This is a genomic window from Oceanobacillus sp. AG, from assembly GCF_009746545.1.
Lineage (GTDB): Bacteria > Bacillota > Bacilli > Bacillales > Amphibacillaceae > Oceanobacillus > Oceanobacillus indicireducens.
The window spans coordinates 1-44,335 of the sequence record NZ_WOWT01000034.1; the positions used below are offsets into that span (position 1 = coordinate 1).

Below are 44,335 nucleotides of genomic sequence, written 5' to 3' on the forward strand. Positions count from 1 at the left end.
CGCCCGCAGAGGCTCCGAGTCAAGTGATGAACAGATACAGCTATTTTCATTAGAGAGTATTTTATTTAACGCGCATAAAAAGTTTATACTCCTTAAAAAAATTGTTTGGTTTAGTGTTGACATACCATAGAGATAGGAACTCCGTTATCTGTATTTCTTCTGTCTTTAAGAATCCGTTTTTCAAATAGAAGGCTACTGCCGGTGCATTTTGGGTTCCAGTTGATACTACTATTACTTCAAATTTTCCCAATTCGACCTCGATAAAATTTAATAACTTCTCAGCAATTCCCTTCCTGAAATGTTTAGGATGCACCATTAATCGGTGTATATCGATTATCCTACCGTCTGTTTTTATAGAAATAACTCCGCATAACTCTTTATTTAAGTAATAACCAAAGAAAGTCTCCCCACATTGTTGTAACGACTGCACGGTGTCCTTTAATGGCGGTATATCATAAAAATCAATTATTTTTGCCTCCACGTTGTATGAAGGTATTTGAATGTTTAATACTTCTTTTGAAACCTCAGGATTGGTTATATCTATCTTTTTAATCAAGGCTATTCCCCATTTACTGAAATTTTTTTAGCAATTTTTATTATCAGCAGTTTATACTACAATCTGGCCCTTTTCTCGAAAAGGTTTGTTCTGCAATCACTCCCAATTCTTGAAAATCATTCTTAGGGAATAGACATTACAATGGATATTTATATTCTTCAACATTTAATTTGAAACCACCCTGTTTCATTTAGAAAGTCTCTTCTGGATAAACTTTGGCCAGAAATCAATTGGCGGTAAGCAGTAATAGTACCATCGTGTGAAACTATATAAATCTTATCCTTTTTTAACAACTTCAAATTTGCAATAAATTTTACCGCAATTTTATTGAATTCACAATCGGGCATAGTATTTATACCATCAGACCACAAATCAGGTGGAACATTCATATCAATTTCAAGATTCGGATATCCTTTTTTGATTGTTTCTAAGTCAATTATTGTATCACAAGGCAATGTTTTTCCGTTTGGGCGGATAGGAAATATTCGTGGGGATACTAATGGACTTACAATCTTACGACAATCAATATTCCAAGCCCAAATTAGTGCAGTTTCCAGCGTTCTTCTAATAGGACTAATAAATATAATATCCTCATCCGTTAAGGGGAACTTTTTCCTTAACACCTTCGCTTGATTTATTCCATTTGCTGTTAATGCAGGATTTTTTATGTGTAAACTGTTTGGTATATCTAGTGTATGTTCTCCTTGACCATGACGAATAAATATCAACTCCACTTAATCACCACTTATATAACATTTTTTAAACACCCTACTTCTATTAATTCCCTCTTAGTGATCAATATCCTTCTCATTACCTTATGGGTTGAAAAGCTTCCTCTATTAGATGAACCGATTGTTGAACAAAAAGCTTTTTGAATTAATCTTTAGTCTATTTTAACATATTTAAATGAAGTTAAAATCCACAAGGGGTATGAATATCCAGAAATTAAGATCCTTTAATTAAGTCCATTATTATCAAATCTAATCTTTCATGTTTTTGAGAAGGGGCGAGAATCTCGTAGTTAGAAAAATCAATATCTAAAAGTATTGTGAGATCTCCATTCATCATTACCCCCTCTCATTTTTATAAATAAAACGATTTATTCTTAATTTCTTAGTTGTGTTCTTGGGTCTACATCATGACCGACTTTAGGAAATCAGCTTTTTAAAATCTTCTTTTACTAAACACAAGTTACTATTTACTCTAAATTGCCAACTAACCCCTTTTCATTTTAAAGTCTGATGTCTTTTCTTTACAAAAATATAACAATCTCAATCCTATGTTTAGTATAGACTTGAACGGGAATGCATCCTGTAAGCAAGAAAATATTGCTGATGGGAAATGAATTTCCCTACTTTACGGCAGTTACTGCACGTAAAAATACTACCAAGGAGGTATTTAAAGTGGCACGTAAAGAAAATCAGAACAATAAGAAGATGACGGTTGAGGAAGCTGGTCGTAAAGGCGGAGAAGCTACTTCAAGAAATCATGACAAAGAGTTTTATCAAGAGATCGGTCAAAAAGGTGGAGAAACCACTGCCGAGACTCATGATAAAGAGTTTTACCAAGAGATTGGCCAAAAAGGTGGAGAAGCCACTGCAAGAAACCATGACGAGGATTTCTATGAAGAAATTGGTCACAAGGGTGGAGAGGCAAGAGCAAATCAGTCCACTAACAATTCCAATAAAATGAGTCAAGAAGAAGCTGGACGTAAAGGCGGAAGAGCTAGGGCAAATAAACGAAACGATAATTAAATAATTGCTTTGTTGATATACAAAGGCGGCCACTATTGGCCGTCTTTTTCTTGGGTAATCTTAGTAAGAAATCAAATTTCTATGGATATAGGGGAACTTCTTTAAACAGATGAATATACATGTAATGTAGAAAACAGGAATTAGATATTGCCTTCTTTATCCTCAGGGTTCAGGGCTTTCCACCTTACTAAGCCAGACAAGAGGGCAATTCTTTTTCCCGTTCCCCTCATCAAAACGTACGTGAAGTTTTCTCTCATACGGCCTTTCCGACGTTCTTTTTACTTTGGCTTTACGGACTTCCATTGGCACAAAGATATAATGTTTTCCTAAGTTCTCGAGCTTTTGCTTTACTGGCTTCGTTATTCATTTTCTTGGCATTCACTGGCTCCTACCTCCTCCCAAACATATGAACGAAGCGGTGTATTGGCTTTTGCCGTCCTTCCCTAAACAACCTTGTGTTACGTTTTTAAACAAAGTATGGCTTAATACAAATGTAAGCATATTTTTTCATTTTTCAACATTTCCCGGGAAATATTTCTCTCCTATGACTCTCTTCGCGGATTATTAATTGTTTCTTTATCTATATCTTGTGAATGAGTTCTTTTTCTATGTTTATGTTCGACACTGAACAGCCGATTGCTCGAGATGGTGTATTATTAAACACAAAAGATTCAACCGTCTCTTCACCGGTTTCCATATCCTTTATCGTAATTTGATTCTTAGCAACCTCTTTTTCGCCAACAATAATCACTTTTTTCACATTTTCCTTGTTCGTTTTATCAAGTGCTTTCCCCAATTTTTTGTCCACCAATTCAAGTTCCACTTTATGCCCTTTCTCCCTTAAAGATTTTGCAACAAGCAGCGATTCTTTCGGTGTTTTCAAAGGAATAATATAATAGTTTACATCCCAAGGCGGGATTTATTTGAACTAGGCGAAAATGTCGGATCCGAACAAACTCAAATATTGGAGCGGATAGACCTGTAATAGTTATCTCGAACAACTTAATTTACTCCACTGCAAGCAATATAATAATCGCTGCTTTGTCAAAAACACTAAAATACAAGGTTTATTCATTGAATAATAATCGGGATTCATTTCATTCGAAAAGGAGCCCTCATATTGGCTCCTTTTATTTTTTTGCATATATTTCTCTTATATGAATAGACTAACAATACTTCGCCCGTCATGTCGCGGGCAAACCACCCCGCAGGGAATCTCCTCGGGGGTTCTTTATATATGAAAGTTTATTGCTGGTGAACCATATGAAAAAACCAGCTTAACTGTCTACAACAGCCAATCTGGTTTCTTCATTTCACTATTTAATCTTCCTTCTAATCAACCCGTATTAACTAACCCCGCCGCAACACCATTAATCGTCAATAACACATCCGTCTTCAATTCTTCAGAAGGATTTTCCGTCGCTCTTAATCTCCGGATGGAATCGACCTGCAAAATGTTTAACGGGTCAACATATGGATTACGGAGATGGACGGATTCTCGAATATTCGGTGAGTGGCTTAGGAGCACTTCATTGCCAGTAATTTGCAATAATGCCGCTCTTGTTCGTTTATACTCATCCTTAATATTGTTAAATATCCGTTTGGCTACTTCTGGATCTTCCACTAATTCCAAGTACTCTCTCGCACTTCCCATATCTGCCGTCAATAAAGCCATTTGCAAGTTGTTGATCGTTGCATGGAAGAAAGCCCAATCGTTATACATCGTCTGCAGGATCTCCAAGTTACTTTCATCTTGGTCAATGAATGTTTGTAAGCCTGTACCTGCTGCATACCAAGCCGGGAGTAAGTGTCTCGACTGTGTCCAGGCGAATACCCATGGGATTGCACGCAAGTCCTCGAATTGCTGGCTGTTCTTTCTGCTCATTGGGCGGGAGCCGATATTTAATGCATCAAGTTCCGCTAGTGGTGTCGCTTCGTTGAAATAGGTTAGGAAATCGGGATCACCGAAAACAAGGGATTGATATTTTTCCAATGATTTTTCTGAAATGACTTCCATTGCTGTTTCCCATTTTTCTTTACGAAGTTCCATCTGGTCAGGTGCGCTCGCAACTTTGGCGCTCGCTTCAAATAAAGCGGAAGCTGCTTGCTCCAAGTTTCGGTAGGCGATATCTTCCAGTAAATATCTCGAGGATAGTACTTCACCTTGCTCCGTAATTTTCACACCATCTCCGAGTGTTTCCACTGGCTGTGAGAGAATACTCGTATGGAGTGAGCCACCCCCGCGACCTAATGAGCCGCCACGTCCATGGAAATATTTCAAATGAATATTATAATTTCTTGCCATCCGGTGAATATCTTTCTGTGCTTTAAACAGTTCCCAATTTGCACTTAGCGTTCCACCGTCTTTACTTCCATCGGAATAGCCAAGCATAATTTCTTGATGATTGTGACGCGCTTCCAGTTGTTTGCGATAAACGTCTGCCTCAAATAAGGTCTGCATAATTTTTGGTCCTGCTTTCAAATCATCAATCGTCTCGAGCAGTGGTGCGACATCTAAGTCACTTTCTACTGTTCCGTCTTGATTGATCCGGTACAGTCCAACTTCTTTAGCAAGCACAAGGACCTCCAGTAAGTCACTTGGAGATTCTGTCATACTAATTATATAAACCTCAATCGCACGTTTGCCAAATTCATCATGTGCCTGCTTAATCATTCTGAATACTCGCAGCATATCCTGTGTCGCTTTGGAATATCTGTCGTCTGTAAGCAGTAACGGCCTTGGGTCTTCCAGAATTTTGTACAAGATTGCTTGTTTCTCGGTTTCCGTAAGGGTGGAATAATCGTCTGCAAGCTTGACAATTTTTAAAATCTCAGCGATTGCCGCCTCATGTTCTCCACTGTGATTCCGGATATCCAGTGTTGCCAAATGGAAGCCGAACATCTCTACTTGGCGGATCAGTTTCCGAATCGCTTTCAGTTTCTTATTAACTGGTAAATGTTTTTCAACACTTGCTTTAATTTCCTTCAGATCGGCAGCCAAATCCTCCGCACGCGTATAGCCTAAATCTGACTTCCCCTTTTCCCTGACACGTTTTAAAATAATCGCAAATTTACGCCGATAGACTTCAGATTTCACTCGCCATTTCTCTTCTTTTTCTAAGTATTTTTCCTCCTCAGCTTCTACCTTTTCTATGAATTCTTGTTCGATAGCTAAGCGTTCAGTAGATTGGCTGAATCTTCTCATTAAATTCGTGATGGAAGCTTCATATTTCTGCAAAATAAGTCGTTGCTGCATTTCAAGTGTCGTCCAGGTTATTTCAGGAGTTACATTCGGATTCCCGTCCCTATCACCACCGATCCAGGAACCGAAACGGATAAAGTTTGGCACTTGCCACTCCTTCTCTGCTACCTGATCCCGGAGCTGTAGTTCCAATTCCCAGAAAACATCAGGTAGTGTATCAAAGAGGACTTGATTAAAGTAATAGAGACCATTCTTCACTTCATCCAACACTTCCGGCTTCCTGTGTCTTAATTCATCGGTATGCCATAATGCCATTACTTCGTTGAACAGACTGTCCTCAATTGCTTCCCTCTCCCACTCGGTGATAAGCGGGTTATCTATTTTACGAAGGTTCTCTGATATCCGTTTTTGACTTTCAAGGACTGTTCGCTTTGTCGCCTCGGTTGGGTGAGCCGTCATAATAAGTTCAATCGATAAGTCATTAAGAACGTCCTGTATCTCTTCTTCATTCAAATTATATTCCTTTACTTTGGTGACCGCTTTCTCGAGTGAGAAGGCTTGACTTGTCCCTTCCTCAAGTAGATATTGGCGTCTGCGCCTAATCCGGTGATTCTGCTCCGCTACATTCACGAGATGGAAATAAACAGAAAATGCCCGAATTACTTGTTGCCTCATTGGTGGTTGTAAGTTGCTGATTTCTTGTTTCAATTCCGCATACAAATCTTTATCGAATTTTTTTCGAATACTTTTCGTCATTTTTCGAATCGTTTCGACTTTATCAAATAACGCTTTACCACCATGGAGGACTAATATTTCGCCTAGTATATTTCCAAGCATATTCACATCATTTTGCAATGGAGTGTTATGAGCTGTTTTTTCTATCATTTTTGTCCCCTCCTTAGTTGTATTCTTTCTATCATACCACTTATCTTAAAAATTAATAAAGTCTAACATCGATTTTCAGTGTAAATAATAGATTCACTTTTGATAGCAAAAAGCCGAATGATACGGTGCATTCGGCTTTTTTGCTTTTAATATATCCATATTTTTCTTACTTGGCACATGTTTTATCAAACATATAGCAACCCAATGCCTCTTATATCGCTTGCTTGTTCGAGAATTGGCTGTTATATAGGTCTGCATAAAACCCCTTTTTCTCCAATAATTCATCATGTGTGCCTTGCTCCATAATATTTCCTTTATCCATTACCAATATAAGGTCAGCATTTTTTGAGCGCTTTCATTACCATAAGCTATATTTTCCTTAATCGTTCCATTAAATAGCCACGTATTCTGAAGAACGATACCAAATATTTTTCTCAGTTCAGAACGTGACATAGCTTGTATATTGATTCCATCAACCTTAATCGAACCACTATTTAATTCATAAAATCGCATTAATAAATTGATCAAGGCTGTTTTTCCAGCACCGGTTTATTTCCCTTCAGTATACACAGCCATCGCATCCCGCATAAAGATTGCCAAGCCTTCCCCAAACTGGTCAATGTTTTTCGTGAATCGCTCATCTGCGACATACATCTCACCAAGTCCTTTAAAATTATTTTTATTTCATTCGCCCATTCTTGGGTAATTCAATCTCCTTCTAGACGTTTTCACCATATAGTGAATGGAAGAGTATGTTTAGGAGGTTGAACGAATGAATCATAATCCGTATGATCCGTATCAATACCCACATGATGAGTACGAAGAGTATAATGAGGAAAGACTATTCCCGAGTAATTTACCAATTGTCGGTGGCGGACAGCAATCTCCTCCACCGTTTGGACCAGGGTTTCCAAGTGGACAGTTGGGACCTGGCTCTGGTGGCAGCTGGTCACCAGGGGGACCTGGTGGGCCTAACTTCGGAGGAGGCTGGCCGGGTGGATCTGGAGGACCCGGTGGGCCTAGTTTCGGAGGAGGCTGGTCGCCGGGTGGACCTGGAGGACCCGGTGGGCCTGGTTTCGGAGGAGGCTGGCCGCCGGGTGGACCTGGAGGACCCGGAGGACCGGGTGGATTTCCAGGGCAAGGGCAGCAGCAAGTAGGACCACCTTCCGCTCCACCACCGAATTTCACCCCACAGCAAAGTCAGGTGCAAACCTTTGCTGTTGATCCGGGCGCTATTCGCGGCTGTTTATTCCGCTTCACTTATATTTGGTTAAGAAGAGATCAATTTTGGTTCTACCCGACCTTTGTCGGAAGAAATTCAATCGCAGGTTTCCGCTGGCGAGGGAACCGTTGGGTGTATTTCGGAATCGACCTCAATCAAATTCAATCCTTCCAATGCTTTTAATAGGAGCGGGACATTCAAGCACTATTCTTGGATGTCCTGTTTTTTTTAAATGATATAAGTTGGACAGACCATTGAGCCCGATGTTGTTTCCGTAATGGTGAGTTGTTAGATTGGGCTATCGGACAAATAGGAAGGGCAAATCTACGAGACTCGTCCAATAGAACTCTAGACCTGAACTCAAATGTAAATTTATATTAACAATTCATCAACAAATTCTTACCAATTTCTCATCTTCTTCACAGCGCGCTTTTACCTCTGGCGGATAATATTACATTGCAAGGAGGAGAAAGGGCATGGCAATTGAAATTTTTAGGAGAAGAGAACAGAAATATTTAATTACAACGAAACAATATGAAGAACTTGTTGACAGGATTTCTCCCTACATGCGGCCGGATAAGTTCGGTAACAATGGCAAGTACACGGTGACGAGCCTCTATTTCGAAAGTAACGACTGGAAAATTTATTATGAAACGAAGAACAAATTAAAGTATCGGCAAAAGCTGAGACTACGTGTGTATGATGATGCGGCTTTGGATAGTACGGCTTTTTTCGAAGTGAAACAGAAACATAAGAAGGTTGTGAATAAACGACGGATGCGTCTTCCTTTATCTGAAGCCTACCGTTACATTTATTTCCCGAATCGGAGTTTGGAAGAATTTGAGACTTCCAATCTGCAAGTATTACGGGAAATCGACTACTTTAGAAACTTATATCATTTAGAACCGGAAATGGTCGTCAGTTATGACCGGCATGCATTGCATCATAAAGAAGATGCAGACTTAAGAATGACATTCGACTTTAATTTACGCTGCAGGGATGATGATTTACAGTTGGCAAACGGTTCTTATGGGGACTTATTCATTGATGAAGATCTCGTTGTTCTTGAAGTGAAAGTGAATGATAGTGTCCCATTATGGCTTGCACGTATTTTGCAGGAGCTCGATTGCGAACAGCGAAGTGCTTCGAAGTTTTGCACAAGTATGGAATTATTGCATGGTATCGCATCACCCGCAGGAACGGCGCGTGAAACGGTTCATATAGGAGGAATGTAAGATGGATATGATCAATCAATTTTTTACAGTAGATGGTGGGGAAACGACATTGGTGCTCAGTTTAGCCGCAATGGCACTGACAACGGTTTTAAGTATTATTATTACGCTTGTTTATCAAATGACCTTTTCAGGTGAGCGTTATTCTCAGAATTTCGTGCATACGATTATTATCATGAGTGTTGTCGTATCTGTTATTATGAATGTGGTGAGCGGGAATGCCGGAGTTGCCTTTGGTTTATTCGCAGTCTTCTCCCTAATCCGCTTCCGTAGTGCGGTAACAGATGCAAAAGATATTGCTTATATATTTTTCGGACTTTCGGTTGGGATGACTAGTGGGTTATATCAATTCCAGTTAGCCATCATCTTGACATTTTTCGCAAGTATTTTATTTTATATCCTCCATAAAGTCAATTATGGGAAAGGCAAGGACACCCAGATTCTTAAAGTGACCGTGCCGGAGAATTTGAACCATGAGAACCTGCTTGATGACGTATTCGAAGAGTTCACACTCTCAAGTCACCTGCGCCAGGTGGAAACGACAAACCTTGGAACGATGATCATGTACACATACGCAATCCGGACGAAGAATGATACGAACGATAAAGTACTGCTCGACCGGATTCGGGAAAAGAACGCGAACCTGAAAGTATCTTTATCGTACTTGCAATCTGGAAATTAATTAAAGAGACCAAAGGCGGAAGCGCCCGTTCAGCAACGTACAAACTGGAGCACTCCGGAATGAGATAAAGGAAACACAACGAACGCAGTGAGTTGATGTTGACTTATCGATTGGAGGAGTGTGAAGTTTGATAGTTGCTGGGCGCTGAAGCCGGACGTGGCTAGCCTAGGATACCTATGTTATTACAGCATTTTTATATTATAGTTTCCTATGCCACAAAAAAGCTGCCCAGCTCAAAATGGCAGCTTTTTTCTTATGCTTCTTCTTTTAAAATCTCGTCCACGGTATTTTCTACTTCGGTCCGGGTCATCTTCTCGTGTCCGTCATCCATTGCTTTTAGCGTCTTCTTCGCAAGGGCAAGCGGAATTCGGCAGAAGAGGACAATATTCTTCGTCTCAAGGTCTTCCATATATTCATCCGCCTTGGCCAAGTTATCTCGAGCATAATCGAACATATCAGCACGCGTCCAACCATCCGGGATGAAACGGACACCACGTTCCGCATCTTCGTCCTGATTTCTTAACATGTTCACCGCTTGCAGACCGCGGCCATAGCCGATTGCGAGGTCATAATCGGTTTCCGTACCGTCATACCACTTCCAAATATCGGATAGCATAACACCAACGAGCCCAGCTACAAAGTACGTATATTCATCAAGTTCTTCCTTTGTCGTTACAATGAAGTCTTTTTCGACCCATTTCGCCATTCCGTCCGCCATAATGCTTGTTGCTTCCATCACTTTCCTAGTAATTTCCGCTGGGCAGACGTCGATCCAATCCGCGAGGCGCTGAGTTACTTCCGGTAATTCTTCGTAAGGCTTGATTAGCGCTTCATATGCTTCACGGTCAAAACCTTTTTCGGACCGCAACAGTTCAGCTGTCTTCCGCAGTAAATGTGTTTTCGTTTCTTTCTGCATTGTTTCATGATCTTCAATCTCATCAATCGCACGCATGCATAAATAAGCTGCGCCAACTGTTTTTCGTAGCTTCGATTTTAATAATTTAATTGGTATATAAAAAGTTCTACTTGTCAGCTTTAACATGTGCATTGCTTCTTTTTGTAATTTCACTTCTGTGCTCAACACGTTGTCCTCCCTTTAAAACTTGAGGTAATTCAATTATAACAAACTTTACGCGCTTTTTCCTCCTTATGCTCGACTCTTGTGAAATTAACGGTTAACCCGTAGAATAATAAAGTGAAACTCATTCAATGGGGCTTCCCTCCCCAATGAATGTTAGTTGAACAGAATCAGGGATTTACGGACTGTTTATCCCCCACCTTAACATCTTGGGATTCCCTCTTGTTTAGAAGTGGGGGTATTACAGACCGTTAATACATGTACTAATAATAGAAAGGTCGTTACATCATGAATAAACGTGTCTATTTTTTAATGACGGTATCCTTTGTCGTCGGAATGGTGGAGCTCATTATCGGGGGAATTCTCGATCTGATTGCGGAAGATTTGAATGTGAGTCTCGGATCTGCGGGAATGCTGATTACAATCTTCTCTCTTACATTCGCTATTGCTGCTCCGATTCTGCTCGTTCTCACTGCGAAAGTCGAGCGGAAACGACTCGCATTGATTTCCTTAACCGTCTTCTTATTCGGGAATATACTTGCACTAATTAGTCCGTCTTATAGTATTCTCTTTATCGGAAGAATTATTTCTGCCGTGAGCAGTTCAATCTTAATCATCCTCTGTGTTGTGCTCGCAGCGAACATTGTCGAACCTAAATACCGCGGACGTGCGATTGGGATTGTAAGTATGGGTGTTAGTGCTTCGCTTGTGTTAGGTGTACCAATTGGGCTAAGTCTTGGCAACCTATTCGGCTGGCGTGCTCCTTTTCTCATGATTGTTATTCTCACTGTCATTAGTATGGTTGGAGTCTATTTCTTCATGGAGCGCGTTGCTCCACGTCCAGTCAGTACAATTAAAGAACAAGTCCTTTCACTGAAAGACCAGAAAGTTTTCTTCGCCCATTTAACGATCTTTCTCATGCTCACGGGACATGCAGTGTTATATGCCTATTTGACACCATTTGTACAAGTAACGATGGGGCTTGAGGAAAATAGCATTAGCATCGTGTATCTCCTGTTCGGGCTTGCTGCGGTAAGTGGAGGAGCTTTCGGTGGAACATTGGGAGATAAATTTGGTAATACGCGAGTAATCTTGCTCTTCATCACGATTTATGCTGCCATGCTATTCGTCATCTCCCATACGACATCAATCATGCCATTATTTATTGTCGTGCTTGCCTTGTGGGGATTAATGAGTTGGTCAGTCACACCCCCGATGCAAAGTTATTTAATCGATTCTGCTCCGGAAACAGCGGATATGCAAATCAGCATCAGCAACTCCGCCCTCCACTTCGGTATTGCCTTTGGTTCCTTCATCGGCGGAATTTCAATTGACCGAGTAGGAGTAGAAATCAATCCATACATCGGTGGCCTATTTGTTGTCGTTGCTTTTCTCACGATGCTTCTTTCTAACAGACAAAAGGAGAAAAATAAAGAATTGGTGACGAATTGATGCTGTTTTTTAATCTCTATTTATCTTATACTGAAGGTAAGTTATTTCATTAAACTAAAACGAACAACTGTCTACGGGGAAAAGAGGTAAAAGATGAAGCAAACAAGCAGATTTATTACATTTCTCGGCGGTAAAAATTTATTCTTTCTCTTTGCTTTATTATCGCTGATTGGGCTCACCATTTTTATTTTTGAACGGATTTCTTTTGTGTTCTATCCAGTGCTCGTTATCGTTTCGACCATAACGCCACCACTGATATTGGCATTCATTGCCTTTTATCTATTAAATCCGATTGTGAATTTACTCGAGCGGTTCCGAATTAAACGGATTTGGGGAATCATTATTCTGATACTTGCGATTGCCGGTATTTTAACAGGTGTTGTGCTGCTTACAGCTCCACTGATCGAAACGCAAATTAACGATTTAATCCGGAACTTCCCTAATTATCTATCCCAACTCGGGGAAACCATTACGAATTGGGTGCAAAGTTCTTTTCTCGCACCTTATTATGAGGAAGGATATAACTGGGTGGCTAATAATTTAAGTGATCTGCCGGGTATCGTTGGCGGATACCTGATTAATGCCTTTGAAAGTGTACAGACGTTCGCTTCTGCGGTAACAAATATTGTCGTCACGATTGTGACATTTCCTATTATTCTTTTCTTCTTGTTAAAGGATGGAGGACGATTTAAAAATTATTTCTTGACCTTGCTGCCACCAGCTTTCAGAAAAGATGTGAGCCGGATTCTTCATAATATGGATACACAGGTCGGTTCTTATATCCAAGGTCAGATTATCGTTGCGACTTGCATCGGAATTCTTTTATATATCGGTTACTTAATTATTGGTATGCCTTACGCGTTGACACTCGCAATCATTGCTGCAGTGACGTCTGTTGTACCATATCTTGGGCCGACTATCGCGATTCTTCCGGCAATCATTATTTCGATTGTCGACTCCCCGTTTATGCTGCTGAAGCTTGCGATTGTTTGGGCGGCTGTGCAGTTCTTAGAAGGGAACTTTATTTCCCCGAATGTGATGGGGCGCACGATGCAGATCCACCCGCTTACGATTATCATCGTCTTGCTTGTAGCCGGAAATCTCTTCGGCATTGTTGGTGTTATCCTAGGGATCCCAGGATATGCAATTTTGAAAGTTCTTGTCCAATATCTATTTGATAAATTTAAACAACGATATAATAAGTTCTTTGGTGAAGTGCACGGAACGTATCCGATTAACGAGGATGAAATAAAAAACAGTTAGGAGTTGTTCCAGATGGATAGGAATGCGGACGTCATTTACTTCAGCTCGCTAAAATCGAACGGGGAGCGTATGATTTTGGCTGCTACGGAGAAAGGGTTGTGCTGGGCCGGTGGATTCAATGAAACAGAAGAGGATATGAAGACTTGGCTACTAAAGCAGAACCCAAATCAATCATTTGAGCGGAATGAAGAGAAGCTACAATATTATAAGCGCGCATTCGAAAACTACTTTTCAGGGGAGAAAAAAATGCTTGATGTCCCTCTTGATCTTAAGGGCACCGCGTTCCAGCTTGCCGTTTGGGAAGCCTTACAGCACATTCCTTATGGGGAGACGAGAACCTATTCTGAGATTGCGGAGGCGATTGGAAATCCGAAAAGCATTCGAGCTGTCGGAACAGCAATTGGAAGAAATCCTGTCCTCATTGCTGTACCCTGCCACCGTGTCATCCAGAAGAACGGCACCCTTGGAGGCTTCCGCGCCGGCCTCGCCCTGAAGAAATCCCTCCTCCAACTCGAAGGAGCGTAAGCGTAGCGGGACAGGGGGTCAGAGCAATTGTCCCCGGGACAATCGCTCTGACCCCCTGTCCCGCTCATTTTTTCCTTTTCCGAAATAAGAAAACTACTCCTAGTCCAAGCAGTAGACCTAAGAAGCCGAATAGTTCGACTTTGTTAAAGATGATTCCAACGAACACTCCGAGAAACAGTAGGATAAAAAATAAACTTCCGATTATTTCATAACGCAATTGCACTTCCTCCCTCTTGTAACGGGCTACTATAAGATATTAAGATAAAACATAATTGTTATTCATCCCCTCCAAAAAGTAAGCGCTTTAAATAAAAAACTCTTTGCTTCCGTATTGATATCCTGCACTTTTCATGGTTAAATTGATTAAATATAGAAAATTATACTGCATTCTTCTGCAGTGATGAGGTGATGAAATGGAGAACAAAGTATCAGTTGGTTTATTAGGTCTCGGTGTCGTTGGATCAGGGGTTGTTCAAATCATTAACGAACACCAGGAAAAGTTAAAGCATCAGCTTGGTGTAACTGTTGAAGTAAAGCGTATCCTCGTCCGCAACCTGGAAAAGGCGAGAGAAGTAGATGTCGACCCCTCCCTCCTTACCGTTAATCCGGATGATGTATTAAATGATTCAGAGATAGATGTTGTCATTGAAGTCATGGGTGGAATCGATACGGCGAAAGATTATATCCTCCAGGCATTTGCTGCGAAAAAGCACGTCATTTCAGCGAACAAAGACTTAGTCGCCCTACATGGCCCAGAACTGCATGCCGAAGCAGAGAAAAATAAATGTGACTTTTTCTATGAAGCGAGCGTTGCTGGCGGTATTCCGATTCTTCGGGGGATTACAGATGGACTATCATCTGACCGGATTGAACGTGTCATGGGAATTGTCAATGGAACGACAAATTACATATTAACAAAAATGGCGGAAGAAGGAGCCACATATGAAGCTGCTTTAAAACAAGCGCAAGAGCTTGGGTTTGCAGAAGCCGATCCGACTGCGGATGTGGAAGGACTTGATGCCGCTCGTAAAATGGCTATCCTTGCCCGTCTTGCATTTTCAGTACCGGTTGACCTGGGTGATGTAAAAGTATCAGGTATTTCCAACATTACAGCAGAAGATATCCAGAACGGAAATGAACTTGGATATACGATGAAGCTGATTGGTTATGCGGATTTTAAAAACGGCGAACTTGAAACCCATGTACTGCCGACGTTCTTATCTAATGAACACCCACTTGCAGCGGTGAAGAATGAATACAATGCCGTTTATGTACACGGAAAAGCGGTTGGAGAAACAATGTTTTACGGACCTGGTGCCGGAAGCCTCCCTACTGCAACAGCTATCGTGAGTGACCTTGTAGCTGTCGTAAAAAATATCCGTCTTGGTGTTACAGGAGAACAGGTTGTGAACAGTTATTACAAGAAAGCACTGAAAGACGAGAGTGAGCGCTTCTCCCAATATTACTTACGTGTAAATGTAGAAGATGAGACAGGCGTATTCTCCAAACTGTCCAATCTCTTCCATGAACATGAAATTAGCTTGAAGCGCATTATTCAACGTCCAAATGATGAGAAGAAAACCGCTGAAATCATTGTTATTTCACACCAGACATCTGAAGAAAACTTTACGAACTTACTAGAGAAAATCCAGAAATTAGACGTATTAAAAGAAATCTCAAGTTACTACCGCGTTGAAGGAGATGGAAACGAATGACTTGGCAAGGACTGATTCAACATTATGAGAATTACTTACCGGTAACAGAAAACACACCTAAACTTACACTAAATGAAGGAAACACACCACTCCTCCATTTCCCTTCCTTATCGGAAGAACTTGGTATCGAGCTTTACGGAAAAATCGAAGGCGCAAACCCAACCGGTTCGTTTAAAGACCGGGGAATGGTTATGGCAATTGCGAAAGCGAAAGAAGAAGGAAGCAAATCAGTTATCTGTGCATCTACCGGGAATACTTCTGCGGCAGCTGCAGCCTATGCAGCTCGGGCTGGGATGCGCGCGATCATTGTCATTCCTAAAGGCAAAGTCGCCCTTGGGAAATTGGCCCAGGCGGTCATTTACGGTGCGGAAATTATTGAAATCGATGGCAACTTTGACGAGGCATTGCAGATGGTACGTGAGATTAGTGAAACATCTCCAGTAACCCTTGTAAACTCGGTAAACCCTTACCGGATCGAAGGACAGAAAACAGCTGCTTTTGAAATTTGCGATTGGCTCGGATCCGCACCAGATATTTTAGCTATCCCAGTAGGTAATGCCGGTAACATCAGTGCATACTGGAAAGGCTTCAAAGAATATCATGAAGAAAAACAAACTGGTTTACCGCAAATTTACGGATTTGAAGCGGAGGGAGCGGCAGCGATTACGAAAAATGAACCAATCGCTCAGCCAGAAACTGTTGCGACCGCAATTCGCATCGGGAACCCGGCAAGCTGGGACCTCGCAACAGCTGCCCGCGATGAATCAAACGGAATCATCACTTCTGTCCGAGACGAGGAAATTTTATATGCATTCAAGCATCTTCCTAAAACGGAAGGCGTATTTGCCGAGCCAGGATCCAATGCATCGATCGCCGGCGTCATCCAGCAGTGTAAAGCGGGTAATATCCCACAAGGAAGTAAAGTTGTTGCCGTTCTAACCGGAAATGGATTGAAGGATCCGCAGACCGTTCAGGACAATCAGGAAATCGAACCGGTCTCCCTTCCGAATGACGCTGCAGCAATCAATCAATATATTGAAGAGTTGACGAGCCATGAGTAGTTTCATGATACGGGTTCCAGCAAGCTCCGCGAACATCGGACCCGGTTTCGACTCCATCGGTTTAGCAGTTGATTTATACTTAACATTGGAAGTGACAGAACAGGCAGATTGGGAATTCATTTCCCCATCTGCTGGTGACGTCCCTTTTGAAGAGAATTTCATTTATCTAATTGCAAAACAAACCGCCGAAAAACATGGAAAAAGCTTACGCCCCGCTCGCGTAGAAGAAACAACGAGCATCCCGCTTGCCCGTGGCTTAGGAAGCAGCGCGGCAGCGATTGTAGCAGGAATTGAGCTTGCCAACCAGCTCGGTGGGCTCAACTTAACCGCAGAGGAAAAATTAACGGATGCTACAGAAATGGAAGGGCATCCGGATAATGTTGCGCCTGCCCTCCTTGGCGGTCTCATTGTTTCCACGTATATCGACGGAGTAGTGGACTGGTTGAAAATCGACCAACTTCACCTCGAACTTATTGCGCTTATCCCGGAAGTCGAATTGAAAACGAAAGCGGCAAGAGACGTGTTACCGGAACAGTTTTCAATTGCCGATGCTGCCCTTGGGAGCGGCATCGGCAATGTGACCGTTGCAGCGCTCGTAAGTGGAGATTATGAACTTGCTGGGAAAATGATGGAAAAAGATATTTTCCATGAACCCCACCGCAAGCCGCTCATCCCAAATTATGATTTGATCCAACGTACAGCGAAGGAGCACGGGGCATTCGGAACGGTCATCAGTGGTGCTGGACCGACAATGATGTCCTTTGTACCAAGTGACCGCAGGGATAAGATTATCGCTGCATTAGAAGAGGTATTGCCTGATTATCGCTTGGAAAGTTTAAAAATGGATATTGGTGGATTAAAAGTAGAACAAAAATAAGGGTGTAAGCGAATAACTATATTCGCTCGCACCCTTATTTCTATAACTACTAATAGCTCATCAAGGCAGTCAACAATGCCTTTTGCGCGTGAAGACGGTTCTCAGCCTGTTGGAATACAGCAGATTGCTTCCCTTCCAGCACACTTGCTGTCACTTCTTCCTCGCGGTGCGCGGGCAGACAATGAAGAAACGTAACATCTGATTTAGCCTTTGCCAACAATTCATCATTCACTTGGTAGTTTGCAAAAATTGCTTTTCTTTCCTCTTGCTCCGCTTCCTGCCCCATGCTTGCCCAAACATCTGTATAAATAAAATCGGCATCTTTTACGGCTTTAATCGGATCTGTCATGATTGAAATTTTTCCACCAGTATCCGAAGCGATTTCTTCTGCTTGTTTTACGACTTCTGCGTCTGGGAAATAACCTTTAGGTGCAGCGACAACCATATTTATACCCATCTTCGCAGCTCCAATCAGAAGTGAATTCGCCATATTATTTCCGTCTCCAATATATACAAGCTTCTGACCTTTCAACGTCCCTTTGATTTCTAACATCGTTTGCAAATCTGCCAGCACTTGGCATGGATGATGCAAATCCGTTAATCCATTGATAACCGGAATAGATGCATATTCAGCAAGCTCCTCCACATCTTCATGGGAGTAAGTCCGAATCATGATTCCGTCCAAATAGCCGGATAACACGCGCGCCGTATCCGCAATTGTCTCTCCACGGCCAAGCTGGATGTCTTTTGAATTTAGAAAGATCGCCTGCCCACCAAGCTGAATCATACCCGCTTCAAAAGAGACACGCGTTCTCGTCGATGATTTTTCAAAGATCATGCCGAGCACTTTCCCTTTTAACGGTTCAAAGGCAAACCCCTTCTTACGCTGATCTTTTATATAAGAAGCAAGTTCCAATAAATGATGAATTTGCTCTGGTGTATAATCCTCAAGGCTAAGTAAGTCTCTTCCAAAAAATTCTTCGTTATCAATCTGCAAATCTTTCGCTAACGAAATCATGATGATACTCCTCCCAGAAATTTAAGTTATGTATTATTATGCATTATCATTCATAAATATGCAATAGTTTTTTATAAAAAAATTTAAACCTTATGGTAAAATAGGCAACTTTTAGACATAAACATCAATAAAATGCTTAACATCTCAATACAAAGGGGGAAATAACACAATTGAGCACCCTCTGAAAATAAGCGGGCAGCTGATTTGTTTAATTCACCGTATTCCTAATGATATCGAAAGTTCACTGCCCAATCTTACAGGAATCCCGCTTGAACGGACGGTGCGAGCGCCTCTATTCAGACAAACAATACAGATTACGAATCTTTCAGGAGATAAGAACACCTCTATACATCCGAAACGAAATTGGTTTCAAACGTAAACAAGATAACGATCATTTCCTCCTAACTAATTTACGCACTTTTCGTCATTCTCCCCCTGTTTAATGAACCCTAAAAAAGGCAATAGTCTTTATGAAGGGAAGCGATTGAATGAAACATTATGATTATATTATTATCGGATTTGGAAAAGGCGGGAAAACGCTCGCAGCAGATCTTGCCGCTCGAGGTAAAACCGTTGCGATGATAGAGAAGTCCAATGAAATGTATGGCGGGACATGCATTAACATCGCCTGTATCCCAACAAAATTACTCATCCACCACGCAGAGAAGGATAGCCAATTAGAAAATGATAAAAATGAATATTACCGGAACGCGATTGAGGATAAAAATAAAACAATCGCCGCATTACGGGAAAAGAACTACAAAACCCTAGCAGATCAAGATACGGTCATGGTTTATACGGCGGAAGCAAGCTTTGTCGGAACGAACCAAGTCCGTCTCAAATCAAAAGAAGAAACACTGGTCCTTACTGCGGATTATTTCATTATCAATACCGGTTCGGAGCCAGTCATTCCTCCAATCGATGGATTAAAAGAAGCAGATCATGTTTATACATCAACAGAACTGCAACAAGTAGCCGAGCTTCCGGAAAAATTAATCATTGTCGGTGGCGGGTATATCGGGCTTGAATTTGCTGTTATGTATGCGAATTTCGGGTCGGAAATCATTGTAATTGATAGCGCGACAGACTTCATGGAAAACGATGACAGAGATATTGCAGAAGAAGTACTAAAAGTCATGCAGGATAAAGGTATTTCCGTTGTCCATGGAAGTAAAGCGACGTCGGTTTCCAATCGTAAATCTGGTGGAATAGAAGTGACTCTTGAATTTGATAAGGGGAAAGAATTCACAGAGACAGCCTCCGCTCTCCTGCTTGCGACTGGTAGGAAGCCTTATACAGAAGGACTTGAGCTTGCTAAAGCAGGTGTAGAAGTTGATGATAACGGTGCAATCATTGTCGATGACTATTTACGGACTTCTAACAGACAAATTTGGGCACTGGGTGATGTGAATGGCGGTCCGCAATTCACGTATATCTCACTTGATGATTACCGGATTGTCCGGGATCAGATTTTAACCGGCGGCTCCTACTCTTTAGCGAAACGTAAAAATGTGCCATACAGTGTGTTTATCGAACCCGTCCTTTCCCATGTCGGGTTAAATGAAAAAATGGCACAGGAACAAAATATAAATTATGTCGTCGCAACCATGCCGGCAGCGAATATTCCACGTACGAAAATCAATAAACAGCCGAACGGTTTGCTAAAAGCATTAGTTGATCCTGAAACAAAAAGGATTCTCGGATGTACATTATTCTCGGCGGAATCGAGCGAGATGATCAATACCGTTCGGGTAGCAATGGAAGCGGATCTGCCGTATACCTTTTTACGGGATAATATTTTCACCCACCCGACGATGAGTGAGGGGTTGAATGATTTGTTTAAGATGTTTGATGGGAAAGTAGCTTAAAATAATGTTTGTCTAAATTTTGGACACATCAAAATGGAATTGTGTAATCCGAAAGAGAAGGAACCCTTTGCATTAATACAGAGGGTTCTTTCTCTTTAGAGTATTATTTTGAATGTCAACGCTTCATCAATAACTGCTTCTGTTCTCTCTTAGAAACTATAAAATAAACACCACTTGACTATCCATCAAAAATTATATGATGGAAGTTTAACAACAATATATTTCTATTATTATTTACCGAAAAAAGATAAAATTGAAATGCAAATTCAGTATTAAGATTAATTGGTTTTTTGCAGTATTCATTTACTCTCTTGAGTACTTTTAGTTCATCATCAATCTCTCTCAAATCTATAATTTTCAATTTCCCTCTCCGAAATGGTAATACCCTCCGTTTAGGAATCCCTTCTTCTTCATAAAATATTGTTCTTAAAACCTCGTGATGTTCCACCACTTTATTGATAGAGTTTTCCAATAGTACATTATCTAAATTGCCTTCCAGGACATATGCTTGAGGTACAGAATATGCAGCGGAGTCAGGATACAATTTTTCAAGGAACCATAATCTTTTTTGATTTGAAGTTAACTCTATAGAAATAACGTTTTCTTCACGCCTCTGTATTTTAGAAACAGTATTTCCTGCTTTTAAAATGTTCAAATTTCTCTGCCAATATTTACTGTACCTTTGAATTAGTTTGCTTACTCATATAAAATCTCTCCTCCTAATTATTCCGAAAAACTCAGAACTCTAATTAATCTATCTAATTTGTGCTTTTAGTTTTCGTTCTACTATAGAGGGAGACATTTTAATTATCGACGGAAGATTTCTTGTATTTTTATTAATAATCCAGTATACCGAAACTAAGACGACTATAAATCCAGAGATCATGATTAAAATCCCATCTCCATATTGTGCGCCAATTAAACCACCTAACAAAGCCCCGACTGGTGCTACTCCTACCGACAACCCCATTGCCGCTGACATAACTCTCCCGATGAACTCTTTCTCCACTAAAGCCTGAATCATAGTTTGTGAAAAGACATTCATCATTCCAGTACAACCCCAGGCAATACAATATAATATTACAGAAAATACATTATTACCTGACACTCCGATTAATAGAAGAGATATGCCATTAATTAATATGAGTAAAGCATATATCTTTCCCAGTTTTAAATTTTGAAAGTATTTTAATGATGCTAAAAAAGCTCCCATCAATACTCCTACTGCCGAAGCAGATAAGTAAGAACCATATAATCCTATATTTCCATTGCTTGATGTAAAACCAGGTAGAACAGCATTTATAGCAACACCTGTAAGATTTAGGAATACTATACCAACCAGTATACTAATGAATATATTCCTTTTTAGAATATTAAATCCTATCGATAGTTCATCTAGATAAGATTTAATTTGATATTTTAGAGATATGTTTGATTTCCTAGGTGATGCAAATGGCATAGATAACGCCATTAGAGTCAATATTGATAATACAAAGGTTAAGCTATTAATATAGAACATACTCACTGCGCCTATTACAGTAACAACAACACCTGCTACACTATCAAAAATAGCTCTACTGCCCTGATATGCAAAGAAAAAAAGCGTATTTCCTTTTGGTAAATCATCTACTTTTAATAATTTAGGTAATGCTGATAGTTCTGTAGGATATAAAAACTGATTAAAAAACGATACTAAAGGCATTACAATTAGAACTACTGTTATTGTTAAATAACCTAAGATACTTAACATAGGAATTAATAATAGTAAAATAACATGAATTATTTGGGTAAAGATTAATATTTTTTTTATTGGAAACAGATCAATTAATGGCCCTAGAAATAATTGGAATATTGCTGGGATAGAAGTCAAAAATAATGCCAACCCTGTGTATAACGTTGATCCACCCATTGAATATACCAACCACATCGCAGCTACTGTATAAAAGCTGTTGCCCATAGAAGATAGGAATCGTGCAACTAGAAGTATGGTAAAATTCTTGTTTTTTAAAAGTCTAAACATTTATCATCCTCCTTAATTATATGAATTAATTATTAAAGTAACTAGAATAAATTATTCTATGTAAAAAACAATTGCTCAGTCAAATATATTTGCCCGTTATTTATAAGGTAGCCTGCCCGTGTACAACGTTTATCCACCCACTGAAATATAGTAGTTACATTACAGCTACTTATAACCTGCTAACTATAGATGAAGAAACCGTGCAACAAGAAGTAAAATAAGATTTTGACTTAATAGTCTAAGCAATATATTCCTTAGTCCCTAACAAACATAATAAGAATACTAAGTCAAATAGGTTTAAATGTAAAAAAATTATTCGGTCAAATTTTTTTGATATATATTCAAAATACAGCCTGATAAATCAGGCCTTTTAATCTAATTTGCTTCTTCTTCAAAAAGTGATTTCTCTATAGCAAAAGCTAAATTAGAAATATAATATATTCTTGAGTTTGAATCATTCTCATCGTTCTTGCTTTTATCTCTAAATCTTTCCATTAATTCAAAGTAATTCTCCAAAAACCATCGAAAACTTTCTTCAGTAGCTGTAATTTCCCAACTTGAAGATTGAAAGTTCCATTGAGAAGGATCCTTACTACTTACATTTGATCGAAAAGATTCCTCTGGTGCTTCAATCACCCTATCACTACTTCTTTCTAACATACTAAGAACACTATGTTTGAAAGTTCTTCCAATCTCTTCTTGGTGAGGCAGAAGATTTAAATCTGGCACATATCCTCTAGCCGTTGCTTGATAGAATTTTTGTATTATCCCGTTCTTCACTTCTTTTTTAACAACTTTTATTAATTTATTTTTTTCAAGTTCTACCAAATGGTAATGGATTCTGGACCTAGAAAGGTTAAAAATTTCTGAAAGTTGTTGACCTGTTAAAGGTTTTTCCATAAGCCTAATTACAAGCTGCGATCTAAAAGGGTCACTTAACACCTTTAATTGATTATAATCCTTTAAAACCATGATTTCTTCCAATAACTGCACCTCTTTGTTATGACTGTAAAATTTATTTTACAACATTCTTTTCTTTTTTGCAATAATATAAAATAATAAAATATTGTTTTTTTAACTTTATTATATTGTTAAATATGTCCTATTTGATATTTTGCACTCAGAGCTTTTCTAAATATACAGGATTAGGGTAAAGGCGACTACTTATACTAATCCACCATCAACAGCAACCTTTCCACATTTACACGTTTTGAAATCATGTTCGCTTCTTGATTCAATAATATCTTCACAATGTTTAAACTTGATTCTGTTCCGCTTTAGTATTAACATTGCTTACCTCTCCACTTGTGAATGAATTTCATGATCCTTACCGCTTTTCTTTTAACGCATTTGAACTATTTTTATGGAGGGAGTATCATGATCGGAATTATCTTCATTGCTATTTCAGTAGCGGGTTACTTTTTGATATTAAATAGTAAAGTTAAAAACAAGGGTGCTGCTCTCTTAGAGAAAGCAATGACAGCGATACTTTCTACATTGGTATATTCTTTGTATTTAGCTGTTACGGGATATACACCAGTTGAAGAACAACAAGCAGGTGTAGGCTATAACTTCTTTTGAAGGACTACTTTTATTCTATTTTACGTATTCGTTACCTCTATTTTTAATTTGCGGAGGGCTTTATTCTTTCTTCGCAGACATATTTTTAGGTAAGATGCATTTTCATCATGCTTTTCTACAATATATTACTGGAATCCTCGTATATTTAGTAGGTGGTTTATTTATCGTCGGATTATTTTTTACATTGATAGCTGACGAGAATGTTAATAAATTATTTATTGCAAGTATTTTTAGAGTTAGTTTTTTGCCATCCTTATTGTTTTACCATATTTCTTTGTTTACTAAAAAACATTAAAATTCATTGTGTGACAAGCAGTTAAAGAGTCTCGTGTAAGGAGGGAGTATGAGGAGCTTAATGAGTATAATGAAAGTAATTTTAAAGGTTCCAGCTGCATTTTTAGCACCTTTTATATTATGTTTCTTTTTTTTACTATATAATATAATTGCTGATATTATAGTTAGTAATTCTTTAAATACATATTTTACGCTTGCCGGACAAATTCTCGGTGTTTTTCTTATTTATATTTACGCCTTGCCTATCTATCTTCTCATTGGGATTCCTATATCTTTAATCATTGAACGAGTTAATAAAGGTGTTCGATGGATAAATTATTCCTTAGGTGGAATGGCTGGAGGACTATTCTTATACTTTATGAATAGCAATCTACAAGACTTGGATGGTACGTTTTTTCTGATGGCGGCTGCAGGTTTATCTTACTATTTTTCATTAGTATTTTTAGAAAAATTAGTCCAAATACTTCGGAATAAGGAAGATTGATTACCTATATCTTTACTGACAAGCCCCATAATAGAAACATCATCCACACATACAGGAAACGGAGAAAGTCAGATGAATGAAATCATAGTTTATATCGTAGTTCTCTTCTTTATTATCGGGGCTATTGATAAAATAATCGGCAACCGCTTTGGATTCGGTGAGCGCTTTATGGAGGGCTTGATGGCGATGGGTTCCCTTGCCGTTGTGATGATTGGGATTATTTCCTTGGCACCAGTCATAGCAAAAGTTTTGTTGCCCATCGTCTCACCCGTCTACGGCTTAATTGGGGCAGACCCGGCAACCTTCGCGAATACGATTCTTGCCATCGATATGGGAGGCTATGCTTTAGCTGAAACGATGGCACGAACTCCTGAAGCTGGGTTCTTCGCTTGGGTATTCCTCGGAACAACAATTGGAGTAACCGTTGTATTCAGCCTACCGGTTTCGCTCGGAATAATCCAAAAAGAAGACCGTGAATTTCTAGCACAAGGAATTCTTATTGGTTTGGTGACAATCCCTTTCAGCACATTTATTGGTGGAATTACAGCTGGCTTCAGCTTAGAGATGCTCATTAGAAATTTGATTCCAACCATCATCATATCGCTCTTCATCGTGATCGGCCTCTGGAAAATTCCTATTCTTATAGTAAGAGGTTTCTCCATTTTCGGGAAGTTCATTGAATTTCTTGCTATGGGTGGACTCGTTGCTATCGTGATCGAAACATTAACTGGCTTCGTAATCATTCCAGGACTTGCGCCGCTTGAAGAAGGGATTCAAATTGTCGGGACGATTGCTATTTTCCTTGCTGGAGCTTTTCCAATGGTGCTCTTCATTTCGAAAGCATGTAAAAAGCCGCTTGAAAAACTTGGATCAGCACTTGACATCAATACCACGGCAACAGCAGGACTAATCGCCACGATTGCCCATATTATTCCGATGCTTGTTCTAGTAAAGGATATGGATCCACGTGGGAAAGTTATTAATATTGCCTTTAGCGTAAGTGCATCCTTTGTGCTTGGGAGCCATCTCGGCTTTGTCGCAGGGATTGAACCGGAACTTGTTCTTCCGATGATTATTAGTAAACTATTAGGTGGGACTAGTGCAGTGATGCTTACCGTATTCATATTGAACAGGAGAAAAGCCGGCTAATAGTAGCCGACTTTTTTCTTAATTTAACCAGTGGACATCCGTATCCGGATGAACGTTTAATTCGATATCTGCTGGAATTGTAATATAAAACATTCTCTCATCATCGAATACATCATAATAAATCCAAGAATGATCCTCTTCTTCTTCAAATTGGTTAAATGGAAATCCTTTCTCCATACTATTGAAACGATAAAGTTTATATCCAAGTACTTCAAGCGTTAGCTCCCCATTATGATTGTAGACCGTGACTTCACCTTCATCATAGACTGGTTCCACATCAATCTCAGGCGTTACCTCATAATAATCAACATGAATGGCCTCCTGATCCTCCACCCTTTTTATGATGACCGGAAATTGGTAATCTGGACTGGCATATAATGAAAAACTTTCCTCTGTAGCCGTGGGAAATTCCCATTCTTCTTTCTTATATTGCTCAAATTCCTCCAGTGGCACTCCTTGATCCAATATTTCATGGACAAGGTAAATCCGATTTGTCATCTCCGCTGGCAGCTCTTCCTCATCCACAAATTCCTCTGTTGGGATAAATGTATATGCAATAACAGAAGCAATTAATAGGATGAAATACCCGCCAAGTAGCCAGTAACCTAATCTACTTATCTGCAACCTTCTCAATAAGAACGGAAATCCGATTATAACAAGGAGAAGCAGTATCGTGAAAAGTATACTCATTTTCTAACCTCCGTTCTGCTTGATATAGCAATGGAACAAGCAAATAGTATCCCAGCTGTAACAACTATTTTCATAAGGAATACAGCCATGCTTGTTTCCCCGTAATAGAAATCTATCGTATTCATCATCCATTCATGGTTGATATAATTTATAGTAATCAATAGCCCAATAACCACAATTGGCAACAGGACGGGAAGCAAACGATGCAGCCTCGTCACCGTACCTAGTAAATAGCCGACCGCACAGAGTAATAGAAAATGGAGAATTACCGTTACTGTCCCAGCGAACAATTCTCCACCGTTTAAGACGAATCCCGGTGACATAACGAACAGTTCATCTGTAAAATAATAAAGATACACTCGAACCGTAAATGATGCAAGTATTGTTACAATCCCGGCAACGATGCTTGCTCCAACGAGGAAGATCATATTCGCCAAATGATTACTAAGCGTATTTCCCACAAAAGGAAAGGCGTTCTCCCATTCATTCTTTGTCGTCATGATAATCGCATGAATAAGTGCCCAGAGTGAAGTCAATGTAATAATATTGAGCGTATTATAATTCATGTACTCAATCTCCACGTAGTCCATTGTAGAATATCCCTGTAACGGACTAACGACGGAGAAAAAGATTCCAATAACTTGAACAAGGACAAGTGAGCTAAACATGCCAACATATACTTTCATCTTATAGTTTAATTGTTTTTTCACAGCAGTAGAAAGATCCATCTTATTTAAAGACATCATCTATCCCTCCCTTTTGCTTTGCAGTCAGATAAATACATAAATCATTTGGCGGCACAGGTCCTGTAGTCATCCCATGTTGTTTCGCCTTCCGTATAACGGGACTGTCTGATTTTACAGCGGCATAAGTGGAATAATCGCCTACTCGCGTTTCATAGATTACTTCTTCATCCGCAAGCAATGGCTCCAATATTTCCGCTCTTCCAGTTATTCCTTGCGCGTATTCCTTCAATTCATCCATCGACTCATGCAAGACAACTTGCCCCTCATCGATTAAAATGATTTCCTCCAGCAAGTCCTCCATTTCTTCCAAATGATGACTCGATAAAAGAATTGTTCTTGGATGTGCCAGATAATCTTTTAACAGAGCCCGATAAAAGTCTTTTCTTACAGATGCGTCCATCCCCGTTGTCGGCTCATCAAACATCGTCAGCTTGCATCTTGACGCAAGCCCAATAATCATATTGAACGTGCTCTTCTTCCCTTTCGATAAATAACCATGCTTCTCTTTTGGGTGAAAGGAAAAATAGTCAAAGAGACGCTCCGCAAGAACAGCATCCCAGTTCGGATAAAAACGTGCTGCTTCTTTTAATATATCTTCCAGTGTCAATGTATGGCTGAACTTCATTTGATCATCCACATAAATCGCATTCACGGATACGTTTAAATTTTGAAATGGCCGCTCGGAAAATACTTCGACCTTACCCGAAGTCTTATGCCAATACCCGGCAAGGATCTTCATGAGCGTTGTTTTCCCCGCCCCGTTACGGCCGATTAATCCGGTAATTTTATCGCCTTCCAATGTGAAACTTAGCTGGTTCAATGCGTTTCTTCCAATCATTCTTTTCGTTAGATCCCTGCATTCAATCACCTTCATGTTAATCCCCCTTCACATCTGTAATCGCTTGTTGCAACATTTCGATCAGCTCTCCCTCGCCTACTTGCAATCGCTTTGCTTCAAGAGCAACTTCCGTTAATAATCCCTTCAGCTTTTCATTTTTCCTTTTATCGGTAATAATTGCTTTTGCTTCTGTTGTCACAAACTTTCCAAGTCCCCGCTTCCCGTACAAAATATGTTCATCCGTCAAGACGTTCAAACCCTTGGCCGCTGTTGCCGGATTGATCGTAAACATCTCCGCCAGCTGATATTGGGAGTAGACCTTATCATCGGCCTTGAAATTATCATTCAATATTTCTGTTTCTATCCATTCAGCTATTTGGATATAAATTGGTCTTCCGCCATTTGGATCAATCATCAGGCCTGCACCTCCTCTGATGTAGTGCATTACTCATGTAATGTACTATACAATATTTTTGTATAGAATGCAACTAAATTTTGGTATGCTAGGAGGAGATGACTCAAGGAGTGTGAAGGATGAATATTTATGTTGACGCGGATGCGTGCCCAGTGAAGGAAATTATTATCAATGAAGCGGTACGAAGGGATTTGAATGTTTTTCTCGTAACGAGCATTTCTCATTTTTCCTTGCAAGAAAACCCGCCAGGTGTCGAGACAATTTATGTTGATAACGCCAGAGACGCGGCAGATTACCGGATTATGAAGCTTGCCAAAAAGGGGGATCTTGTCATTACGCAAGATTACGGCCTCGCCTCCCTCGCTCTTCCGAAGGGCTGTCTTGTCATGCATCATAAAGGTTTTATGTATACGAATAAGAATATCGATGAGCTGCTGCAAACGCGTTACCTGAGTGCTCAAGCGAGAAAGGCCGGAAAGCGCACGAAAGGACCGAAAGCCTTCTCAAACGAAGACAGAGAGAAATTCCGAGAGCGGTTTATCCGTGTTTTGGAAAAATAAAAATGGACTGTGCACCAGTCCATTTTTAGTCTAATTATTTAGTAAAAGAATATCACCTTAGTTTTAATTGTTCCAGACCTCACCATCGATATCATTATCCCAAAAATCTAAGCTGCTTTCACTAACCTTTGTTAAATCATCAGATACTCTCTTTTCTTGCTTAGCTGCTAAATATTCAGCGAAGTCTAAAATTTCATCTACTTCCTGATCAGGTATTTTCTCTATGATTTTAAGTAAACGTTCTCTGGCTGTATTCATGCTAAAGGTCACCTCTTCCATGAATCATTTATTATTACGTTAAAGCCAACTCACCAAGAATCCACACACTACAACTATCCTACTTTTAGTTTTATTCAACTTTTAAGCTATTCATTTTGCCTTACGATACATTTCCGCAAAATCATAAACCGCTCTGCGCTCCTGATATTCATAAATTGCTGCTTGCATGTCCGCCTCATCAAAATCCGGGAAATAAATATCCGTAAAATAAAGTTCGGCATGGGCAGCTTGCCATAAAAGGAAATTACTTAGCCGTTGCTCGCCACCCGTCCGGATAACTAAATCAAGCGCCGGCAATCCACCAGTATAAAGATAGTTTTCAATTGTTTCTTCATCCAGCTCTATATTTTTTTCCTGCATGTCACGAATCACGTGCTGCACAGCCTGCACAATCTCGCCCCTTCCACCGTAATTAAAGGCGAAGTTAACGATCAGCCCTGTATTATTCTTTGTCCGATCAATCGACTGTTGCAATGTTTTCCGCGTTGCTTTTGGCAGCTCATCCATATTTCCTGATATGGTGATTTTCACATTACGTCGCATAAATTCAGGAAGTTTCGATTTAAAAAAACGAATCGGCAGCCGCATCAGATAATTGACTTCTTCCTTGGCCCGCGCCCAGTTCTCTGAAGAAAAGGCGTATAAAGTCAACGCTTCGACACCAAGAGCAATACTTGCATCAATCGCTTTTTCCATCGCTTGAACTCCAGCATAGTGCCCCTCACTTCTCGTGAGTCCCCGGGATTTTCCCCATCTTCCATTACCATCCATTATGATCCCGACATGTTTCGGTATATCGACCACGACGATCCACCTCCATTAAGTTTAGAGCTCAAGCTCTTCCAGTAATTCTTTCGCTTCATTCCTCGCAAAGTTAAATGCTTGCCAGGATTCATATTCTCCATTTTCAAGCTCTATCTTTTTATCTATTAATAAACTCTTTAGTTCCGGGATTTCCGGTTCCTGTTCATACAACTGAACAAGTCCTTTCACTCCCTCAGCACCTAGGGTATAGAAATAATGAATATCAATTTTCCCTGTTACCTTATAGCGTTCCATATTGTTTTCCACGATCGTTTCTTCTAAGTTGACCGCATTTAACATGGCATAAAAAAGAAATGCACAAATCAGATAAAAATGTAAAATGGGCAGATTCTCTAACCATACACGAATGAGTGTATAAGCAAAAATTACGAGTAAAAATGCCATGAAATAATGGGCAAGCAACCGGTCAATTGTAAAACCGTACGCCGTTTCATAAAGCGTTAGCCGCTGCCAGGCAGATATAAGCAAGATGCCACTAGCGACAATCAGAGCAGAATATAAGGTTTGCAAGATTCGTTTTTGCTTGCCGCCCTCCTCTTTCACCCGTTTCATGAATACGAGTAAAATCGTCCAGTTAATCAGTGTTACGAGAATTAACTCAAAGAAACCTCTTCTTGCATAATCGGCATACGTAAAACCATCAAGCAGCCCTTCATGAAAGAAATATTGAAACTGTACAGCGATAAACAGCATATATACCACATTTAATATAAGTAGAGTCGTTGCCGCAACAATCCCCGGCCAATTTCTCTTATTTGGTGTCTCACAAATTTCTATCTCGCGCTTCGTCTTCTTCCCAATGACTTGAAAAATACAGAAGAAGAAAAGCGCTGCAATGACCGTAAAGGCGAGACGGAACCCAATTTCAACAAAATTCACGTCGATTCGGAAAACGAATAGATTTTCGATTTGCTCTTGGAAGACCGCATCCGCAGCCATTAAGAGTGGCACAACAATGACTAGGATTGGGACAGCGAGCAGGATTCCTATAAGAATCTGTCTTAATGTCCTGTTTTTCACCCGCCTTCTACTGCGGGCAACGATTCTTCCGATATAACGTAAATAGTTCGTCAAATAAAGGAGGGCATCTGCAAGCTTTCCAGTTACGAGTCTGATAAAGGATAACTTACCCCAGTTCAATTTCGCCGGGCTAGTAATTAAGACGATATGGAAGAATACAACAGCCGGGATAACGAGTAGGTTCAATACGTAAAATATCGTACTGTCAAAGAACAGGAAACTTCCTGCAAGCAACCAGATTCCCGCCATAAGTAACAAGCCGATTCGCCGGTGTTCAAAGGTAAAACCAAACCGCACAAATAACACGGTATAAAAGACCGCGATGAAGATAAGATAAGATATTCCAATCTTCCCGTATAAAAAGCTGACATTAGCCAGGAATCCGAGCAACAGACAAGCTGCTACAAATAGCCATTCTCTTTGTTTTGTCCGCATGGTAAACGCTCCTATATACATAGAATTCCTATGTATATAGATAAACTATGTACATAGGTAAAAATCATTCATACTCTTTCGGACTGAACGAATGTATCCAGTCCGACTAAACAGACGCTTTTCTTCCCCAGTGGTAACCGATTAAACTAATCGGATATAATGCCACGGTACAAAGGATACTGAGCACGATAAAAGATTGATCGAGTAGTGGATCGAACCATTCATAAGGAATCAGTCGAAAAACAATCAAATACATAAGCAACAGATTCGGAATGATCCCGATGAGGAACGTCCGGGTAAGCACCTTTTTTCCACGTGCTCCTAAGGCTTTGCCGATTTCATAGCCAAGCAAACCCCAGAAAAATAAATAGACTAAAATAATAATTGTCGTCGATTCGGTTAAACTTTCCCAAAGGACCCCAAGCCACTTCCAACCGAGGACATTGTAACCAATCGTAAAAAGCACACCACCAACAAATATTGCGATATTAAGAAAAACGAATAGCCGCTGCATTTTCTTCGGCGTAACGGACTTTTCTTCTTTCCAAAGTTCTGCCAGTTCTTCCGGAGAACCCAGCCGGGTAACAAGCAGGTTATAAATGTCCGCATTATTTTCTGTTATTTCCGCCAGCATCTCTTCTACATGCATGCGATATTCTGCAATAATTTCTGCACGGTTCGGATCTTCTTCCAATGCTTTTTCAAGCTCATGGAGAAACCGTTGTGCCTCCACGTTCATATCTCATTTCTTCCAATAAGATTATTCATAACCTGAACATACTGCTTCCATTCGGAAGTCCGTTCAGCTAGAATTTCTTTTCCTTCTTCGGTAATCCGGTAATATTTGCGGGCCGGCCCTTTTTCTTGTTGCTTCCAGTAATGTTCAACATAATCTTGTTTTTCCATTTTATGAAGCGCAGGGTAAAGCGTCCCTTCCTTCATTTGCAGTTGATCATCACTTCTTTTTGCCATTTCCTTCACGAGTTCATAGCCATACATATCCCGTTCATTTAGCAATTGCAGCACAAGAATGGACGTACTCCCTTTTACGAGTTCACGATTAAACATATTTTTCACCTACCTAGAATAATTAGGTATCTTTACTATAAGGGAAATGGTTTGGGTTGTAAAGATGTTTTTTTAATTCTTTCTTCAAAACTTGACTTATGCTGCATGAGTGCAGTTTTTGTCTGGGGCGCTCTGTGTGGGCGGGTAAGTGCAATGATGAGAGGATAAAAATCATTTATTTTCCTATTCGAGCGGGATCGGTGCAACGATGAGAGAATAAATCTTAGTTGTTTTCCCATTCCAGCAGGATGAGCGCTATGAGCGGAGAATAAAACCTGGTTGTTTTCCCACTCCAGCAAGATAAGCGCTACGAGCGGAGAATAAAACCTGGTTGTTTTCCCATTCCAGCAAGAAAAGCACAAGAATCGGAAAATAAAACCTGTTTGTTTTCCCATTCCAGCAAGATAAGCGCTATGAGCGGAGAATAAAACTCCTTTGTTCTCCCATTCCAGCAAGAAGAGCACAAGAATCGGAACATAAAACCTGTTTATTTTCCCATTCCAGCAAGATAGGCGCTATGAGCGGAGAATAAAACTCCTTTGTTCTCCCATTCCATCAGGACGAACACAAGAATCGGAAATAAAGCAACAGGATGGCTCAACCTTTCATTGATTACTATACGAAAAAAGAAAAGAAAAACCACGAATTCTTTTAATCACCAGCGCTACTTTCCTCTTCCATAAAAAAATTTTAAAAAAGATGTTATTTTATGTTTTAAGAACTGCAGAACGGGTATAGTAAAGTACAAGGCGAACTACTATTGGAATTCGAGCCGAATGATAACTTGTGTTTCATAGCAAACAACTTATCAAGAAGCGGATTCTAATAGAGAAATGCACAGCCTTGGCGGAAAATTTGCTTTACGACGGAATCATCCCGTCAGCAACAACATGAGATTCCAATTCTCTTGCATGTTTGAAGAAAGTGATTTTTTGTGAAAGTGCAACTGCAACAAATAGCTGTTTGAAGTAAAAACAGCACGAAGTAAATATTAAGAATCGAGACGGGTAAATCAATTCCGTCATCACAGAACAAGGAAACAGAATTTTCCGCGCAAACGGTCACCACGACGGGGAAAGAGCCAGCTTCAAGGGTAGAAGCTGGCTTTTTCTGTGTTTAAAAATTTCCCCTTTCAATCTTCATTAAATATAGTATAATAAAAGTAACATGAATCGAAAGGGTGAGCCAAGAGACAATGAAAAACTAATCCTATTTTTAAAAAGCGAAACGGATGAGATATGTAGTGTTCAAGCAGAAGACCTGCTTCTTTCTCATGCACTTTTGTTTCGAAATAGGATTAGATTGGCTGACCATACTATATTCGGGGACCTTTCATTTTCCCATGCTTTCTAACTCCTATTTCAAACACGATTATAGGGGCTTTTTTATGCCCGAAAATAGGAGTTGTTTTTATGATTATAAAGGAATTAACGGATGTAACTTATGAAATCGGAGGCCGGAAACTCTTTGACATTGAGCATCTACAAATACGTGACAAGGAACGGATTGGACTTGTCGGCAGAAATGGTTCTGGCAAAACGACCTTGCTTGAAATCATTGCGGGAAAAAGGAGCATCCAATCCGGAACTATTTCCGGAAATGGTACTGCCACCCTTCTCCCCCAATTAAAACGAACCAGTACGGTGAAAAGTGGCGGAGAAGTAACCCAGCAGTATATCGACAAAGCCTTAGCCCGCAAAACTGAATTGCTTTTAGCGGACGAACCTACAACCAATCTCGATACAGTTAGAATTGAAAAACTGGAAAAAACGTTCGCACGTCTCCAAGGCGCAATCATTATTGTCTCCCACGACCGTGCATTTCTTGATGCGACATGTGAAACAATCTGGGAGATTGCGGATGGGAAAGTTGAAGTGTACAAAGGGAACTATTCCGACTTTACCGAGCAGAAAGAGCAAAAAATCCAAGAGCAAGAGAAAGCTTATGAAAATTATGTTCAGAAGAGACAGCAACTTGAAGATGCCCTTATGCTCAAGGAGAAAAAAGCAGACCGGGCAACAAAAAAGCCAAAAAATTTAAGTAGTTCAGAAGCGAGATTAAAAGGTGCAAAACCTTATTTCGCCAAAAAGCAGAAAAAGCTGCAACAAGTAGCGAAATCGATTGAAACACGGATTGAAAAATTGGAAAAGGTGGAGAAAGTAAAAGAGCTTCCGCCAATTAAAATGTCAATCCCAAATCAGGAATCGCTGCAAGGTAGAATCATCATTCGGGCTGAACATATCGCACAATCTTTCAGGGAGCACGTCCTTTGGAATGAGGCGAGTTTTCAGATTAAAGGTGGAGATAAAATAGCGATTATTGGAGAAAATGGAACAGGGAAAACGACTTTAATCAAAAAGTTAATAAACGAAGAATCCGGCATTTCGATTTCCCCGGCGGTAAAACTCGGCTATTTTAGTCAGAATCTGGATGTTTTAGATCCACAAAAATCAATCCTAGAGAACGTCATGGAAACAGCTATCCAAGAAGAATCAACCGTCCGAACCGTGCTCGCGCGACTGCATTTTTTCCGCGATGCTGTCTATAAACGAATGGATGTGCTAAGCGGCGGTGAACGGGTTAAGGTCACACTTGCGAGACTAATGGTGAGTGCTTGTAACACCCTTATTTTAGATGAGCCGACGAATTTCCTGGATATTTATGCGATGGAGGAGCTCGAGGCACTGTTGGAAGAATACGAGGGCACGATCGTTTTCGTTTCCCATGACCGAATGTTTACCAGCCGAATTGCCGAACGGATTCTGGCGATCAAGAAAAATGAGATCATCGACTTTCACGGGAGCTATGAACAATTTAAACATCGCAACATGGAGGTTGAAGTTGATACAAAGGAACAAAAGTTACTCGTCATCGAGACAAGAATCTCGGAAGTTTTGAGCAGACTGAGTTTGGAACCGACTGACGAATTAGAAGAGGAATTTCAATCGCTGTTAAAAGAGAAAAGAAAAATACTTGATGAATAGGAACAAGCGCATGTGCATATGAAGAAAACTTAGCACAGCTCACCTATACCGAAGCATCCCCCCTTTTCATATACTGCAAAGGAGAAATGGGGGATGCCGATTGAGAAGGGATGAATGGTTGCTGATCATTGGGCTTGTCGTATTCATTGTGGCAATACCTTTTGTATTGCATTTTTTCCTTGATCAAAAGATTCCCATTCCAGGGATACCGAGTGACCCGTCCGAGGATGAGGAAGAAACGAATGGAAATGGGGATAATAAGGACGAGGAAAAACAGTATTATTGGGGAGTAGATTCGGCGAGTTATACGGACGAGGAGTTATTTCAATGTGTCGCAGATCAAGTTGGAAAGCCGGAAGTCTGGGGACGATACCTCGGCGACCGGGATGGTGTGTCTGTTGGACTTGACGCTGCAGAAATTGACTTTTTGCATGAAAATAATATTCAGATCCTCGTTATTTATAATCATGTAAATGATGCCCGCGGGTATGGGCAAGGAGTAACGCATGCAAATCAGGCGATACAGTTTGCAGTGAATGTCGGGGTGCCTGAAGGAGTAGCCATCTTTGGTGATATTGAACCGGACTATCCGGTCGATCACGCCTTTATCGAAGGATGGTACGATACGTTGACTGCATCGGATTATGCACCTGGAATTTACGGGGTATTTAATGAGGACAGTGACTTAATGCTTGCATTTGAAGCGCTGGATGCGGATATCCAGAAAGGTACAATTGTTTGGACTGCCTACCCGCAACAGGAAATTACGACACCAGAAAATGCTCCCGAGTTTAATCCAGAAGGGCCAGAAGCTGCACCGGTACTCGGATGGCAATACGCGATTGAAGCAGAAGCGTGCGCAATTGATACGAATTTATTTTCTGAAGAGATATTGGAGTATTTGTGGTGAAGCGGTGGGTGATGTGGTGTATGGCATGCAGATGACTGATGGATCTGGAACGCTTTGTCCGTGCACTTTCGTGTGTCCTATCGGCGGACTAGGGCTTTGATAAGATGTATCAGCTCTCTTCTTATCAAGTATGGATCTCGTCAAGGTACTGAAGCGCCCGCCCCGTTCCCTATTCAGCCAACTGGATGGCACTGATAATGCTTATCCGTGCCATCTCCAACGAATTTCCAGCATTCCAAGTCACCGACAAACAAATTCCCGCTCCCAACTGGGACAGTTGCTCTGACCCCCTGTCCCAATTCTTTCAGCAAAATAGGGTAAACTGATACATAGTTACTCCGGTTTTATTACCGGATTAGAAAAGAGGTACGTAGATATGAATACAGAATACGCCATTGAATTGGAGAATGTCTCTTACTCTGACGGTCCGCTAAAAATTATTAAAAATGTCAGCGGATCGTTCCGGAAAGGTAAAATCACTTCCCTTGTCGGCCCGTCCGGCGCTGGGAAAACAACCCTTTTCCGACTTTGCAATGGACTAATCTCGCCAACTCACGGCACGATTTCCATTTACTCAAAAAATGTCCAAGAATATGAGCCGACAAAGCTAAGGAGAAATGTTGGACTAGCCTTGCAAAATGCGACCATGCTTCAAGGCACCGTTTATAAAAATTTACAACTCCCTCGGACGCTTGCCGGGGAAACGTTGACCGAAGATGAAGCTGCCGATTTACTTACGAAGGTAAGCTTGGATAAAGATTTGCTGAAGCGAGATGTCGGTGATCTTTCTGGTGGACAAAGGCAAAAAGTATCCATCGCAAGAACCCTTGTGAACCAGCCGGAAATTTTATTATTGGATGAAATCACGTCATCGCTTGACCGAGTTTCCACCAATGATATTGAAAACTTGATTGAAAAAATCAACAAAGAAAACGGTGTGACGATTATCTGGATTACCCATAATTTAAACCAAGCCACTCAAATCGGGGATGATACGTGGGTTATGATGAATGGTGAATTAATCGAATCCGGACCGAGCAGCCTGCTCAAAAATCCAGAGAACGAGAAAGTAAAACAATTTGCAAAGGGGGATTTCATATGAGTTTTCTAACATTATCGCTAGCGCTTGTCTTCGTACTCATCCCTCTTATTCTGACAAAGACATTAAACCTTGGCCTTGGGAAAGACACAATCATTGCAACAATCCGATCGATCATCCAATTACTTGCAGTCGGTTATATTTTAACCTTCGTCTTTGAATCTGAAAATCTAATTTATATTTTCTTGATGGTTGTTCTTATGATCACCGCCGCAACCCATAACGCAAGGAAGAAAGGTGCGTCAATCCAAGGAATCACGTGGAAACTCGTGCTCACCTTCATCATCATCGAAGTCGTCACACAGGGAATCCTGATCGGCTTTAAAATTACACCGGCAGAAGCCCAATACATTATCCCAATCAGTGGCATGCTAATCGGGAATTCGATGGTTCTCTCGATTCTTTTCTTAAATCGTTTCACAGCTGAGATTGAAGCGAGGAAAGAGGAAACGGAACTTATTCTTTCTCTTGGAGGAACACCGAAACAGGCAATCCACTACTCGTTGATTACCTCTATTAAAGCAAGTATGATTCCGACGATTGAAAGCCAGAAGACAATCGGACTCGTCCAGCTCCCCGGCATGATGAGCGGACAAATTATCGCAGGCGCCGATCCCGTGCAAGCTGTCCAATTTCAACTTCTCATCCTCTTCCTATTGCTGACGACAGCGGCCGTTACGAGTATTATTCTAGGCTTCCTGTCCTATCCAACCCTTTTCAATAGTCGAATGCAGCTTGTGAAATGGCCCGATAAAAACAATGACCCTGCCTAATAAGTTGACCAGGCAGGGTTACTTTTTTCTTTATTATTCATTTTCAGCTAAGGCGAATGCTTGACAGAAGATATTTTTCCCTTTATACTTTTAATTAATTAAATATATCTTAATTCAGTATATATGAAAAGGAGTTAATCACGATGAGTGAGAATTTATCTTTGAAATCGTTTGTTGTTTTAATGAAAGCATCGAAGACATTAGAAGAAATGGTGAAAAAGGACATCGCTGCCCATGGTATGAAATTATCCGATTTTTCTATTCTGGAAGCACTATACCATAAAGGCAGACAAACAATCAAGCAAATATCTGAAGCGGTGCTGATTAATACAGGTTCCATCACGTATGTCATCGATAAACTGGAGAAAAATGAATTACTGCGCCGCACGAATTGTAAAGACGACCGTCGCGTTATTTATATTGAGATTACGGATAAAGGTAAAGAAGTAATGAATGAAGTTTTCCCTAAGCATCAGGCGCGGATTGAAGAAATCTTCGAAGGTATCTCGGAAGAACATAAAGAAATCCTGATCGAGACGATTAAAACAGTAGGTAAACGAGCTGGCGACCTTGTTTAATGCCGGTGGAAAATAATGCAGACAGGAGGTGCCGCAACATGCTTTCGATTGATCCAGAAGAGCAAACGGAAAGAGAAAATTATAAGCTGCTAATCGGCTCCATCATTCCACGACCAATCGCATTTATTACAACTAAATCTTCAGACGGTATCATAAACGCAGCACCATTCAGCTATTTCAACATCGCTGCAACCGATCCACCGATGCTCGCTGTTTCGATTCAACGGAAGGACGGCACCCGGAAGGATTCAGCAAGAAATATAATCAATACGAAAGAATTTGTCATTCATATTGTCGATGAGGATAATGTAGCGGAAATCAATAAAACAGCTGCGTCCCTTCCCCCGAATAAAAGTGAAATCGATGTGACCAAACTGAATCTGGCAGGTAGTACCGATGTAGCTGTTCCCGCCGTCGAACAAGCAAAAGTCCGGTTTGAATGTACACTGGAAAAAGCAATCGAACTTGGACGGGATGACATAACTACTGCCGATTTGATCATCGGTAAGGTGGATAGATTCCATATCGCTGAAGATGTGTATGAAGCAGGCAAGATCAATTACGGCAAATTAAAAGCTGTTAGCAGGCTTGCCGGCCACGACTACGCCACGATCGGCAATATATTCAGTATCGAAAGACCGGTATAGAAAGGAAGATTATATAAATGAAACACGTATTCCAAAAAGGCAATGACCCTTCCAGACCAACATTACTTTTACTGCATGGTACCGGAGGAAACGAACAGGACTTGCTTCCCCTTGCAGAAATTATCGATAAAGACGCGAACGTACTGAGTGTTCGTGGCAATGTCCTTGAAAATGGGATGCCAAGATTCTTCAAGCGGCTTGCAGAAGGAGTATTCGATGAGGAGGACTTGATTTTCCGTACGCAAGAGTTAAATGAATTCCTTGATGAAGCGGCAGAGAAATATAAACTCGACCGGAACAATATAACTGCTGTCGGATATTCCAACGGTGCAAATATTGCAGCGAGTCTGATGTTCCATTATCAAGATGCACTGAAAGCAGCCCTTCTCCATCACCCAATGGTGCCAAGAAGAGAGATTGATTTGCCTGACTTGACTGGGAAGCGCGTGTTTATCGCAGCAGGGACGAATGATCTAATTTGCCCAGCGCAGGAATCAGAGGAATTGCACACTCTACTTGCCGATGCTGGAGCAGAAGTTGAACTCCATTGGGAAAACCGTGGTCACCAATTAACGATGACGGAAGTACAAGCAGCTTCCGCCTGGTATAAATAAAAATAAAGTCGCGTGTCTTACGTATTTTCAGCGTAAGACCTGCGACTTTTTGAAATATTTTACTCCAAGATTAAACATGATAAGATTGGGGGAGAAAGGAGTTGCTTTTTTGGACGGACTTATTTTTCTCATCGTAAGCTTTGTAGGTCCATTCATCGCTCTTATCATAATTGCAGTTGCAATACTACGATCCATTAAAAAGTAAATTATATCTTCATTTAGTGGGTGTTTTTTCCTCCACTGAATGAAGTTTCACTTTATCGTCTTTTTCATTGTTCTTATCCAAAAACGAAAGACCTTATGATAAACATTCTTCCCCGTTTTTCATAAGGTCTTTGCACTCTCTTATTTTTCCTTCAATTGTCTTTGCAAGTTATGCATTTCATCATTCAGCTTTTCCATCATCGTATCCATCGCTTCTCTTCGCGGCTGATCTTCCGGCAAATAAATTGGATCACCGAAAATGAGCTTCGGCTTCTGGAATTTGAGTAAGTCTTTAAAGTTGTTCGGGCCAACGTAAGCTGCTGGTATAATCGGTGCTTTACCATAAGCTGCAATCGTCACGGCACCCCGTTTTAGAGGAACTTCCTCCGTTGTTCTCGTTCCACTCGGGAAAATTCCAATGATTTTCTCTTCCTTTAATAGTTTACGAGGTATCTTAATCGTGCTCGGTCCCGGATTATCCCGGTCGACTGGGAATGCATTCAAAACATTCATCAGCCAGTTTGTGAATTTCGTCTGGAATAATTCCTTTTTTGCCATATAATGAATTTGATTTGGCAATAAAGATACACCAAGCCATAAAATATCAACCCAGCCTGTATGCGTACAAGCGATAATGTATCCGCCTTTATCAGGTAATTTTTCTTTCTGATAGACTTTGATTCTTCCAAAAATATTCAAGATAATTTTTACTACATGTGCTGCAAAATTATACATGGTCTTTCCTCCTACACTCGTGCATCTCTCTTATTTTATCATAAAGCAGGAGGAACGGGTATCCTTTACTTGGAGGAGTTGGCTCTTTGTTTAGACCTTCTCCCTCTTTATTCTAATACTTGATATAACCAATAAAATCACTGTTAATAATAATGTAATCGGAATCCCTTGGTAAAACAACTGTTCCATTATTTTACTGCTCATCAAGCATATGTAACCTGCGTTTGAATATCTGCTCTACTTTATTTGATCTGCATTTGCTATGATAGTTTTATTCCTGCTCGGTTCCCTATTTTTAAGCTTCAAAATAAAAAAGGAGTCCATCTATTCGGTGAAGATAATGCCCCAATAAGACCCCAACTTAAAACCGTATAACAGCAAGCAAACAGCTTCATCTCACTCACTTAATTAAGAAAACTAAATAGATATTTACATGAAAGAGCCATTTGATTCACTTGCCAAGTCGCTTTCATTATGTAAATTGAACTTGGGCGTTTACTAATTCCTTTATGGAAGATAGAAACGTCTTTTTTGTATGCAAAATTTTAAAGATCTTAAACATATCTATAATTTACACCTAAAACGTCATTTGAACGGTATTTCACCGATCAATGGCGCTTTTTAATTTACTAGATTTGGAGTGGTAATGATGAAATACAACATCATTTATGCTGATCCACCCTGGCGGTATCGTAAAAGAAAAGGACAAGGAGTCACGAATAGAGCCAGAGGTTGATTTTGTAGTGATTTATACTGGAATACAAGGGCTATCAAAAGCAGACGACAAAGGCGGGTTTTACGGTCCCAAACCGTAAAACCTGTCTTTGTCGGGCAGGGCTTGCCCTGCCCTTACCCCCTGTTTCTAACAGGGGGGTAGAAAAACAATAAAAGACTGTTCCAAAAGCCAATAACACCTGACGGCACAACGGTTTGGAGCATATTACAGGATGTCAGATTTTATGCCTTAGTTAACATCTTTTTTTTGCATTGAAGGAAAGTAAATGAATCAAGAACCTTGGTATCAAAAATTAAAAGTACAACGATAGCATATTACATATAAACTCATCTTGGAGAGTTAGATGGTTATACTCTTTACCGATTCATTGTGTCCATGTACACCAAACTATCTTTGTGGACTAGTAGCCGCATGATTTGATATTTGGAACGGTTTATATTTTATTATTTATTTCACTTGACATTGCACTGCAATATATAGTAGGTTATAATTACTACAACTTGTAGTGAATGAATTTCTTATGAACGCACGATGAAAAGTAAAGAGGTGTTCACTGTGAACAAAGTTCAAAAGTTATCGGATACAGAAATGGAAGTGATGGAAGTCATTTGGGAATGCAACCCTCCTGTTACTTCTAACGAATTATTACATTTGTTTAGCCAAAAGGGAAAAGAATGGAAAGGACAGACTATTTCTACCTTTTTATCACGTTTAGTGAATAAAGGAGCTTTGTCAGTTACAAAACATGGGCGAACGAACAAATATACTCCTCGTATTTCGTTTGAAGATTATAAGTATATGGAAACAAAAAATGTACTTGACGGATTATATCAAGGTTCGATTAAAAATCTAATTTCAGCTTTATATGATGGTGGTAAACTTTCAAATGAAGATATTGAAGAATTAAAAAAATGGTTCTCAGAAAAGTAGGTGGTATTTATGAGTATGATGATTCAACTACTTTTTTCGCTAACTGTTACGGGAAGTATCATTGTTGTTTGTCTTTTTGTACTGCGCCTATTATTACCAAATGCTAACTCAATTAAATGGCACTATAGGATAGGGAAAATGGCAATTGTTTTTAACTTGCTACCTATTGCACTTCTTTTTCAATGGGTTTCGACCTTGTTCACTTTGAAAGCAATTACAACCGTATCAAGTATTGAGGAATGGAAGTCTAGTACACCTTATGTGCCGCATTTGCAATCTGTTCCATTTAGCATTTCGTCCAACATTACGATTCTCTTAATAATTATGTGGGGAGTAGGGTTCATAACATTTAGTGCTTGGCAGGTATATTGTTACTTAAAATTTTTAAAGGAATTAAAATATACCAATACTCCTGTTTCCGAGTATACCGAGGTAGCAAAACAGCTTGTTTGGATAAAGGGAACTCTTGGTATTAAAAAGGATGTTCGCCTTGCCTATAGTTCGGTTGTTCGAAGTCCTATTCTGATTGGTTTACGAAAACCAACTATTTATCTCCCTAAGGAGAATAGTGCAGATGTAGATATGCGTATGGTCTTACATATAAGTTGATTCACTTGAAACGTAATGATTTATGGATTAAGGCACTAGTGTTAGTCGCTAATGCTTTACACTGGTTTAATCCTTTGGTGTACGTTCTCCGTAAAGACATTCATATGTGGAGTGAGTTATCTTGTGATGAAGAAGTAGTCAAAGATACGGTAAGGCGAAACGATTCTAAGCGTAATGACAGGTTCAAGACGATTGCCAGTTCAATTCTGTTCTTCCCTGTCTGATAACGGTAATCATTTAAAAAGGAGACTAAATATGATGATGAATGTAAAAAAAATAAAAAAGCGTACCATGATAATTTCATTAACAGCAATGATTATCCTTGGAATGATTGGTACATTTATAGCAGTTTATACGTATGCAAATGGTGTAACAGAACAAAATGATAAAGCAATAGCAGAGCATTCTAGTAATGATGAGAGTAAAGAAGAAGGAGGTTACTATGAATTAGTTTCGGTTAAATTATCTGATAAGTCTAAATTCAATTCCCTAAAGAGGATTGGGTAGAAAACCTTAAACAAATTGAAAATAATGAGGTTATTTTAGAAAAGGAATAAGTAAAATATGCTGTACTTTTCACAGTGCTTCTTGGATTAATGTAAAGCTCCACATTGTTCCATCTAAAACACTTGCTAATTGTTCAAATTCCTCCAGATTAAAAATAGACTTCCCTGCTATAATGTGCTAAGTTTTTTTCATATTAATAGAGGGGAGTTTTTTAA

46 protein-coding genes and 3 pseudogenes are annotated in these 44,335 nt (G+C 40.0%); 26 read left to right on the forward strand and 23 right to left on the reverse strand.

Annotation, left to right across the window (positions count from 1 at the left end):
• Positions 1 to 61: 61 nt before the first annotated feature.
• Positions 62 to 556, reverse strand: coding sequence for a GNAT family N-acetyltransferase (locus GN217_RS15790; RefSeq protein ID WP_156857620.1), 495 nt, complete (start codon positions 554 to 556; stop codon positions 62 to 64).
• 158 nt (positions 557 to 714) lie between these two features.
• A complete protein-coding gene (locus GN217_RS15795) occupies positions 715 to 1,290 on the reverse strand; it encodes a histidine phosphatase family protein (protein ID WP_156857621.1) in 576 nt (191 codons plus the stop codon).
• A gap of 702 nt (positions 1,291 to 1,992) precedes the next feature.
• Here GN217_RS15795 and GN217_RS15800 point away from each other — a divergent pair.
• A complete protein-coding gene (locus tag GN217_RS15800) occupies positions 1,993 to 2,310 on the forward strand; it encodes a KGG domain-containing protein (protein ID WP_232334469.1) in 318 nt (105 codons plus the stop codon).
• A gap of 580 nt (positions 2,311 to 2,890) precedes the next feature.
• Here GN217_RS15800 and GN217_RS15805 read toward each other — a convergent pair.
• From GN217_RS15805 to GN217_RS15820, 4 genes and pseudogenes are all read right to left on the reverse strand, one after another.
• Entirely contained in the window at positions 2,891 to 3,193 is a 303-nt protein-coding gene (locus tag GN217_RS15805) for a His/Gly/Thr/Pro-type tRNA ligase C-terminal domain-containing protein (protein ID WP_232334466.1), read from the reverse strand.
• A 453-nt stretch (positions 3,194 to 3,646) separates the two neighbouring features.
• Positions 3,647 to 6,397, reverse strand: coding sequence for a phosphoenolpyruvate carboxylase (ppc, locus tag GN217_RS15810; RefSeq protein WP_156857624.1), 2,751 nt, complete (start codon positions 6,395 to 6,397; stop codon positions 3,647 to 3,649).
• Positions 6,398 to 6,608: 211 nt separating this feature from the next.
• A pseudogene (locus GN217_RS19325) lies at positions 6,609 to 6,946 on the reverse strand (ATP-binding cassette domain-containing protein); the annotation flags it as partial.
• Positions 6,947 to 7,069 (reverse strand): annotated as a pseudogene (locus GN217_RS15820) (TipAS antibiotic-recognition domain-containing protein); the annotation flags it as partial. It abuts the pseudogene before it with no gap.
• Between the two features lie 100 nt (positions 7,070 to 7,169).
• Between GN217_RS15820 and GN217_RS15825 the strand changes: the two are divergent.
• The 3 genes from GN217_RS15825 (at position 7,170) to GN217_RS15835 (ending at position 9,533) form a co-directional block, all read left to right on the forward strand.
• On the forward strand, positions 7,170 to 7,802 hold the full coding sequence (locus GN217_RS15825) for a hypothetical protein (RefSeq protein ID WP_156857625.1): 633 nt from the start codon (positions 7,170 to 7,172) through the stop codon (positions 7,800 to 7,802).
• 293 nt (positions 7,803 to 8,095) lie between these two features.
• The gene (locus GN217_RS15830) at positions 8,096 to 8,854 is read left to right on the forward strand and encodes a polyphosphate polymerase domain-containing protein (protein WP_156857626.1); all 759 of its coding nucleotides are present in this window, start codon (positions 8,096 to 8,098) and stop codon (positions 8,852 to 8,854) included.
• A gap of 1 nt (position 8,855) precedes the next feature.
• A complete protein-coding gene (locus tag GN217_RS15835) occupies positions 8,856 to 9,533 on the forward strand; it encodes a DUF4956 domain-containing protein (protein WP_156857627.1) in 678 nt (225 codons plus the stop codon).
• Between the two features lie 253 nt (positions 9,534 to 9,786).
• Here the strand turns inward: GN217_RS15835 and GN217_RS15840 are convergent, their stop codons facing one another.
• Complete coding sequence (locus tag GN217_RS15840; RefSeq protein ID WP_198042685.1) at positions 9,787 to 10,614, reverse strand: squalene/phytoene synthase family protein; 828 nt, start codon at positions 10,612 to 10,614, stop codon at positions 9,787 to 9,789.
• A 285-nt stretch (positions 10,615 to 10,899) separates the two neighbouring features.
• Here GN217_RS15840 and GN217_RS15845 point away from each other — a divergent pair, with 285 nt between their 5' ends.
• From GN217_RS15845 to GN217_RS15855, 3 genes are all read left to right on the forward strand, one after another.
• Positions 10,900 to 12,063, forward strand: coding sequence for an MFS transporter (locus GN217_RS15845; protein WP_156857628.1), 1,164 nt, complete (start codon positions 10,900 to 10,902; stop codon positions 12,061 to 12,063).
• Between the two features lie 93 nt (positions 12,064 to 12,156).
• On the forward strand, positions 12,157 to 13,326 hold the full coding sequence (locus GN217_RS15850) for an AI-2E family transporter (protein ID WP_156857629.1): 1,170 nt from the start codon (positions 12,157 to 12,159) through the stop codon (positions 13,324 to 13,326).
• Positions 13,327 to 13,338: 12 nt separating this feature from the next.
• On the forward strand, positions 13,339 to 13,851 hold the full coding sequence (locus GN217_RS15855; RefSeq protein ID WP_156857630.1) for a methylated-DNA--[protein]-cysteine S-methyltransferase: 513 nt from the start codon (positions 13,339 to 13,341) through the stop codon (positions 13,849 to 13,851).
• A gap of 64 nt (positions 13,852 to 13,915) precedes the next feature.
• Here GN217_RS15855 and GN217_RS15860 read toward each other — a convergent pair whose 3' ends face one another.
• Entirely contained in the window at positions 13,916 to 14,068 is a 153-nt protein-coding gene (locus GN217_RS15860) for a hypothetical protein (RefSeq protein WP_156857631.1), read from the reverse strand.
• Between the two features lie 196 nt (positions 14,069 to 14,264).
• On the opposite strand from GN217_RS15860, the gene GN217_RS15865 reads away from it, so the two are divergent.
• The 3 genes from GN217_RS15865 to thrB are packed head-to-tail and all read left to right on the forward strand — an operon-like array spanning position 14,265 to position 17,504.
• Positions 14,265 to 15,566, forward strand: coding sequence for a homoserine dehydrogenase (locus tag GN217_RS15865; protein ID WP_156857632.1), 1,302 nt, complete (start codon positions 14,265 to 14,267; stop codon positions 15,564 to 15,566).
• Entirely contained in the window at positions 15,563 to 16,627 is a 1,065-nt protein-coding gene (gene thrC / locus GN217_RS15870; RefSeq protein ID WP_156857633.1) for a threonine synthase, read from the forward strand. The genes GN217_RS15865 and thrC overlap by 4 nt, the downstream gene beginning before the upstream one ends.
• Positions 16,620 to 17,504 (forward strand): homoserine kinase, encoded by an 885-nt coding sequence (gene thrB, locus GN217_RS15875; RefSeq protein WP_156857634.1) that lies wholly within the window; start codon positions 16,620 to 16,622, stop codon positions 17,502 to 17,504. Before thrC ends, thrB begins: the two co-directional genes overlap by 8 nt.
• 49 nt (positions 17,505 to 17,553) lie before the next feature.
• Here thrB and argF read toward each other — a convergent pair whose 3' ends face one another.
• On the reverse strand, positions 17,554 to 18,522 hold the full coding sequence (gene argF / locus GN217_RS15880; protein ID WP_156857635.1) for an ornithine carbamoyltransferase: 969 nt from the start codon (positions 18,520 to 18,522) through the stop codon (positions 17,554 to 17,556).
• A 488-nt stretch (positions 18,523 to 19,010) separates the two neighbouring features.
• Here argF and GN217_RS15885 point away from each other — a divergent pair, with 488 nt between their 5' ends.
• Positions 19,011 to 20,390 (forward strand): FAD-dependent oxidoreductase, encoded by a 1,380-nt coding sequence (locus GN217_RS15885; RefSeq protein ID WP_156857636.1) that lies wholly within the window; start codon positions 19,011 to 19,013, stop codon positions 20,388 to 20,390.
• Between the two features lie 178 nt (positions 20,391 to 20,568).
• On the opposite strand, the gene GN217_RS15890 is transcribed toward GN217_RS15885, so the two are convergent.
• The 4 genes from GN217_RS15890 to GN217_RS19565 form a co-directional block, all read right to left on the reverse strand.
• The gene (locus GN217_RS15890; RefSeq protein ID WP_198042686.1) at positions 20,569 to 21,045 is read right to left on the reverse strand and encodes a condensation domain-containing protein; all 477 of its coding nucleotides are present in this window, start codon (positions 21,043 to 21,045) and stop codon (positions 20,569 to 20,571) included.
• A gap of 99 nt (positions 21,046 to 21,144) precedes the next feature.
• The gene (locus tag GN217_RS15895) at positions 21,145 to 22,410 is read right to left on the reverse strand and encodes an MFS transporter (protein WP_156857638.1); all 1,266 of its coding nucleotides are present in this window, start codon (positions 22,408 to 22,410) and stop codon (positions 21,145 to 21,147) included.
• Positions 22,411 to 22,785: 375 nt separating this feature from the next.
• Positions 22,786 to 23,394, reverse strand: a complete 609-nt coding sequence (locus GN217_RS15900) for an ArsR/SmtB family transcription factor (protein ID WP_156857639.1) — start codon at positions 23,392 to 23,394, stop codon at positions 22,786 to 22,788.
• Positions 23,395 to 23,574: 180 nt separating this feature from the next.
• Positions 23,575 to 23,700 (reverse strand): DUF7695 domain-containing protein, encoded by a 126-nt coding sequence (locus GN217_RS19565; protein ID WP_483310470.1) that lies wholly within the window; start codon positions 23,698 to 23,700, stop codon positions 23,575 to 23,577.
• Between the two features lie 87 nt (positions 23,701 to 23,787).
• Here GN217_RS19565 and GN217_RS15905 point away from each other — a divergent pair, with 87 nt between their 5' ends.
• The 3 genes from GN217_RS15905 to eutH all read left to right on the forward strand — a co-directional run bounded on the left by GN217_RS15905 (position 23,788) and on the right by eutH (position 25,918).
• Positions 23,788 to 23,991 carry a hypothetical protein gene (locus tag GN217_RS15905; RefSeq protein ID WP_156857640.1) on the forward strand — a complete coding sequence of 68 codons (204 nt, stop codon included), beginning with the start codon at positions 23,788 to 23,790 and terminating at the stop codon, positions 23,989 to 23,991.
• Between the two features lie 355 nt (positions 23,992 to 24,346).
• Positions 24,347 to 24,769, forward strand: a complete 423-nt coding sequence (locus tag GN217_RS15910) for a hypothetical protein (protein ID WP_198042687.1) — start codon at positions 24,347 to 24,349, stop codon at positions 24,767 to 24,769.
• Positions 24,770 to 24,841: 72 nt separating this feature from the next.
• Positions 24,842 to 25,918, forward strand: a complete 1,077-nt coding sequence (eutH, locus tag GN217_RS15915; protein WP_156857642.1) for an ethanolamine utilization protein EutH — start codon at positions 24,842 to 24,844, stop codon at positions 25,916 to 25,918.
• Positions 25,919 to 25,936: 18 nt separating this feature from the next.
• On the opposite strand, the gene GN217_RS15920 is transcribed toward eutH, so the two are convergent.
• The 4 genes from GN217_RS15920 to GN217_RS15935 are packed head-to-tail and all read right to left on the reverse strand — an operon-like array spanning position 25,937 to position 28,610.
• Positions 25,937 to 26,608: a hypothetical protein gene (locus GN217_RS15920; RefSeq protein ID WP_156857643.1), complete on the reverse strand. Its 672-nt coding sequence runs from the start codon at positions 26,606 to 26,608 to the stop codon at positions 25,937 to 25,939.
• Positions 26,605 to 27,351, reverse strand: coding sequence for a hypothetical protein (locus GN217_RS15925; protein WP_198042688.1), 747 nt, complete (start codon positions 27,349 to 27,351; stop codon positions 26,605 to 26,607). The genes GN217_RS15920 and GN217_RS15925 overlap by 4 nt, the downstream gene beginning before the upstream one ends.
• Positions 27,338 to 28,228: an ATP-binding cassette domain-containing protein gene (locus GN217_RS15930; protein ID WP_156857645.1), complete on the reverse strand. Its 891-nt coding sequence runs from the start codon at positions 28,226 to 28,228 to the stop codon at positions 27,338 to 27,340. The genes GN217_RS15925 and GN217_RS15930 overlap by 14 nt, the downstream gene beginning before the upstream one ends.
• A 1-nt stretch (position 28,229) precedes the next feature.
• On the reverse strand, positions 28,230 to 28,610 hold the full coding sequence (locus tag GN217_RS15935; RefSeq protein ID WP_156857664.1) for a GntR family transcriptional regulator: 381 nt from the start codon (positions 28,608 to 28,610) through the stop codon (positions 28,230 to 28,232).
• Positions 28,611 to 28,726: 116 nt separating this feature from the next.
• Between GN217_RS15935 and GN217_RS15940 the strand changes: the two genes are divergently transcribed.
• The gene (locus GN217_RS15940) at positions 28,727 to 29,167 is read left to right on the forward strand and encodes a YaiI/YqxD family protein (protein ID WP_156857646.1); all 441 of its coding nucleotides are present in this window, start codon (positions 28,727 to 28,729) and stop codon (positions 29,165 to 29,167) included.
• 63 nt (positions 29,168 to 29,230) lie between these two features.
• Here GN217_RS15940 and GN217_RS15945 read toward each other — a convergent pair whose 3' ends face one another.
• The 5 genes from GN217_RS15945 to GN217_RS15965 form a co-directional block, all read right to left on the reverse strand.
• Complete coding sequence (locus tag GN217_RS15945; RefSeq protein ID WP_232334467.1) at positions 29,231 to 29,446, reverse strand: DUF2281 domain-containing protein; 216 nt, start codon at positions 29,444 to 29,446, stop codon at positions 29,231 to 29,233.
• 90 nt (positions 29,447 to 29,536) lie between these two features.
• Complete coding sequence (locus GN217_RS15950; protein WP_232334468.1) at positions 29,537 to 30,250, reverse strand: undecaprenyl pyrophosphate synthase; 714 nt, start codon at positions 30,248 to 30,250, stop codon at positions 29,537 to 29,539.
• A 21-nt stretch (positions 30,251 to 30,271) separates the two neighbouring features.
• The gene (locus tag GN217_RS15955) at positions 30,272 to 31,726 is read right to left on the reverse strand and encodes a DUF4153 domain-containing protein (RefSeq protein WP_198042689.1); all 1,455 of its coding nucleotides are present in this window, start codon (positions 31,724 to 31,726) and stop codon (positions 30,272 to 30,274) included.
• Between the two features lie 106 nt (positions 31,727 to 31,832).
• On the reverse strand, positions 31,833 to 32,465 hold the full coding sequence (locus GN217_RS15960) for an HAAS signaling domain-containing protein (protein WP_156857648.1): 633 nt from the start codon (positions 32,463 to 32,465) through the stop codon (positions 31,833 to 31,835).
• A complete protein-coding gene (locus tag GN217_RS15965) occupies positions 32,462 to 32,794 on the reverse strand; it encodes a PadR family transcriptional regulator (protein ID WP_156857649.1) in 333 nt (110 codons plus the stop codon). The genes GN217_RS15960 and GN217_RS15965 overlap by 4 nt, the downstream gene beginning before the upstream one ends.
• A 1,412-nt stretch (positions 32,795 to 34,206) precedes the next feature.
• Here GN217_RS15965 and GN217_RS15970 point away from each other — a divergent pair.
• The 7 genes from GN217_RS15970 (at position 34,207) to GN217_RS16000 (ending at position 40,399) form a co-directional block, all read left to right on the forward strand.
• Positions 34,207 to 35,778, forward strand: a complete 1,572-nt coding sequence (locus GN217_RS15970) for a Vga family ABC-F type ribosomal protection protein (protein WP_156857650.1) — start codon at positions 34,207 to 34,209, stop codon at positions 35,776 to 35,778.
• A 100-nt stretch (positions 35,779 to 35,878) separates the two neighbouring features.
• The gene (locus tag GN217_RS15975) at positions 35,879 to 36,688 is read left to right on the forward strand and encodes a glycoside hydrolase domain-containing protein (protein ID WP_156857651.1); all 810 of its coding nucleotides are present in this window, start codon (positions 35,879 to 35,881) and stop codon (positions 36,686 to 36,688) included.
• A gap of 376 nt (positions 36,689 to 37,064) precedes the next feature.
• Positions 37,065 to 37,790, forward strand: coding sequence for an ABC transporter ATP-binding protein (locus GN217_RS15980; RefSeq protein ID WP_156857652.1), 726 nt, complete (start codon positions 37,065 to 37,067; stop codon positions 37,788 to 37,790).
• A complete protein-coding gene (locus GN217_RS15985; RefSeq protein ID WP_156857653.1) occupies positions 37,787 to 38,560 on the forward strand; it encodes an ABC transporter permease in 774 nt (257 codons plus the stop codon). The genes GN217_RS15980 and GN217_RS15985 overlap by 4 nt, the downstream gene beginning before the upstream one ends.
• A gap of 143 nt (positions 38,561 to 38,703) precedes the next feature.
• Entirely contained in the window at positions 38,704 to 39,138 is a 435-nt protein-coding gene (locus tag GN217_RS15990) for a MarR family winged helix-turn-helix transcriptional regulator (RefSeq protein WP_156857654.1), read from the forward strand.
• A 38-nt stretch (positions 39,139 to 39,176) separates the two neighbouring features.
• Positions 39,177 to 39,785, forward strand: coding sequence for a flavin reductase family protein (locus tag GN217_RS15995; RefSeq protein ID WP_156857655.1), 609 nt, complete (start codon positions 39,177 to 39,179; stop codon positions 39,783 to 39,785).
• Positions 39,786 to 39,802: 17 nt separating this feature from the next.
• Positions 39,803 to 40,399, forward strand: coding sequence for an alpha/beta hydrolase (locus GN217_RS16000; RefSeq protein WP_156857656.1), 597 nt, complete (start codon positions 39,803 to 39,805; stop codon positions 40,397 to 40,399).
• Between the two features lie 345 nt (positions 40,400 to 40,744).
• Here GN217_RS16000 and GN217_RS16005 read toward each other — a convergent pair whose 3' ends face one another.
• Positions 40,745 to 41,338, reverse strand: coding sequence for a lysophospholipid acyltransferase family protein (locus tag GN217_RS16005; RefSeq protein WP_156857657.1), 594 nt, complete (start codon positions 41,336 to 41,338; stop codon positions 40,745 to 40,747).
• 668 nt (positions 41,339 to 42,006) lie between these two features.
• Here GN217_RS16005 and GN217_RS16010 point away from each other — a divergent pair.
• The 4 genes and pseudogenes from GN217_RS16010 to GN217_RS16030 all read left to right on the forward strand — a co-directional run bounded on the left by GN217_RS16010 (position 42,007) and on the right by GN217_RS16030 (position 44,120).
• Positions 42,007 to 42,153 (forward strand): hypothetical protein, encoded by a 147-nt coding sequence (locus GN217_RS16010; RefSeq protein WP_156857658.1) that lies wholly within the window; start codon positions 42,007 to 42,009, stop codon positions 42,151 to 42,153.
• Between the two features lie 476 nt (positions 42,154 to 42,629).
• Positions 42,630 to 43,004, forward strand: a complete 375-nt coding sequence (locus GN217_RS16015; RefSeq protein ID WP_156857659.1) for a BlaI/MecI/CopY family transcriptional regulator — start codon at positions 42,630 to 42,632, stop codon at positions 43,002 to 43,004.
• An 18-nt stretch (positions 43,005 to 43,022) separates the two neighbouring features.
• Positions 43,023 to 43,837 (forward strand): annotated as a pseudogene (locus GN217_RS16020) (M56 family metallopeptidase).
• A 31-nt stretch (positions 43,838 to 43,868) separates the two neighbouring features.
• Entirely contained in the window at positions 43,869 to 44,120 is a 252-nt protein-coding gene (locus tag GN217_RS16030) for a hypothetical protein (protein ID WP_156857662.1), read from the forward strand.
• The last annotated feature ends 215 nt before the right edge of the window (positions 44,121 to 44,335 follow it).

Bases quoted from the DNA above. Each gene is read 5' to 3' on its own strand.
- eutH (WP_156857642.1), top strand. From the start codon at position 24,842: ATGAATGAAATCATAGTTTATATCGTAGTTCTCTTCTTTATTATCGGG.
- argF (WP_156857635.1), bottom strand. From the start codon at position 18,522: ATGATTTCGTTAGCGAAAGATTTGCAGATTGATAACGAAGAATTTTTT.
- thrB (WP_156857634.1), top strand. From the start codon at position 16,620: ATGAGTAGTTTCATGATACGGGTTCCAGCAAGCTCCGCGAACATCGGA.
- GN217_RS15980 (WP_156857652.1), top strand. From the start codon at position 37,065: ATGAATACAGAATACGCCATTGAATTGGAGAATGTCTCTTACTCTGAC.
- GN217_RS16000 (WP_156857656.1), top strand. From the start codon at position 39,803: ATGAAACACGTATTCCAAAAAGGCAATGACCCTTCCAGACCAACATTA.
- GN217_RS16005 (WP_156857657.1), bottom strand. From the start codon at position 41,338: ATGTATAATTTTGCAGCACATGTAGTAAAAATTATCTTGAATATTTTT.
- GN217_RS16030 (WP_156857662.1), top strand. From the start codon at position 43,869: ATGATGATGAATGTAAAAAAAATAAAAAAGCGTACCATGATAATTTCA.
- GN217_RS15940 (WP_156857646.1), top strand. From the start codon at position 28,727: ATGAATATTTATGTTGACGCGGATGCGTGCCCAGTGAAGGAAATTATT.
- GN217_RS15835 (WP_156857627.1), top strand. From the start codon at position 8,856: ATGGATATGATCAATCAATTTTTTACAGTAGATGGTGGGGAAACGACA.
- ppc (WP_156857624.1), bottom strand. From the start codon at position 6,397: ATGATAGAAAAAACAGCTCATAACACTCCATTGCAAAATGATGTGAAT.
- GN217_RS15965 (WP_156857649.1), bottom strand. From the start codon at position 32,794: ATGTTTAATCGTGAACTCGTAAAAGGGAGTACGTCCATTCTTGTGCTG.
- GN217_RS15955 (WP_198042689.1), bottom strand. From the start codon at position 31,726: ATGCGGACAAAACAAAGAGAATGGCTATTTGTAGCAGCTTGTCTGTTG.
- GN217_RS15945 (WP_232334467.1), bottom strand. From the start codon at position 29,446: ATGGAAGAGGTGACCTTTAGCATGAATACAGCCAGAGAACGTTTACTT.
- GN217_RS15920 (WP_156857643.1), bottom strand. From the start codon at position 26,608: ATGAGTATACTTTTCACGATACTGCTTCTCCTTGTTATAATCGGATTT.
- GN217_RS15800 (WP_232334469.1), top strand. From the start codon at position 1,993: ATGACGGTTGAGGAAGCTGGTCGTAAAGGCGGAGAAGCTACTTCAAGA.
- GN217_RS15960 (WP_156857648.1), bottom strand. From the start codon at position 32,465: ATGAACGTGGAGGCACAACGGTTTCTCCATGAGCTTGAAAAAGCATTG.
- GN217_RS15905 (WP_156857640.1), top strand. From the start codon at position 23,788: ATGATCGGAATTATCTTCATTGCTATTTCAGTAGCGGGTTACTTTTTG.
- GN217_RS15925 (WP_198042688.1), bottom strand. From the start codon at position 27,351: ATGTCTTTAAATAAGATGGATCTTTCTACTGCTGTGAAAAAACAATTA.
- thrC (WP_156857633.1), top strand. From the start codon at position 15,563: ATGACTTGGCAAGGACTGATTCAACATTATGAGAATTACTTACCGGTA.
- GN217_RS19565 (WP_483310470.1), bottom strand. From the start codon at position 23,700: ATGTTAATACTAAAGCGGAACAGAATCAAGTTTAAACATTGTGAAGAT.
- GN217_RS15990 (WP_156857654.1), top strand. From the start codon at position 38,704: ATGAGTGAGAATTTATCTTTGAAATCGTTTGTTGTTTTAATGAAAGCA.
- GN217_RS15930 (WP_156857645.1), bottom strand. From the start codon at position 28,228: ATGAAGGTGATTGAATGCAGGGATCTAACGAAAAGAATGATTGGAAGA.
- GN217_RS15995 (WP_156857655.1), top strand. From the start codon at position 39,177: ATGCTTTCGATTGATCCAGAAGAGCAAACGGAAAGAGAAAATTATAAG.
- GN217_RS15985 (WP_156857653.1), top strand. From the start codon at position 37,787: ATGAGTTTTCTAACATTATCGCTAGCGCTTGTCTTCGTACTCATCCCT.
- GN217_RS15825 (WP_156857625.1), top strand. From the start codon at position 7,170: ATGAATCATAATCCGTATGATCCGTATCAATACCCACATGATGAGTAC.
- GN217_RS15895 (WP_156857638.1), bottom strand. From the start codon at position 22,410: ATGTTTAGACTTTTAAAAAACAAGAATTTTACCATACTTCTAGTTGCA.
- GN217_RS15855 (WP_156857630.1), top strand. From the start codon at position 13,339: ATGGATAGGAATGCGGACGTCATTTACTTCAGCTCGCTAAAATCGAAC.
- GN217_RS15850 (WP_156857629.1), top strand. From the start codon at position 12,157: ATGAAGCAAACAAGCAGATTTATTACATTTCTCGGCGGTAAAAATTTA.
- GN217_RS16010 (WP_156857658.1), top strand. From the start codon at position 42,007: ATGCTGATCCACCCTGGCGGTATCGTAAAAGAAAAGGACAAGGAGTCA.
- GN217_RS15885 (WP_156857636.1), top strand. From the start codon at position 19,011: ATGAAACATTATGATTATATTATTATCGGATTTGGAAAAGGCGGGAAA.
- GN217_RS15845 (WP_156857628.1), top strand. From the start codon at position 10,900: ATGAATAAACGTGTCTATTTTTTAATGACGGTATCCTTTGTCGTCGGA.
- GN217_RS15865 (WP_156857632.1), top strand. From the start codon at position 14,265: ATGGAGAACAAAGTATCAGTTGGTTTATTAGGTCTCGGTGTCGTTGGA.
- GN217_RS15830 (WP_156857626.1), top strand. From the start codon at position 8,096: ATGGCAATTGAAATTTTTAGGAGAAGAGAACAGAAATATTTAATTACA.
- GN217_RS15970 (WP_156857650.1), top strand. From the start codon at position 34,207: ATGATTATAAAGGAATTAACGGATGTAACTTATGAAATCGGAGGCCGG.
- GN217_RS15910 (WP_198042687.1), top strand. From the start codon at position 24,347: ATGAGTATAATGAAAGTAATTTTAAAGGTTCCAGCTGCATTTTTAGCA.